General features: G+C 64.2%; 62 protein-coding genes and 3 pseudogenes (1 of these 65 only partly in view). 32 read left to right on the forward strand and 33 right to left on the reverse strand.

Annotated elements, in window-relative coordinates; genetic code table 11:
• Positions 1-23 precede the first annotated feature (23 nt).
• Entirely contained in the window at positions 24-434 is a 411-nt protein-coding gene (locus tag EJ077_RS31050; protein ID WP_208698826.1) for a DoxX family protein, read from the forward strand.
• Positions 435-557: 123 nt separating this feature from the next.
• Positions 558-821, forward strand: a complete 264-nt coding sequence (locus EJ077_RS31055; protein WP_127279015.1) for a YMGG-like glycine zipper-containing protein — start codon at positions 558-560, stop codon at positions 819-821.
• A 76-nt stretch (positions 822-897) separates the two neighbouring features.
• Here the strand turns inward: EJ077_RS31055 and rpsP are convergent, their stop codons facing one another.
• The 6 genes from rpsP to EJ077_RS31085 all read right to left on the reverse strand — a co-directional run bounded on the left by rpsP (position 898) and on the right by EJ077_RS31085 (position 6,498).
• Positions 898-1,299, reverse strand: a complete 402-nt coding sequence (rpsP, locus tag EJ077_RS31060) for a 30S ribosomal protein S16 (protein ID WP_127279014.1) — start codon at positions 1,297-1,299, stop codon at positions 898-900.
• Between the two features lie 63 nt (positions 1,300-1,362).
• Positions 1,363-1,704 carry a chorismate mutase gene (locus EJ077_RS31065; protein ID WP_208698828.1) on the reverse strand — a complete coding sequence of 114 codons (342 nt, stop codon included), beginning with the start codon at positions 1,702-1,704 and terminating at the stop codon, positions 1,363-1,365.
• Between the two features lie 7 nt (positions 1,705-1,711).
• Positions 1,712-3,316, reverse strand: a complete 1,605-nt coding sequence (gene ffh, locus EJ077_RS31070; protein ID WP_208698831.1) for a signal recognition particle protein — start codon at positions 3,314-3,316, stop codon at positions 1,712-1,714.
• A 292-nt stretch (positions 3,317-3,608) separates the two neighbouring features.
• Positions 3,609-4,562 carry a CPBP family intramembrane glutamic endopeptidase gene (locus EJ077_RS31075; protein WP_208698833.1) on the reverse strand — a complete coding sequence of 318 codons (954 nt, stop codon included), beginning with the start codon at positions 4,560-4,562 and terminating at the stop codon, positions 3,609-3,611.
• 175 nt (positions 4,563-4,737) lie between these two features.
• Positions 4,738-5,337: a DUF1236 domain-containing protein gene (locus EJ077_RS31080; protein WP_208698835.1), complete on the reverse strand. Its 600-nt coding sequence runs from the start codon at positions 5,335-5,337 to the stop codon at positions 4,738-4,740.
• 63 nt (positions 5,338-5,400) lie between these two features.
• Entirely contained in the window at positions 5,401-6,498 is a 1,098-nt protein-coding gene (locus tag EJ077_RS31085) for a zinc-binding metallopeptidase family protein (protein WP_208698838.1), read from the reverse strand.
• A 294-nt stretch (positions 6,499-6,792) separates the two neighbouring features.
• Here EJ077_RS31085 and EJ077_RS31090 point away from each other — a divergent pair, with 294 nt between their 5' ends.
• Positions 6,793-7,590 carry a lytic murein transglycosylase gene (locus EJ077_RS31090; protein ID WP_208698840.1) on the forward strand — a complete coding sequence of 266 codons (798 nt, stop codon included), beginning with the start codon at positions 6,793-6,795 and terminating at the stop codon, positions 7,588-7,590.
• A 49-nt stretch (positions 7,591-7,639) separates the two neighbouring features.
• Here EJ077_RS31090 and EJ077_RS31095 read toward each other — a convergent pair whose 3' ends face one another.
• The 3 genes from EJ077_RS31095 to EJ077_RS31105 all read right to left on the reverse strand — a co-directional run bounded on the left by EJ077_RS31095 (position 7,640) and on the right by EJ077_RS31105 (position 10,165).
• A complete protein-coding gene (locus EJ077_RS31095) occupies positions 7,640-8,182 on the reverse strand; it encodes a hypothetical protein (RefSeq protein ID WP_208698842.1) in 543 nt (180 codons plus the stop codon).
• Positions 8,183-8,189: 7 nt separating this feature from the next.
• A complete protein-coding gene (locus tag EJ077_RS31100) occupies positions 8,190-8,678 on the reverse strand; it encodes a hypothetical protein (protein WP_245458588.1) in 489 nt (162 codons plus the stop codon).
• Positions 8,679-8,941: 263 nt separating this feature from the next.
• Positions 8,942-10,165 (reverse strand): argininosuccinate synthase, encoded by a 1,224-nt coding sequence (locus EJ077_RS31105; protein ID WP_208698844.1) that lies wholly within the window; start codon positions 10,163-10,165, stop codon positions 8,942-8,944.
• Between the two features lie 180 nt (positions 10,166-10,345).
• Between EJ077_RS31105 and EJ077_RS31110 the strand changes: the two genes are divergently transcribed.
• The 5 genes and pseudogenes from EJ077_RS31110 to EJ077_RS31125 all read left to right on the forward strand — a co-directional run bounded on the left by EJ077_RS31110 (position 10,346) and on the right by EJ077_RS31125 (position 13,182).
• The gene (locus EJ077_RS31110; protein ID WP_208698846.1) at positions 10,346-10,945 is read left to right on the forward strand and encodes a BtpA/SgcQ family protein; all 600 of its coding nucleotides are present in this window, start codon (positions 10,346-10,348) and stop codon (positions 10,943-10,945) included.
• Positions 10,942-11,460 carry an ureidoglycolate lyase gene (locus tag EJ077_RS31115; protein ID WP_208698848.1) on the forward strand — a complete coding sequence of 173 codons (519 nt, stop codon included), beginning with the start codon at positions 10,942-10,944 and terminating at the stop codon, positions 11,458-11,460. Before EJ077_RS31110 ends, EJ077_RS31115 begins: the two co-directional genes overlap by 4 nt.
• A gap of 89 nt (positions 11,461-11,549) precedes the next feature.
• Positions 11,550-11,723: pseudogene (locus EJ077_RS32925) on the forward strand (PfkB family carbohydrate kinase); the annotation flags it as partial.
• Between the two features lie 311 nt (positions 11,724-12,034).
• Complete coding sequence (locus EJ077_RS32930; protein WP_367142403.1) at positions 12,035-12,421, forward strand: carbohydrate kinase family protein; 387 nt, start codon at positions 12,035-12,037, stop codon at positions 12,419-12,421.
• A 119-nt stretch (positions 12,422-12,540) separates the two neighbouring features.
• Positions 12,541-13,182 (forward strand): LysE family translocator, encoded by a 642-nt coding sequence (locus EJ077_RS31125; protein WP_208698852.1) that lies wholly within the window; start codon positions 12,541-12,543, stop codon positions 13,180-13,182.
• On the opposite strand, the gene EJ077_RS31130 is transcribed toward EJ077_RS31125, so the two are convergent.
• Genes EJ077_RS31130 through rlmN form a run of 3 tightly spaced genes read right to left on the reverse strand, consistent with a single transcriptional unit; the run spans position 13,154 to position 15,311 of the window.
• Entirely contained in the window at positions 13,154-13,633 is a 480-nt protein-coding gene (locus tag EJ077_RS31130) for a hypothetical protein (protein WP_208698854.1), read from the reverse strand. The genes EJ077_RS31125 and EJ077_RS31130 overlap by 29 nt on opposite strands.
• Positions 13,630-14,079: a hypothetical protein gene (locus EJ077_RS31135; protein WP_208698856.1), complete on the reverse strand. Its 450-nt coding sequence runs from the start codon at positions 14,077-14,079 to the stop codon at positions 13,630-13,632. Before EJ077_RS31135 ends, EJ077_RS31130 begins: the two co-directional genes overlap by 4 nt.
• Positions 14,076-15,311 carry a 23S rRNA (adenine(2503)-C(2))-methyltransferase RlmN gene (gene rlmN, locus EJ077_RS31140; protein WP_208698858.1) on the reverse strand — a complete coding sequence of 412 codons (1,236 nt, stop codon included), beginning with the start codon at positions 15,309-15,311 and terminating at the stop codon, positions 14,076-14,078. The genes EJ077_RS31135 and rlmN overlap by 4 nt, the downstream gene beginning before the upstream one ends.
• A 268-nt stretch (positions 15,312-15,579) precedes the next feature.
• On the opposite strand from rlmN, the gene EJ077_RS31145 reads away from it, so the two are divergent.
• A complete protein-coding gene (locus EJ077_RS31145) occupies positions 15,580-15,879 on the forward strand; it encodes a hypothetical protein (RefSeq protein ID WP_208698860.1) in 300 nt (99 codons plus the stop codon).
• Between the two features lie 208 nt (positions 15,880-16,087).
• A complete protein-coding gene (locus tag EJ077_RS31150; RefSeq protein ID WP_208698862.1) occupies positions 16,088-17,443 on the forward strand; it encodes a chloride channel protein in 1,356 nt (451 codons plus the stop codon).
• A 54-nt stretch (positions 17,444-17,497) separates the two neighbouring features.
• Here EJ077_RS31150 and EJ077_RS31155 read toward each other — a convergent pair whose 3' ends face one another.
• The 3 genes from EJ077_RS31155 to EJ077_RS31165 all read right to left on the reverse strand — a co-directional run bounded on the left by EJ077_RS31155 (position 17,498) and on the right by EJ077_RS31165 (position 19,067).
• Positions 17,498-18,001 (reverse strand): invasion associated locus B family protein, encoded by a 504-nt coding sequence (locus EJ077_RS31155; protein WP_015314944.1) that lies wholly within the window; start codon positions 17,999-18,001, stop codon positions 17,498-17,500.
• A 271-nt stretch (positions 18,002-18,272) separates the two neighbouring features.
• Positions 18,273-18,635: a YkvA family protein gene (locus EJ077_RS31160; RefSeq protein WP_208698864.1), complete on the reverse strand. Its 363-nt coding sequence runs from the start codon at positions 18,633-18,635 to the stop codon at positions 18,273-18,275.
• A gap of 135 nt (positions 18,636-18,770) precedes the next feature.
• Positions 18,771-19,067, reverse strand: coding sequence for a 4a-hydroxytetrahydrobiopterin dehydratase (locus EJ077_RS31165; RefSeq protein ID WP_208698866.1), 297 nt, complete (start codon positions 19,065-19,067; stop codon positions 18,771-18,773).
• 50 nt (positions 19,068-19,117) lie between these two features.
• Here EJ077_RS31165 and EJ077_RS31170 point away from each other — a divergent pair, with 50 nt between their 5' ends.
• Positions 19,118-19,636, forward strand: a complete 519-nt coding sequence (locus EJ077_RS31170) for a low molecular weight protein-tyrosine-phosphatase (RefSeq protein WP_208698868.1) — start codon at positions 19,118-19,120, stop codon at positions 19,634-19,636.
• On the opposite strand, the gene thpR is transcribed toward EJ077_RS31170, so the two are convergent.
• Both thpR and EJ077_RS31180 read right to left on the reverse strand, forming a co-directional pair.
• Positions 19,540-20,136, reverse strand: a complete 597-nt coding sequence (thpR, locus tag EJ077_RS31175; protein ID WP_208698870.1) for an RNA 2',3'-cyclic phosphodiesterase — start codon at positions 20,134-20,136, stop codon at positions 19,540-19,542. The two genes, EJ077_RS31170 and thpR, sit on opposite strands and share 97 nt — an antisense overlap.
• A gap of 127 nt (positions 20,137-20,263) precedes the next feature.
• On the reverse strand, positions 20,264-20,908 hold the full coding sequence (locus EJ077_RS31180; RefSeq protein ID WP_208698872.1) for an arylesterase: 645 nt from the start codon (positions 20,906-20,908) through the stop codon (positions 20,264-20,266).
• A gap of 85 nt (positions 20,909-20,993) precedes the next feature.
• Here EJ077_RS31180 and EJ077_RS31185 point away from each other — a divergent pair, with 85 nt between their 5' ends.
• From EJ077_RS31185 to EJ077_RS31200, 4 genes are all read left to right on the forward strand, one after another.
• Positions 20,994-21,689, forward strand: a complete 696-nt coding sequence (locus EJ077_RS31185; protein ID WP_208698874.1) for an ABC transporter ATP-binding protein — start codon at positions 20,994-20,996, stop codon at positions 21,687-21,689.
• Positions 21,689-24,238 (forward strand): ABC transporter permease, encoded by a 2,550-nt coding sequence (locus EJ077_RS31190; RefSeq protein ID WP_208703185.1) that lies wholly within the window; start codon positions 21,689-21,691, stop codon positions 24,236-24,238. The genes EJ077_RS31185 and EJ077_RS31190 overlap by 1 nt, the downstream gene beginning before the upstream one ends.
• A gap of 230 nt (positions 24,239-24,468) precedes the next feature.
• The gene (locus EJ077_RS31195; protein ID WP_208698876.1) at positions 24,469-25,242 is read left to right on the forward strand and encodes a Bax inhibitor-1/YccA family protein; all 774 of its coding nucleotides are present in this window, start codon (positions 24,469-24,471) and stop codon (positions 25,240-25,242) included.
• Positions 25,243-25,347: 105 nt separating this feature from the next.
• Positions 25,348-25,920: a GNAT family N-acetyltransferase gene (locus EJ077_RS31200; protein ID WP_208698878.1), complete on the forward strand. Its 573-nt coding sequence runs from the start codon at positions 25,348-25,350 to the stop codon at positions 25,918-25,920.
• A gap of 98 nt (positions 25,921-26,018) precedes the next feature.
• Here the strand turns inward: EJ077_RS31200 and EJ077_RS31205 are convergent, their stop codons facing one another.
• Entirely contained in the window at positions 26,019-26,405 is a 387-nt protein-coding gene (locus EJ077_RS31205; protein ID WP_127279199.1) for a DUF2794 domain-containing protein, read from the reverse strand.
• Entirely contained in the window at positions 26,395-26,868 is a 474-nt protein-coding gene (locus EJ077_RS31210) for a hypothetical protein (RefSeq protein WP_208698880.1), read from the reverse strand. Before EJ077_RS31210 ends, EJ077_RS31205 begins: the two co-directional genes overlap by 11 nt.
• A gap of 66 nt (positions 26,869-26,934) precedes the next feature.
• Between EJ077_RS31210 and EJ077_RS31215 the strand changes: the two genes are divergently transcribed.
• From EJ077_RS31215 to EJ077_RS31225, 3 genes are all read left to right on the forward strand, one after another.
• Positions 26,935-27,594 (forward strand): helix-turn-helix domain-containing protein, encoded by a 660-nt coding sequence (locus EJ077_RS31215; protein WP_208698882.1) that lies wholly within the window; start codon positions 26,935-26,937, stop codon positions 27,592-27,594.
• Between the two features lie 85 nt (positions 27,595-27,679).
• A complete protein-coding gene (locus EJ077_RS32460) occupies positions 27,680-27,826 on the forward strand; it encodes a hypothetical protein (protein ID WP_245458817.1) in 147 nt (48 codons plus the stop codon).
• 64 nt (positions 27,827-27,890) lie between these two features.
• On the forward strand, positions 27,891-29,276 hold the full coding sequence (locus tag EJ077_RS31225) for an NAD(P)/FAD-dependent oxidoreductase (protein WP_208698884.1): 1,386 nt from the start codon (positions 27,891-27,893) through the stop codon (positions 29,274-29,276).
• Positions 29,277-29,321: 45 nt separating this feature from the next.
• On the opposite strand, the gene EJ077_RS31230 is transcribed toward EJ077_RS31225, so the two are convergent.
• Positions 29,322-30,137: a DUF1223 domain-containing protein gene (locus tag EJ077_RS31230; protein ID WP_208698886.1), complete on the reverse strand. Its 816-nt coding sequence runs from the start codon at positions 30,135-30,137 to the stop codon at positions 29,322-29,324.
• A gap of 369 nt (positions 30,138-30,506) precedes the next feature.
• On the opposite strand from EJ077_RS31230, the gene EJ077_RS32465 reads away from it, so the two are divergent.
• Positions 30,507-30,590 carry a hypothetical protein gene (locus tag EJ077_RS32465; protein ID WP_245458818.1) on the forward strand — a complete coding sequence of 28 codons (84 nt, stop codon included), beginning with the start codon at positions 30,507-30,509 and terminating at the stop codon, positions 30,588-30,590.
• Positions 30,591-30,864: 274 nt separating this feature from the next.
• Positions 30,865-31,605, forward strand: coding sequence for a hypothetical protein (locus EJ077_RS31235; protein WP_208698888.1), 741 nt, complete (start codon positions 30,865-30,867; stop codon positions 31,603-31,605).
• 141 nt (positions 31,606-31,746) lie between these two features.
• On the opposite strand, the gene acnA is transcribed toward EJ077_RS31235, so the two are convergent.
• Positions 31,747-34,437, reverse strand: coding sequence for an aconitate hydratase AcnA (gene acnA, locus EJ077_RS31240; protein WP_210212147.1), 2,691 nt, complete (start codon positions 34,435-34,437; stop codon positions 31,747-31,749).
• Between the two features lie 280 nt (positions 34,438-34,717).
• On the opposite strand from acnA, the gene ccmA reads away from it, so the two are divergent.
• The 4 genes from ccmA (at position 34,718) to EJ077_RS31260 (ending at position 37,072) form a co-directional block, all read left to right on the forward strand.
• Positions 34,718-35,326, forward strand: coding sequence for a heme ABC exporter ATP-binding protein CcmA (gene ccmA, locus EJ077_RS31245; protein WP_208703186.1), 609 nt, complete (start codon positions 34,718-34,720; stop codon positions 35,324-35,326).
• Positions 35,327-35,534: 208 nt separating this feature from the next.
• Positions 35,535-36,200 (forward strand): heme exporter protein CcmB, encoded by a 666-nt coding sequence (gene ccmB / locus EJ077_RS31250; protein ID WP_208698892.1) that lies wholly within the window; start codon positions 35,535-35,537, stop codon positions 36,198-36,200.
• A gap of 132 nt (positions 36,201-36,332) precedes the next feature.
• Entirely contained in the window at positions 36,333-36,497 is a 165-nt protein-coding gene (gene ccmD, locus EJ077_RS31255) for a heme exporter protein CcmD (protein ID WP_208698894.1), read from the forward strand.
• Positions 36,494-37,072, forward strand: coding sequence for a DsbE family thiol:disulfide interchange protein (locus EJ077_RS31260; protein ID WP_208698896.1), 579 nt, complete (start codon positions 36,494-36,496; stop codon positions 37,070-37,072). Before ccmD ends, EJ077_RS31260 begins: the two co-directional genes overlap by 4 nt.
• Positions 37,073-37,320: 248 nt before the next feature.
• Here the strand turns inward: EJ077_RS31260 and EJ077_RS31265 are convergent, their stop codons facing one another.
• The gene (locus EJ077_RS31265; protein ID WP_023774506.1) at positions 37,321-37,488 is read right to left on the reverse strand and encodes a hypothetical protein; all 168 of its coding nucleotides are present in this window, start codon (positions 37,486-37,488) and stop codon (positions 37,321-37,323) included.
• Positions 37,489-37,739: 251 nt separating this feature from the next.
• Between EJ077_RS31265 and EJ077_RS31270 the strand changes: the two are divergent.
• Positions 37,740-38,657: pseudogene (locus EJ077_RS31270) on the forward strand (SMP-30/gluconolactonase/LRE family protein); the annotation flags it as partial.
• Positions 38,658-38,821: 164 nt separating this feature from the next.
• Positions 38,822-39,031, forward strand: a complete 210-nt coding sequence (locus tag EJ077_RS31275; RefSeq protein WP_208698898.1) for a tautomerase family protein — start codon at positions 38,822-38,824, stop codon at positions 39,029-39,031.
• A gap of 172 nt (positions 39,032-39,203) precedes the next feature.
• Here the strand turns inward: EJ077_RS31275 and EJ077_RS31280 are convergent, their stop codons facing one another.
• From EJ077_RS31280 to EJ077_RS31325, 10 genes and pseudogenes are all read right to left on the reverse strand, one after another.
• Positions 39,204-39,734: an NADPH-dependent FMN reductase gene (locus EJ077_RS31280; protein WP_208698900.1), complete on the reverse strand. Its 531-nt coding sequence runs from the start codon at positions 39,732-39,734 to the stop codon at positions 39,204-39,206.
• A gap of 36 nt (positions 39,735-39,770) precedes the next feature.
• The gene (locus EJ077_RS31285) at positions 39,771-40,391 is read right to left on the reverse strand and encodes a pyridoxamine 5'-phosphate oxidase family protein (protein ID WP_208698902.1); all 621 of its coding nucleotides are present in this window, start codon (positions 40,389-40,391) and stop codon (positions 39,771-39,773) included.
• A gap of 71 nt (positions 40,392-40,462) precedes the next feature.
• Complete coding sequence (locus tag EJ077_RS31290; protein WP_208698903.1) at positions 40,463-41,137, reverse strand: septation protein A; 675 nt, start codon at positions 41,135-41,137, stop codon at positions 40,463-40,465.
• Positions 41,138-41,194: 57 nt separating this feature from the next.
• Positions 41,195-42,205 (reverse strand): annotated as a pseudogene (gene ftsY, locus EJ077_RS31295) (signal recognition particle-docking protein FtsY); the annotation flags it as partial.
• Positions 42,206-43,123: 918 nt separating this feature from the next.
• The gene (gene mtaB / locus EJ077_RS31300; protein WP_208698905.1) at positions 43,124-44,449 is read right to left on the reverse strand and encodes a tRNA (N(6)-L-threonylcarbamoyladenosine(37)-C(2))-methylthiotransferase MtaB; all 1,326 of its coding nucleotides are present in this window, start codon (positions 44,447-44,449) and stop codon (positions 43,124-43,126) included.
• Positions 44,449-45,333, reverse strand: coding sequence for a diaminopimelate epimerase (dapF, locus tag EJ077_RS31305; RefSeq protein WP_208698907.1), 885 nt, complete (start codon positions 45,331-45,333; stop codon positions 44,449-44,451). The genes mtaB and dapF overlap by 1 nt, the downstream gene beginning before the upstream one ends.
• A 92-nt stretch (positions 45,334-45,425) precedes the next feature.
• Positions 45,426-45,587: a DUF1328 family protein gene (locus EJ077_RS31310; protein WP_136092668.1), complete on the reverse strand. Its 162-nt coding sequence runs from the start codon at positions 45,585-45,587 to the stop codon at positions 45,426-45,428.
• 77 nt (positions 45,588-45,664) lie between these two features.
• On the reverse strand, positions 45,665-46,168 hold the full coding sequence (locus EJ077_RS31315; RefSeq protein WP_245458589.1) for a sugar O-acetyltransferase: 504 nt from the start codon (positions 46,166-46,168) through the stop codon (positions 45,665-45,667).
• A gap of 76 nt (positions 46,169-46,244) precedes the next feature.
• A complete protein-coding gene (locus EJ077_RS31320) occupies positions 46,245-46,811 on the reverse strand; it encodes a hypothetical protein (protein ID WP_208698911.1) in 567 nt (188 codons plus the stop codon).
• A gap of 75 nt (positions 46,812-46,886) precedes the next feature.
• Positions 46,887-47,897, reverse strand: a complete 1,011-nt coding sequence (locus EJ077_RS31325) for an MBL fold metallo-hydrolase (protein ID WP_208698913.1) — start codon at positions 47,895-47,897, stop codon at positions 46,887-46,889.
• A gap of 211 nt (positions 47,898-48,108) precedes the next feature.
• Here EJ077_RS31325 and EJ077_RS31330 point away from each other — a divergent pair, with 211 nt between their 5' ends.
• The 3 genes from EJ077_RS31330 to zapE all read left to right on the forward strand — a co-directional run bounded on the left by EJ077_RS31330 (position 48,109) and on the right by zapE (position 50,556).
• Entirely contained in the window at positions 48,109-48,549 is a 441-nt protein-coding gene (locus tag EJ077_RS31330; RefSeq protein WP_208698915.1) for a hypothetical protein, read from the forward strand.
• Positions 48,550-48,689: 140 nt separating this feature from the next.
• Positions 48,690-49,229 carry a protease inhibitor Inh/omp19 family protein gene (locus EJ077_RS31335; protein WP_140510339.1) on the forward strand — a complete coding sequence of 180 codons (540 nt, stop codon included), beginning with the start codon at positions 48,690-48,692 and terminating at the stop codon, positions 49,227-49,229.
• A gap of 112 nt (positions 49,230-49,341) precedes the next feature.
• A complete protein-coding gene (gene zapE / locus EJ077_RS31340; RefSeq protein ID WP_208698916.1) occupies positions 49,342-50,556 on the forward strand; it encodes a cell division protein ZapE in 1,215 nt (404 codons plus the stop codon).
• 22 nt (positions 50,557-50,578) lie between these two features.
• On the opposite strand, the gene EJ077_RS31345 is transcribed toward zapE, so the two are convergent.
• The gene (locus EJ077_RS31345; RefSeq protein WP_208698918.1) at positions 50,579-51,007 is read right to left on the reverse strand and encodes a GNAT family N-acetyltransferase; all 429 of its coding nucleotides are present in this window, start codon (positions 51,005-51,007) and stop codon (positions 50,579-50,581) included.
• A 215-nt stretch (positions 51,008-51,222) separates the two neighbouring features.
• Between EJ077_RS31345 and mdh the strand changes: the two genes are divergently transcribed.
• The 3 genes in view from mdh to EJ077_RS31360 are tightly spaced (at most 46 nt apart) and all read left to right on the forward strand, a layout consistent with a single transcriptional unit that may run on beyond the window.
• On the forward strand, positions 51,223-52,191 hold the full coding sequence (gene mdh / locus EJ077_RS31350) for a malate dehydrogenase (RefSeq protein WP_208698920.1): 969 nt from the start codon (positions 51,223-51,225) through the stop codon (positions 52,189-52,191).
• A 46-nt stretch (positions 52,192-52,237) separates the two neighbouring features.
• Complete coding sequence (sucC, locus tag EJ077_RS31355) at positions 52,238-53,431, forward strand: ADP-forming succinate--CoA ligase subunit beta (RefSeq protein WP_208698922.1); 1,194 nt, start codon at positions 52,238-52,240, stop codon at positions 53,429-53,431.
• A 4-nt stretch (positions 53,432-53,435) separates the two neighbouring features.
• A protein-coding gene (locus tag EJ077_RS31360) for a cupin domain-containing protein (protein WP_208698924.1) crosses the window boundary here: on the forward strand, positions 53,436-53,716 show its 5' portion. 91 nt of this gene lie beyond the right edge of the window; only the first 281 of its 372 coding nucleotides appear in the window; the start codon lies at positions 53,436-53,438; the stop codon falls past the right edge of the window.

The following is a 53,716-nucleotide window of genomic DNA, read 5'->3' on the forward strand; positions in this document are numbered from 1 at the left end:
CTAACCAACCGGAGGGAACACCAATGAGCATTTCCGAAATCGCGCCCGTCTCGTCCGGCGCCTTGTGGACCGGCCGCGTGCTCAGCGGCCTCATCGTCCTGTTCATGATCTTCGACGGCGCGATCAAGTTGCCGCCGCTCGATATCGTCACCCAGACGATGGTGCCGCTCGGCTGGCCGGCCGATGCCAACGTCGCGCGCATGCTGGGTGTTATCGGCCTGGTCTCGACCGCGCTCTACGCACTGCCGCGAACCTCGGTCCTCGGCGCCATCCTGCTCACCGCCTATATGGGCGGCGCCATCGCCACCAATGCGCGGATCGGCAATCCGCTGTTTTCGCACACGCTGTTCGGCGTCTATCTCGGCATCATCCTTTGGGGCGGCCTCTATCTGCGCGACCCCAGGGTGCGCGCTCTGATCCCGTTCAGCGGGTAGCAGTTCCTCGCCAACCGCTTCTGGGTGTCGTCGCGATCTTCATTCTCCTCGGGATCAAATTAGCCGTCTGAGAGTTAAGCCCTTGGCGGCGAGACGGCGACCCGCATGTGAGAGGAACGACAAATGAAGAAAATCCTGACCATTCTAGTGCTGACGACGGCGCTCGGTGCCTGTTCGCAAACGGAGAAAGGCGCGGCCGTCGGTGGCCTTGGCGGTGCCGCGGTCGGCGCAGCGGTGGCTGGTGACCCGGTTCAGGGTGCAGTCGTCGGCGGTGCAGTCGGCGCCGTGGCCGGTGCGCTGATCGGCCATGCCAGCGAAAGCGGCCAATGCCGGTACCGCGACCGCTACGGTCGCACCTATGTCGATCGCTGCCCAAGCGGCTATTGATCGGCGACCAAGATTGCAAACAGCAAAACGGCGGGCACAGGCCCGCCGTTCTGTTTCCGCAAGGAATAGGAAGCGACTATTCCGCCGTGGCGGCTTCCGCTTCAGCCGGTGCGGCAGTGGCCGCGGCCACGGCGGCAGCGGCGTCTTCCTGGGCCTTCTTCAGCAGGGCGGCGCGTTCCTGCGCCTTCTTGCCGGGCTCGGCCTTCTTCGGGTTGGAGCGGGCTTCGCGCTTGGCAAGGCCGGCTTCATCGAGGAAGCGCAGCACGCGGTCGGTCGGCTGGGCGCCGTGCGACAGCCAATGCTTGACGCGGTCGGCGTCGACCTTGATGCGCTCGCCGTCCTTCGGCAGCAGCGGATTCCACGAGCCGAGCGACTCGATGAACCGGCCGTCGCGGGGCGAACGGGCGTCGGCGACGACGACGTGGTAGTAAGGACGCTTCTTCGAGCCCGCACGGGCCAGTCTGATCTTCAGTGCCATTTCTTTTCTCCTAAAAGCTCTGATTTCGTTAATTAATCGAGGCTGGTCATCAGCCGGTTTTCGTCACGCCGTTGGCAGCGAGTTTTTTGACCCGCCGCTGTTCGAAGCGGCTATCTGTTCGTGGTGGCGGATCACTTCGCGGACGACGAAGTTGAGGAATTTCTCCGCGAAATCGGGGTCGAGATGCGCGTCATGCGCCAGCTGTCGCAGACGGGCGATCTGCTGCTGCTCGCGCGCCGGGTCGGCCGGCGGCAGGCCATGCTCGGCCTTGAGCACGCCGACCGCCTTGGTGCAGCGGAAGCGCTCGGCCAGCATATGGATGAGGGCCGCGTCGATGTTGTCGATCGAGGCGCGGTAGCCGGCCAGGATGATGCGGGCGTCGGCCATGTCCTTTTCTTCGTTCATAGCGTCCTCACTTTTTCTTGCCGAGACCCGGCAGGCCGCCACCGCCGCCAAGGCCGGGAAGCCCCGGAAGTTTCATGCCGCCGGGCAAGCCCGGCAGGCCAGCGCCGCCCGGGGCAGGCAAGCCCTTCATGCCGCCGAGGCCGGCGGCCTGCGCCTGCTTCTGCAAGGCTTCGAGCTGCTTGGGGTCCATCTTCGACAGATCGGGCATGCCGCCGCCCATCATGCCGCCCATGCCACCCGGCATCATGCCGCCGAGGCCCATCTTGGAGGCAAGACCGCCCATCATGCCGCGCATGAGGCCGCCGCCTTTGCCCTTGCCGCCCATCGCCTTCATCATGTCGGCCATGCCGCGATGCATCTTGAGCAGCTTGTTGATCTCGGCGGCATCGGTGCCGGAGCCGGCGGCGATGCGCTTCTTGCGCGAGTGTTTCAGCATGTCGGGATTGGCGCGCTCGGCCTTGGTCATCGAGGAGATGATGGCGAGCTGGCGGCCGAACATCTTGTCGTCCAGGCCGGCCGCGGCCATCTGGTCCTTCATCTTGCCCATGCCGGGCATCATGCCCATGATGCCGCCCATGCCGCCCATTTTCGACATCTGCTGAAGCTGCTGGGCGAGGTCGTTCAGGTCGAACTTGCCCGACTGCATCTTCTTGGCCATCGCCGCCGCCTGCTCGGCGTCGATGTTTTCTGCTGCCTTCTCGACGAGCGAGACGATGTCGCCCATGCCCAGGATGCGGTCGGCGATGCGCTTGGGGTGGAATTCCTCAAGCCCGTCCATCTTCTCGCCGGTGCCGATCAGCTTGATCGGCTTGCCGGTGACGGCGCGCATCGAAAGCGCGGCGCCGCCACGGCCGTCGCCGTCCATGCGGGTCAGCACCAGGCCGGTGATGCCGACGCGCTCGTCGAAGCTTTTCGCCAGGTTGACGGCGTCTTGGCCGGTCAGGGAGTCGGCGACCAGCAGGATTTCGTGCGGGCTCGACACCTTCTTGATGTCGGCCATCTCGACCATAAGCGGCTCGTCGATATGGGTGCGGCCGGCGGTGTCGAGGATGACGACGTCATGGCCGCCGAGCTTGGCCGCCTGCACGGCGCGCTTGGCGATATCGACCGGGTTCTGGCCTGATATCACAGGTAGCGTCGCGACCTTGACCTGCTCGCCGAGCTGGCGCAGCTGCTCCTGCGCGGCGGGACGCCGCGTGTCGAGCGAGGCCATCAGGACCTTCTTGTTCTGCCGCTCGGTCAGGCGCTTGGCGATCTTGGCCGAAGTCGTCGTCTTGCCGGAGCCCTGCAGGCCGACCATCATGACGACGACCGGGGCCGGCGCGTTGAGGTCGATGGCGACGCCCTCGGCGCCGAGCATGTCGACCAGCTCGTCATGGACGATCTTGACGACCATCTGTCCCGGCTTGATCGACTTGAGCACCGCCGCGCCGACGGCCTTCTCGCGCACCTTGTCGGTGAAGGAGCGCACCACTTCCAGCGCCACGTCGGCCTCGAGCAGCGCACGGCGCACCTCGCGCAACGCCGCCGAGACATCCGCCTCCGACAGCGCGCCGCGACCGGTCAGGCCGTTCAGGATGGAGCCAAGGCGCTCCTGCAGCGATTCAAACATCTTGCTTCCTTCGATCCCGGTTCGTTCGACCCGAGAGGTAATGCGTTCGCGCCCAGTCTCCAAGCAAAAGCCAGTCCAAGTAAAAGCCCAAAACCAAAAAGCACCCGGGGGCGCACAGCGCTGCCGGGTGTTGGCCTCCAGGATCTGTTTACAGCACTTGGCCCCAAAGAGGCTTCGGCGTCCTGGTCGGCTTGCTCGGAGGGATACTCGTCGCGGAATTCGGGGCGTGTAGACAGGAAAACGGCGCGAGAGTCAAGACAAGGGCCGCGTCACGCCGTTTCCCGGGCCGCGATCAGACCGCATCCGCGCCGTTCGTAACATCGGCCGTAACCCTCAGCGGCGAGCGCGGATGCAGCAGCAAGACAATCGTCAGCAGGCTGCAGGCGATGCCGATGAGCGCGATGACAATGGCATCCGACATCATCCAGCCCGGCCCTTCGAGCGGCTTAGCGGTGAACAAGGCGAAGGAATTGTAGCTCTCCTGATGCGAGATCAGCAGGAAGCCTGTCAGGTTGTTGCCGAGATGAGCGCCAAGTGCCGCGCCGAGATTGCCGGTGGCATAGACCACGAGCGTCAGAAGCAGGGCGAAAGCGGCGATAGAGACCAGGACGCAGGCGTTGATGGCGGCTGAGGAGCCGCCGCTCCAGTGCAGCGAGGTGAACAGCAGGCCAGGCAGCAGCGCCCAGATGAAAGGGTTGCGGAACCGGTTGGCCAGGCCGCGCAGCAGGTAGCCACGAAACAGCACCTCTTCCGACGAGGTCTGCAGCAAGGTGAGCGCGACGATCGGGATCGCGAACAGCAGCCAGGACGACAGGCTGATCGTGCCGCGAGCGATCCCCGGCTCCAGCAGATAGAGCAGGATTTCGGACAAGGCCGAGGTAATCAGCACCGCGATCAGCCCCTTGAGGAAGTCCCGTCGCGATGCGCGACGGCTGGCGCCGAGGAGAGCCGACAGCGGCTCGCCATGCACCCAGCGCATGGCGATCCACAGGCCGATCCAGATTCCGGCGAAAGAGGTGAGCGCGCTGAGGATGCCGATCGGCGAGGCAAGGAAACCCTCCATGCCGTATGGCGAAGTCTCCGCCTGCCAGGCGAAGTAAACATGGCTGCCGCCGAACAGCACCGCCGCGGTGGCGGCGCCCCAGAACAGGACGACGATCAGCGTCCCCAGCAACAGGCGCAGCAAGGTCGTCTTGGCGTTCGGGGTGTTGCGATAGCGCTCGAAGGCAGTCTCGTCGATTGTCACGCTTGTCCTCGATCCCAATCCATCGCCGCTTGATCTAGCCGAAGGCCTCGGGAATCGGAATCGCTATCAGCAGGATAGGCGCAAACCGGCAGCCGCGGCACCCGGCGCCGGCCAGCCTGCCGCGATCGCCTATCCAGGTGTCGCCGGCGGCCGCGACGGCGACCGCCGGCGTCTATCAACGCACCACGTACATGATGCGCCGTGTCTGCGGATCGATCAGCGCGCGCTGGCCGTTCACATAGACATAGCGGTAGTTGTAGTCAGGAATTTCGCGCAGCTCGACCGTGTCGGGCAGGGTCGCGCCGGTGACCACCTCGCCGTCGAGATAGACGGGGTCCAGGCGGTGGGTGTCGACATAGGTCCGCACCGCGGCCGGCGGCGCGGGAAATTCGCCTACGACAGGATCGCTGGAGATGATCGCGCCGGTATAGTCGGTGGAGTAGTTGCCGATGTCGTCCGGAGGCGAGACGACGGCGACAGCGGAGCGGCGCTGCGTCAGCACCACGCGGCTGCCGCCGAAATCGGCGGTGACGTAGTCGGAATAGACCCAGCCCTGGCCGCCGGCTTCGGCGATCGTGCACCATTTGCTGTTTTCGATGCAGCCGTTGAGCGTCGCCGACTGGCCCGCGGCGAGCACGCCGATCACCGGATATTGCGGACCCGGGCCGGCGCGCACATTGAGATCGGTGACCGCCGAGACAGCGGTATCGGCCAACGCGGCGCCAGACATCGCGGTCAGCATTCCCGCTATTGCGGGAAACAATAAGGCTTTCATGGGTTCTCTCCGTTTTCGTGATCCCTCGGCTGTGAAAACGGGGCAGCGGCGCATGCGTTCCGGCTAAAGTGCGCGAGCCAACTCACGATTTGTTCCCGCGCCTTTCGGCAAATCGGTCACAAGGTCGTGAACAAAGGCGAGTTTTTGCGCCGTCACGTCCGAAATGACGAAGGGGTACAGATCGGGCAGGCCCATGCAGCGGTTGATCGAATTGGAGGCTTCCGACAGCACCAGCCAGCGGGCAAGGATCCTGTCGAAGGGCTCGGGCGTGTTTGCAGGCTCCGAAGGCGCTGCCTGCAGCGCGCCGCCGGTGTCGCCCCGCGGCAATTCATTCGCCTCCACCGTCTCTAGCCGGCCTAGCGGGAAGTTCAGGGCATGCACCATCTCCAGCGTGTCGGTGATGTGCAGGTGGTGGGCCCAGGTTTCGGCCCAGTCCTCCCACGGGTGCGAGGTGGCGTAGGCCGAGATGTGGTTTTGCTGCCAGTCGGGGGCGGCGCCGTTGGCGTAGTAAGCCTTCAGCGCCTGTTCGTAGTCGGCGCGTTCGTCGCCGAACAAAGCGCGGAAGGCTTCCAGCTGTTGCGGATCGTCGCGGATCAGGCGGTCCCAGTAATAATGGCCGAGCTCGTGGCGGAAATGACCGAGCAGGGTGCGGTAGTTCTCGCCCATCTCGATGCGACGTCTTTCGCGCTCGGCTGAATCGGCCTCCGCGACGTTCAGCGTGATCAGGCCGTTGTCGTGACCGGTGAGAATCCGTTCGCCGCCCGGGCCGCCACCGATCGGATCGGCGAGGAAGTCGAAGGCCAGCCCGATTTCGTCCGTCGGGCTCTGCTTGGGCGCGACCGGCAGGCCGAAGGCGAGCAGCGAATAGATGGCGCGCTTTTTCGCCGCCTCGACACGGATCCAGCGGCGGCGGTTGCCGTCGACGGAGAGGTCGGGGATCAGTTGGTTCAGCCCGCAGGCGCGGCAGAAGACCTGCCCCGGCTCGGCCATCCAGTTGCAGGCGCATTCGTCGGCGTTGGTGCACTGGATGGCGCCATCGACGCCGGACAAGACAAAGCGCGCGCCCTCGGGATCGTAGAGCACGAGACTGCGGCAGTTCAGGCACTGGGCGTTCTCGAAATAGAGACGGTGGCCGCAATGCGGGCAGTCGAAAAGTTTCATCTCGGTCTCAATTCATCAGGAGGGCATAGGATGCATGGCGGCCCGTGCCCAAACGCGAACCGCCGGCCGGCGTTCCGCACTCCATCGAGACTATTTCGCTTCGCCGATCCGGGCACCCCCGCTGATGGGTCTGGCCGGCATCAAGGTCTTTCATGCCTGGCCTCGCCATAATAATCACTTGATCGTAGGCAAATTCCCCGGCATTCGCCAGCATCGCGCCACAGACGGTGACAAATGCGCGTTTCGCTGGCAAATTCGCAATCGGGACGTGAATCAGGCAATCAGGAGAACAATATGGCATTTCTTGCCAAGGGTAGGATTTTAGCGGCCGCGGTGGTGGCGGTGCTTGGGCTGGTAACGGGCGCGCAGGCGGCGGCCAGCTGCGGCAAGACCGGCGCCGGCTTCGACGCCTGGAAGCAGGATTTCGCCGCCGAGGCCAAGTCCGAGGGTGTCGGGTCGAGGGGCCTGGCCGCTCTGGCCGGAGCCACCTACGCAACGAGGACGATCTCCGCGGACCGCGCCATCCACAAGGCTTTCAGCGGCTCGGTGGACGATTTCATGAAACGCCGTGGCGGGTCGGCGATCATTTCCAAGGGCCGTTCGCTGAAGAAGTCGAACGCGGCGCTGTTCAACCAGATCGAAGCCAATTACGGCGTGTCGCCGGGCGTGTTGCTCGCCATCTGGGGCATGGAAACCGGCTTCGGTGCCTCGATGGGCAACCAGAACACGGTCTCCGCCATTTTGACGCTTGCCTATGATTGCCGCCGTCCGGACTATTTCCACCCGCATGCCATCGCGGCCCTGAAGCTGGTTGACCGCGGCGCGTTGACCTCCTCGTCGGTCGGCGCCATGCATGGCGAGGTTGGCCACACGCAGTTCCTGCCCGGCAATGTCTTGAAGTATGCGGTCGGCAACGGCAACCTGCGCGACAAGGCCACCGCGCTGGCTTCCACCGCCAACTACCTCAAGGGTCATGGCTGGCGGGCCGGCGCGAGCGCGAGCGCCAATATGGGCGCGATTGCCGGCTGGAATTCGGCAAACGTCTATCAGCAGGCCATCGCCCGCATCGCCGACGCCATCGACGCCGACTGATCGAACCATACGGCATTGAACGAAGAGCCCGGCCTCCGCGCCGGGTTTTTCATTTCACGTCGAGCGCATAGGAGCAGCCGGCCAGCGTCTTGCCGGGATGGGACTCGACCGTCGAGACGTTGAGCGTGATGCGCGTGACAAGGCTCACGCCGCCGGCTTCCTCGGTGTTTTCGGCCACGACCTTCTCGCCGAGGAATTTGCCAGGCATCGAGACCGTCGCCGGGACGTCGAGCTGGCGGGCGAGGTCCGGCGCGGCGATGCCGTCAAGCACCGCCATCGGGCCTGTCGCGGTAAAGACGATCGCTCCGGTCTCGCGCCCGAAGACGTGGACCGGGGCGGACAAGTTGTATTGGCGCAGGAACGGATTGCCTGACGGAACTTCTTTCCAGCTCAGCGCCTTCGCGGCGCCGGGCTCGCCGGCCAGCCAGAGAGCAAAGCCGTTGTAGCTGGGCACGTCGATCCGGCACTCGATCAGCGCGGCAAGGTCGAGAGAGGCGGAGTCATGGTCGTTGGCTTTGGCAACAGCCAAGCTTGCCAGGACAGCCAATGCGGGCAGGAAACCCATTCCAGGAATGGCCGAGCGCCGGGGCATATCACTCTCAATAATGCGCGTAGCCGCTCGCCGGGCATTTCTGGGAAGCGGGAACCTGAAAAGTGCCGTCAATGCCGCTGCAGTTGCGGAATCTGGGGTTCCCTTGCGCGGGGGTAACCGCCTTTCGCTTGCCCTGGATGGCCGTAGGGACTCCGGAATTTTGCGCGTAGCCGCTCGCCGGGCATTTCTGGGAAGCGGGAACCTGAAAAGCGCCGTCAATGCCGCTGCAGTTGCGGAAATTGGGCGACCGCGGCGCCTGGGATTGCGTAGGCGCAGCCCCCTTCGCCTTGCCCTTGAGGACCATCCAGATTTCGGTCGACTGGTCGAGCTGCAGCCTGTTTATGTCGGAATAGCTGATGCGGCCGCTGCGTATCCCGTCGGCCAGGCGCTGGCAAAACAGGGCGGGCATGCGCTCCTGCGAGACGCCCATGAACAAAGCCATGTCATGCTTGAACGTAAGGTCCGATTTGCGGGCGGAGGCGATACATTCGCTCATATCCACCTTCGGGTCACGCTTGGGGCCTGCCTGTGAGGCCTGGCACACCGACAAGACGACGGCCGCGCCAAGCAGAAGAGAAATGCTATTTTTCAATGTGATAACCCCTGAACCCACAAATGAACTTAAATGAAGCTGCTAGAAGGTCAAACAGGAACCGACTGCGGCCGGCATTATGCTGGTTATATTAGTGAAACAAAATAAAACCCGACGTTTCCGCCGGGTTTGTTAGGCATGATTGGTAGTCTCTGGCTGTCTGGATATCAGCCCTTGCGGTTGCGCGCGGCGAGCGTGCGCAGCCGCAGCGCGTTGAGGCGGATGAAGCCGGCGGCGTCCTTCTGGTCGTAGGCGCCGCGGTCGTCCTCGAAGGTGACCAGCGCATCGGAATAGAGCGTCTTCTTCGACTTGCGGCCGGTCACCATGACATTGCCCTTGTAGAGCTTCAGCCGCACCGTGCCTTCGACGTCTTCCTGGCTCTTGTCGATCATTGCCTGCAGCATCTGGCGCTCGGGCGAGAACCAGAAGCCGTTGTAGATGAGCTCGGCGTAGCGTGGCATGAACTCGTCCTTGAGGTGCGCAGCGCCGCGGTCGAGCGTGATCGATTCGATGGCGCGATGGGCCACGATCAGGATGGCGCCGCCGGGCGTTTCATACACGCCCCGCGATTTCATGCCGACGAAACGGTTCTCGACCAGGTCGAGCCGGCCGATGCCATTGTCGCGGCCGAGATCGTTGAGGGCGGCCAGCATGGTGGCCGGCGACAGCTTCTTGCCGTTGAGCGCGACCGGATCGCCCTTGAGGAACTCGATCTCGATCTCGGTGACGGTATCAGGCGCGTCCATCGGCGACACGGTGCGCTGGTGGACGAATTCCGGCGGCTCGCTCCATGGGTCTTCCAGAACCTTGCCCTCCGAAGAGGAGTGCAGAAGATTGGCGTCGACCGAGAACGGGGCGTCGCCGCGCTTGTCCTTGGCCACGGGAATCTGATGTTGTTCGGCGAAGTTGATCAGGTCGGTGCGCGACTTGAACGACCAGTCGCGCCATGGCGCGATCACCTTGATGTCGGGGTTGAGCGCATAGGCCGAAAGCTCGAAGCGGACCTGGTCGTTGCCCTTGCCGGTGGCGCCGTGCGCGATCGCATCGGCGCCGGTCTCCCTGGCGATATCGACCAGGTGTTTCGAGATCAGCGGCCGCGCGATCGAGGTTCCCAAGAGATAGGTGCCTTCATACACGGTGTTGGCGCGGAACATCGGGAAGACGAAGTCGGCGACGAATTCCTCGCGCACGTCGACGATGCGGATGTCCTTGATGCCCATCATCTCGGCCTTCTTGCGCGCCGGCTCCAATTCGCCGCCCTGGCCGAGATCGGCGGTGAAGGTGACGACTTCGGCGCCGAGTTCGGTCTGCAGCCATTTCAGGATGATGGATGTGTCAAGGCCGCCGGAATAGGCGAGCACGACCTTCTTGACGTCTTTGGTCTTGGACATTTCTGCTCCGTCGAAAAGCGGACGCTTGAGGCAAGGGCGTCACGGATTGTCGGAGCGCCTTTTAGCAGGAACCGCAAAGCGAGCAAGCGCAGGCGGCCACTTCCACGCGACATGCATCAACTGCCCCTGGGGTCGCGATAGCCGCTTGACAGTTAGCAATGTCGGGGTGTGGATGGGCTGGTGGTCGAAAACTACTTCGGCGACGCCGACGATGTCGAGCGCGCGCTTGACCGCATCTGCGGACTGGGCCTGGGTGCCAGGATCGGCGTCAACGTGCTGCGCGACGATGCATCGGCCTTTGCATTGGCTGGCCGCTATCCCGTGGATTTCATCCAGATCGATTCCGTCGCGGGCCATCTGCCGCCCGAAGCCGATGCGCCCTTCGCCGCGAAACTGGCCGCGCATAGGGCCGCCGTTCCCGTGCTGCTGCTTGGCGGGGTGCGTTTCAAGTACAAGCCTGTCCTTTCCGGCCGGCCGGAGGCCGAGGATGTCCAGATCGGCGCCGCTCGCAGTGACGCGCTGGTCGTGACCTCAAACGCGACTGGCGAGCCGACGGAGCTCGGCAAGGTGGCAAGATTCCGTGCCGCGACGGGCGGAACGGTGCCTCTCCTGATCGGTGCCGGGATGACGGAAGCCAATGCCGCCGAACAATTGGCGGTTGCCGATGGCGCAATCGTGGGAAGCTGGCTGAAGCGCGATCACCGGGATACCGGTGCGATGGAGGCCAACCATGTCGTACGCTTCATGCGGGCCGTGCGTTCGCTGCGGGCTGCGGCATGACCAGGCAGGACCATGTCGTCGCGCGCCCCGCGACCGCCGAGGCGTTCGCGCGCTTCGGCACCGTTTATGACCTGTTGGGCGGCAGCGACCGGAAGGTCGTCTGGACGCTTGGCAATGGCTGGCAGGACGGGTTCACCCACAAGCCGCTGATCGGCGGCAGCGGCCATCTTGGCATGACCAGCGGCGAAGCCGCCCCCTGGCATTGCACGGAGATGGAACGGCATCCCGGCACGGAAGAGGCCATCTTTTGCGCGGATGCGCCGGTTGTGCTCGCCGTGGCTCCGGCTTCCGCCATGTCGGCGCCCCGCCGCGACGAGATCGAGGCATTCGTGATTTCGCCCGGCCAGGCGGTGGTGATGGATCGAGGTATCTGGCACGATGCCTGCCGGGGCCTGACACGCCCGACACCCTATTTCTGGATGGCGATCTGCGGACTTGGCGCCAATCCCTGGGTTCCCGTCGAAGGCGGGGCACTCCTGGTCTGTGCAGACGCGAACCAGGGAATGCATGCATGACCGCCTTCTTCATCGGCGATGTGGCGCTCGACGAGTATTACACCGCCGATCGCTGGCCGGGCCGGGCCGACAAGGGCATGGTCACCGAAATGCCGGCCGAAGCCGGTGGTTCGATCGCGAACGCCGCTGTCGTCCATGCGGCCCTGGGCGGGGCGACCGAGTTCATATCGCTGCTGAACGACAGCCCGCTGTCGCGGCGGCTGGTCGCCGATCTGCGTGCCAACGATGTCGGCGTGGCGCACATGCTGACCGATCCGGCCATTCCAGAATCGCGCAACCTGATCTTCCTTGTCGACGGCGAACACATCGTGCTGACCGTCGAAATGGGCCAGCAACCGATGTGGCTGCCGGCGGCGACATTGGCCGCGCTGCGCGCGCCGGGCTTTCTCTATACGACGCTCTACCGCGCGCGCCGACTGCATTGCCGGATCGGCGGCGAGGTGCTTGCCCAGGCAAGATTGCTGGCGGATCTGCGCGCGCATGGGCGCCGCACGATTTCGACCTCGATGTCGGCGGCTGCAGCGCGCAGGATCTGCCCTATTTGGCCGGGGCCGAAGCCGTCATCTTCAATCAGATGGGCTTTCGCGCCGCCTTTGGGCATGACGATCTGTCGCTTATTGGCGGCTGGATGCGCGCGGCACGACTGTCATGGGTGGTTCGCACCCTGGCAGGCGACGGGGCCGAGGCAAGCAATGGCGAGGCGATCCTTCGCACCCGGGGTTATCCGGTCAATGTGGTCGACGTGACCGGCGCTGGCGACACTTTCGGCGGAACCTTGACCTGGTGCCTGTCGCGCGGACAGGTCTTCGCCGAGGCACTCGATTTTGCCGTGGCCGCAGCCTCCCGCTCGGTCACGATCCATGGCCCGAGGGGTGGCAAGGCCGGCGTTGAAGAAGTATCTGCCTGGCGCGACGCAGCTCGCCCCGCAGTGTCTGGCGCCATCGCCGCACGTCCTGTATAGGCGTTCGCATTCCGAGCGGCCTACCGTTTCACGGGGTGGACCGCTCGATCTTTCTGTTTTGACGCAATCCGCACGGAAAGCCGTTTCACACTTTCCTCGGGATTGCCCAGGGGCCTTGCATGTCCTTCATTCCCGACACCACCACGCTGATCCAGTTCGCGATCGCCACGGTGATCCTGGCGATCACGCCAGGCCCTGACATGACGCTGTTCGTCTCGCGCACGCTGAGCCAGGGGCGGGCCACCGGATTTGCCTCGATGGCCGGCGCGTTGTGCGGCACGCTGATCCACACCACGCTGGTGGTGGTCGGCGTCTCGGCGCTGATCGTCGCCTCGCCGATGGCTTTCTTCGTGCTGAAAATCTTTGGCGCCGGCTATCTCGTCTTCCTGGCGTGGCAGGCGATCGCCAAGGGATCGGCCTTCTCGCCGGAGAAGAAGACAGGCCCGCGGATTTCGCTGCTGCGCAGCTGGGCGGCGGGGCTCGGCGTCAACCTGCTCAACCCGAAGATCATCCTGTTCTTCATGACCTTCCTGCCGCAATTCGTCTCCGCGCACGATCCGAACGCGCCTGGGAAGCTGTTCTTCCTCGGGGCCATGTTCATCGTGCTGTCGATCCCGGTGACGGTGCCGATGGTGCTGGCGGCGGAAAAATTCTCGGCGGCGATGAAGGCCAGCCCGCGCGTGACGCGGGTGGTCGACTATCTCTTCGCCGGCGTGTTCTCGGCCTTCGCGCTCAAGATCCTGACGGCCCAGGCGAAGTAGGGGCTCTCTCAACCCACCAGCTTCCCGCCCAGCGCCCGGCGCTGAGCCAGTAGAAGATGCCGCCGACCATGCCGCCGCCAATGACGGCCATGATGGCACTGGTCTCTGTGACCGCGAAAGCGGAATCGCGGACATTGTCGACGAGGCCGAGGAAAACGCCCGCCACCAGCGCGCCCGCCAGCGCGTAGAATAGCCAGTCGCGCCGGCCGAGGATTTCGGCAATCAGGATGACGATCGCCGCCGGCATGAAGCCGAAATAAGCGACGAACAGGGCGACGAAAGGAATGGAAAAATAGAGCGATGCCGTCGCCGCCGGATGGGCTTGCGCCGGCGCGTAACCGAGCGAGGCCAGGAACAGAATGTTGAGGAAGGCGCTCGCCGCCAGCGAGGCGACGGCGTAGCCGAACAGGATGACGGCGAAGCGCACGATATAGGCGACGAGACGGTTCATCGGGGATCGCGGCCCGTGAGGTGCCCGGACTTGTGCCCAGCCAGAAGCCAGTAGACCCAGCCGGCGGCGATGCCGGCCGCGGCCAGAAAACCGAGGAAGCCCGGGTTGAAAACGAAGCCTCCGGCCGAGCCGGGGACAAAAACACCGAAGGCGATCGACGTGACCGCACCCGTAACGGCGAAGTAGAACCATCCTCGCAGCGCCAGCCGTTCGGCGAGGAAGATCGCGGGACCGACGATCAGTAGCGCGCAGATCGCCACGGTCAGCACGGCGAGCGGGAAGGAGGCCAGCCAGTCGAATGTGAAAATGATCGACCAGTTGCCGTCCTCGATCCCGGCCAGAAGAACGATCAGCAGCACAGGCACCAGGATAGAGGTCAGCACGGCGGCGATGTAGCCGACTGCTATTCTGGCGAAGCGCGTGAGGCCGGCGACGAGATGGTTCACACCTCGCCGTGCCCCGCGATCATCATGGCTTCCAGCGCCAGCCGGTCGACCTTGCGCATGCGCTCCGATTCCGACTTCAGCTGACCGCAGGCGGCCAGGATGTCGCGGCCGCGCGGCGTGCGGATCGGCGAGGCATAGCCGGCATTGTTTATGTAGTCGGCGAACTTCTCGATCGTTTCCCAGTCCGAGCACTGGTAGTTGGTGCCCGGCCACGGGTTGAAGGGGATCAGGTTGATCTTGGCCGGAATGCCCTTGAGCAGCTTGATCAGGCCCTTGGCGTCCTCGATGGAATCGTTGACGTCCTTCAGCATCACATATTCGAAGGTGATGCGCTTGGCGTTGGAGAGGCCGGGATAGGCGCGGCAGGCGGCGATCAGCTCCTTCAGCGGATACTTCTTGTTGATCGGCACCAGCAAGTCGCGCAGATCGTCATTGGTGGCATGCAGCGAGATCGCCAGCATGACGCCGATCTCCTCGCCGGTGCGGAAAATTTCCGGCACGACGCCGGAGGTCGACAGCGTGATGCGGCGCTTCGACAGCGAAAGGCCGTCGCCGTCGGAGGCGATCAGCAGCGCCTTCTTCACCGCCTCGAAATTGTAGAGCGGTTCGCCCATGCCCATCATGACGATGTTGGAGACTTTGCGGCCTTCGGCGGGCACGATGGCGCCGTCGGGCGTGTCGCGGTCGGGGAAGTCGCCGAGCCGGTCGCGCGCCGTGAGCAACTGCGCCAGGATTTCTTCCGTGGTCAGGTTGCGCACCAGCTTCTGCGTGCCGGTGTGGCAGAACGAGCAGGTCAAGGTACAGCCGACCTGCGAGGAGATGCAGAGCGTGCCTCGGCCTTCCTCGGGAATATAGACGGTTTCGATCTCGACCGGCCGGCCGGCGCCGCGCGGCGGGAAGCGGAACAGCCACTTTCGCGTGCCGTCGGCGGAAATCTGCTCCTCGACGATTTCGGGCCGCGCGACGGTGAAGTGCCTGTCGAGCTCGGCGCGCAGGTCCTTGGAGATGTTGAACATGCCGGCGAAGTCGGAAACGCCCCGCACATACATCCAGTGCCAGAGCTGTTGGGCGCGCATTTTTGCCTGACGCTCCGGCACGATGCCTGAAGCGACGAGAGCCTCGCCGAGTTCGGCCCGTGTCAGGCCAATCAGCGAAGGTTTTTCTGTCTGCGCGGGGCGAGCGCGCAAGGCGTCGCGGGCGCCTTCGGCGGTAAGGTCGAGTGAAAGGGTCATGGTTCCACTGATATAAGCGGTTTACGGCCGATTTCATCCATCGGCGCGATGTCAAGCGCGGCGCATAGCACAGCTTGGCGGCAGAGTCATGCCGCGGGCGATCGGGCAGCCCGTCCCGCCGCCGGGTCGCGTTGGACAAGCCGCGCCCGCCTGGTGCTGTTTTCCGGCGCGCGATCGATCACATATTCGTGTCGGAGTAACGGCTGGCGAGCCATCGGCGAACCCTGAAATGGGGCAACTGTGCCCCCGCACAATGGGAGTATGCAGAATGAAATCGATCAAACTCACCGTCATTGCCGGCGTCGCCGTTCTTTGCGCCTCGCAGGCGTTTGCCGAGGATACGATGGGCACCATGACCATGATGAAAGGTGGCCAGGTGACGGCGATCATGCCGGACGGGCACATGGGCACCATGATGCCGGACGCGAAGATGAGCGCCGACATGATGAAAATGGCCAAGCCCATCAAGCACTGCATGATGATGATGACCGACGCCAAGGGTAAGGCCTACATGATCGATACATCGACCAAGAAGGCCCAGGCCGAATGTGAAAAAATGGCCATGTGAGGATCACGCGAGCGCTTGCCCGCCGGCCTGGAGGCCGGCGGGACGGGCAGTTTTCACTTCGATTGAACGAGGCTTATGCGCTTTCTGGACCATGCTCGCGAGCGGGCGCCCAACAGCGCGGCCTTTTGGTCCCGGTCCGATCATCAGACTCTTGCTTGATTGGCGTCATGCCTGTGTTACGGCTGGGGTTTTCCCCAAGAGGACAGATATGGCCGGGCAATCGCGAAGACATCCCATGCTGCGGCGTTCGCGCGCCATGTGGGCGTCGCGCCGTGTCTGGCAGCCGCGCCTGGTGTTCTGGGCGGGTGCGATCTCGATCGGCCTGATCAGCGTGTTGTTTGCCGTGCTGGCCGACAAGGCACAGGCGCTGTTCCATGTGGTGATCGGCAATGATGGCGGCTGGCGGTTCTATCTGCCGCTGGCGATCACGCCGCTCGGCTTTGTCCTGTGCGCGTGGCTGGCGCACGCCTTCTTTCCTGGCTCGCAAGGCAGCGGCATTCCGCAGGCGATCGCCGCCCGGCATCTGCGCGACGATGACGACCGCAGCCATATCCTGTCGCTGCGGCTGGTGGCGGGCAAGATAGCCCTGACGCTTGTCGGCCTGTTCTGCGGCGCTTCCATCGGCCGCGAAGGGCCGACCGTGCAGGTCGGCGCGTCGCTGATGCTGCAGGCGGCACGCTGGGGCGGCATGGCGCAGGCGCGCGGCCTGATCCTGGCCGGATCGGCCGCCGGCATCGCAGCCGCGTTCAACACGCCGCTTGCCGGCATCGTCTTCGCCATCGAGGAGATGGGCCGCACCTATGAGGCACGCACCAACGGGCTGGTGCTGACGGCGGTCATCCTGGCCGGCCTCGCCTCGCTTGGCGTGCTCGGCAACTACACCTATTTCGGCGTGTCCAAGGACACGATCTCGTTTGCCGCCGACTGGCCGCTGGTGATCGCCTGTGGCGTCATCGGCGGCGGCTTTGGCGCCTTGTTCTCATTGCTGGCGCTGAAGGCGACGCGGCGCATCCGGCGCTGGAACGCGCTGCAGCCGCTGTGGCGCGCCCTGCTGGTGGCGGCCGTCTGCGGGCTGGCCGTGGCGGTGATCGGCATCGCGTCGGGCGGGCTGACCTTCGGCACCGGCTACGTACAGGCGCGCAGCGCCGTCGAAGGCACGCCGCTGCCCTGGTTCTTCTTTGCCGAGAAATTAGCGGCCGGCCTGCTGTCGATGATTTCAGGGATACCCGGTGGCATCTTCGCGCCCTCGCTGGCGGTCGGCGCCGGCATCGGCAGTTCGCTCGGCCTGGTGTTCGGCGGCAGCGCCGGCATCGCGGCGCTGCTCGGCATGGCCGGCTATTTCGCCGGGGTCGTGCAGGCGCCGATGACGGCCTTCGTCATCATCCTCGAAATGACCGGCAATCACGACAATGTCATCGGCCTGATGCTGGCCTCGATGCTGGGCTACGGCACGGCGCGCCTGATCTCGCACGAGCCGCTCTATCACGCGCTGTCGCGGGTCTTCGTCGCCGATGCGATCCGGCGGCGGCGGGCGGAGGCCGCTCCGGAATCAGGCCTGGGCTGAAAAGCAAAAGGCCGGGCGTTGCGGCCCGGCCTCTGGTTCAAAAACGAAGATAGCCTATTTGCACTTGGCGATCGAGGACAGCGCCGCCGAAATGCCTTTCAGCGAGAAGACATAGTTCGTGGGATTGCCGCGGCCCGATTTCGCCGACACCTTCATGTCGGTGCCTGTCTTCATCGCCGCGATCAGCACCGGCTCCTCGGCGGCGTTCTCGACCCAGGCCGACTTGCCTCGGGTGAACATCGAGAAGGACTTCTTGTCGATGGTGACGGTGGCCTTGGAGCCTTCCTGGAAATTGTAGCCGGCAATGAACTGCGGCTCATAGGATACCTGCTGGCCAGGGCGCTGGCTGACGAAGAAGAACATGTCGCCATGGTCGAGCGTCGGCGGCTGCTTGTCGGTCGGCACGGTCAGCACGTAGCAGACCTTGCCGCCCGACGCCTGGTAACTGTAGGTGCCCCAGGCATTGTGCTGGCCGATCTTGGTCGCCTGCTGCGCCAGCGCCGGCGCTGCCGAGGCGGCCAGGACCAGGCTCGAAACTAGTGCAATCAATCCGCGCATCGTTTTTCCCGTATTCCAAATGGTGCGGAGGCGGGCCGCATTGCGTCCTGCCGTCGCTTCATTTTGATTTAATCTGGGTTACCAAACGGTGAAGTTCCCAAGAGAAAAGGACCCTCACCCCAGGAAACCGCCGCCATTTCCGCGCCGCCGCCTTGTCAGCGGCTGGCACGGCGTCCCTTTGGCGACTTGGAGGCCACGAAAACGGCAAGAGTTTGACTTTTGACGCGCCGCTGAACGCCCGCTCCAGAAGCCGGGCCAACGCGTTGGGACTTCAGCCCTTGTCGGCGATGGCGTCCTTGGCGGCCTGCCGGTGCGCGGGCGTGATATGGGCGCTGACGGCGGTGATCGCGGCGGTCAGCACGGCGATATCATCGGTGAAGCCGAGACCGAAGATGAAGTCGGGGATGAGGTCGACCGGCAGGACGAAATAGCCGAGCGCGGCCACCAATATGCCCTTGGCGCGCAGCGGCGTGTTCTTGTCCATGGCGCAGTAGTAGGCGGCGACGACGTCTTCCATGAACGGGATCTGCCGCGCGGCCTTCTTGGCCGTGCGCCAGAACTTTTCGCGCACTTCGCCCTCGCCGCCCAGCCTGTCGCCAAAGCCGAAGAAGTCAAAACGGGATTCTTGCGCCATCAATCTCTCCTTGCGGGTCCCATGCGCGTGGCGCATGCTCGCGGATCAAAATGTGGTGAAAGCCGAACCCGGCTGCAAGATGCGGGCGCCGATTTGGCGGGTCCGCGCCCGGCCCAGAGCATGGACAGCCGGTGTTCAGCCGCCGAAATAGCGGTTCATCTTCTTGGCCAGTTCGATATCGAGCGCTGTCACGCCGCCGGCATCATGCGTGTTCAAGGTCACGTCGACGGTCTTGTAGACATTCGACCAGTCGGGATGATGGTCCATCTTCTCGGCGGCGAGCGCGACGCGGGTCATGAAGGCGAAGGCCTCGGAGAAATTGTTGAAGGTAAAGGTGCGGCCGATCGAGGCGCCGTCCTGTGCCAGCGCCCAGCCGTCAAGTCCTGCCAGCGCTGCTTCGGCGGCTTCCCTGCCCAGTTTCTCTCTCGTCATGTCCGCTTCCCGTGCTATTGCGCCGAAGTCGCCACCATAGCGCCGGATCCATGATCGCGAAGCCCATAAATTCCATTCTTTTCGTCTGCCTCGGCAATATCTGCCGATCGCCGCTGGCTGAAGGCGTCCTTCGCGCCGTGCTGGCGGAGCGCGGGTACGACGGGGATATCGTGCTCGATTCTGCCGCCACCAGCGGCTGGGAGGTCGGCTCCGCCCCCGATCCGCGCTCGATCGCGGTCGCGACGGGCCACGGCATCGACATTTCAGGGCAGCGGGCGCGCAGGATCACACCGGCGGATTTTCACCGCTTCGACCTGATCCTCGGCATGGACCGGTCCAACGTCGCCGACCTGAAGGGGCTGGCGCCGCCGGCGGTGCGCGACCGCATCCACCTGTTCCTGGAATTCGCGCAGGGAGAGCCGCGCGATGTGCCGGATCCCTATTATGAGGACCAGGAGGCGTTTGCCTCGGTCTACCGCATGATCCGCGAGGCGTCGGAGGCGCTGGCGACACGGCTGGCGGCGCGCGTATCGACGCCGGACAGCGGCCAGGCTTCCTCGACGATATAGGGGCCGCCGCCGACCGAATCGCGCGACGACATCAGCACGAAGCGGCCGATGCGGAAGGGCAGCGTCGAGAAATTGCCGCGCGCCGACAGATATTGGGCGACGTCGAGAGGGCTCGAATTGCGCAGGCGCGCCAGCGTCACATGCGGCATGAACTTGCGCGGATCGGCGGGAATGCCGAGCCGTTGGCAGATGCGCTCGATCTCGCCCTGGAGGGCCGCCAGATCGGGCGAGGGCGAAGCGCCCGCCCACACCGCATGCGGCTTCTTCTGGCCGAAAGCGCCGACACCCGACAGCGTCAGCGAGAAGGAGGGGCGGTGCACCCGGTCGAGCGCATTGGCGATCTCGTCGGCGACATGGCCCTGGACATCGCCGATGAAGCGCAGCGTCAAATGGTAGTTTTCGACATCGATCCAGCGGGCCCCGGGCAGGCCGCCCCGGAGCAGGGACAGCGAAAGGGCAGCATCACGCGGAATTTCGAGGGCGGTGAAAAGACGCGGCATGAAGAGCCTCCCTTCCTCGAATCGAACTGTCACCTGTAGCGAATCATCGATAGTCAAATGGAGCAAGAGGTTTATTGGTCACAGGCTTTGCTAAAAGTTTCCCTAACGGAAGCGGTTCTGTCGGACCTCATGCGCCTCCCGGGGCCGCGGCGATGGCCTTCTCGACCGTCGGCAGGATGCGCTCGACCATCAGGTCGACACCCCCAGCGTTCGGATGCAGCCCATCCTCGAGTTGCAGGGTGGGCTGGCCGGCGACGCCGTCGAGGAAGAACGGATAGAGCGGCAAATCGTATTTGCCGGCCAGGTCCGGAAAGATGGCGTCGAAGGCGTTCTTGTAGTCGGCGCCGAGATTGGGCGCGGCGCGCATGCCGGCCAGCAGCACGGCGATCTTGCGCTCCTTGAGCTTGCCCAGCATGGCGTCAAGGTTCTTCCGGGTGATGTCGGGCGAAACGCCGCGCAGCATGTCGTTGGCACCGAGTTCGAGGATCACCAGTCGCGTGCCGTCGGGCACCGACCAGTCGAGCCGCGCCAGGCCGCCGCTGGAGGTGTCGCCGGAGACGCCGGCATTGGCGACGGTGACGTCATGGCCCCTGGCGCGAAGGGCGGCCTGCAGTTTGTCGGTAAAGCCCTGGCCCGGGCCAAGACCGAACCCCGCCATCAGGCTGTCACCGAAGCCGACGATCTTGAAAGGCTCGGCGCGCGCCGACGAAATGGCGCCGCAAATGGCGAGGAAAACGATCAGGCCTGCGGCAAAGCGGCGTTTGAAAGACATGCGGCAAGCCCCATATGACAAAGAATTCTTCCGGCGATGCCCTGCGACAGGCAGAGCCTCCCTCCCCATATAGGACGCTTTCATTTTGACAGAAGCCGTCATCGCGCTGAAAGACGTATACCTGACACTCGGCGAAGGGGCTTCGTCCGTCCATGTGCTGAAGGGCGTGAGCCTCGAGGTGGCGCGCGGCGAGGCGACGGGTATCGTCGGTCCGTCGGGGTCCGGCAAGTCGACATTGCTGATGGTGCTGGCAGGGCTGGAGCGAGTCGATTCGGGTACGGTACGGATCGCCGGCGAGGTGCTCAACGGCAAAACCGAGGATCAGATCGCTTCGTTTCGTGGCCGAAACATCGGCATCGTGTTCCAGTCCTTCCACCTCATTCCCAACATGACGGCGCTCGAAAATGTCGCGGTGCCGCTTGAGCTGGCCGGCCACGCGGATCCGTTTTCGGTGGCGGAGCGGGAACTGGCGGCCGTGGGCCTCAGTGACCGCGTCACCCACTATCCCGGCGAGCTCTCCGGTGGCGAGCAGCAGCGCGTGGCGATCGCGCGTGCGCTGGCGCCGTCGCCGCGCATCCTGATCGCCGACGAGCCGACCGGCAATCTCGACCAGGTGACGGGGCGGCAGGTCGCCGACCTGCTGTTCGCCAAGGCGGCCGAGCGCGGCATGACGCTGGTGCTGGTCACCCATGATCCGGCGCTCGCGGCGCGCTGTTCGCGCCAGGTGTCGATGCGCTCCGGCCGCATCGAGGCGCCGGCGCCGATCAAGGTCATTGCATGATGCCGCTGGCGCGGACATTGAAGCTCGCCATCCGTTTCTCACTGCGCGAGATGCGCGGCGGCCTGTCCGGCTTTCTCATCTTCCTCGCCTGCATAGCGCTCGGCGTCGCGGCCATCGGCGGCGTCAATTCGGTGGCCCGCTCCATCACCGCCGGTGTCGCCGATCAGGGCCAGACGCTGCTCGGCGGCGACCTTCGCTTCCAGATCAACCAGCGCGACGCCAGCCAGGCCGAACTTGGCTTTCTCGACGGGTTGGGCGTCGTTTCGCGCACCGCCGGCATGCGCTCGATGGCGCGGCTGGCCGACGGATCCGACCAGGCGCTGGTCGAGGCCAAGGCGGTCGACGATGCCTATCCGCTCTATGGGGCGCTGGAAACCGACCCGGCGCTGACGAAGCAGGAACTGTTCGGCGGGCAGTTCGGCGTTTTCGGCGCCGCGGCACCCGACCTTCTGTTCGAACGGCTGCATCTCAAGATCGGCGACCGGCTGAAGCTCGGCACCGCCATCTTCGAACTGCGCGCCAGGCTGTTGACCGAGCCCGACGCGGTCTCCGACGGCTTCGGCTTCGCGCCAAGGCTGATGATCTCGACCGAGGGCCTGACCGCCACAGGGCTGATCCAGCCGGGCAGCCTGGTCGAGAATGCCTACAAGGTCCGGCTGCCCGCCGATGCCGACGAGGCGCGGCTCAAGGCCATCCAGGACCAGGCGGCCAAGGATTTTCCGGAGGCTGGCTGGTCGATCCGCACACGCGGCAACGCCGCCCCGGCGCTGTCTTCCAACATCGAGCGCTTCTCGCAGTTCCTGACGCTGGTCGGGCTCACCGCGCTGGTGGTCGGCGGCGTCGGCGTCGCCAATGCGGTGCGTGCCTATCTCGACGGCAAGCGCGGCGTCATCGCCACCTTCAAGAGCCTGGGGGCGTCCGGCGGCTTCGTCTTTGCCGTCTACCTCGTGCAGATACTGATCATCGCTCTCATCGGCATCGGCGCCGGCCTGCTGCTGGGCGCGCTGATGCCCTTTGCCGCAAGTGCGGCCCTGCAGTCCGTCATTCCCGTGCCGGCGCAAGGGGGCTTCTATCCCGGCGCGCTCGCCATGGCGGCCCTGTTCGGCCTGCTGGTGACGCTCGCTTTCGCGCTGCTGCCGCTCGGCCGCGCCCGTGACGTTCCGGCGACCGCGCTGTTCCGGGAGATGGGGCTGGAAGGCCGTGGCCTGCCGCGCCCCGTCTATGTCGTTTGCGCGCTCGGCATCGCGCTTTTCTTGGCGGCGCTGGCGATCCTGTTTTCGGGCGACCAGCGCATCGCCTCGATCTTCGTCGGCGCCACGGTTTTTGCTTTCCTGGTGCTGCGTCTCGTCGGCGCGCTGGTGCAATGGGCAGCCAGGAAAAGTCCGCGCGTGCGCTTTGTCGCGCTCAGGCTCGCCATCGGCAACATCCACCGGCCCGGTGCGCTGACACCGTCCGTGGTGCTGTCGCTGGGGCTTGGGCTGACTCTCCTTGTGACGCTGGCGCTGATCGACGGGAATCTCAGGCGCCAGATCTCCGGCAACCTGCCGGCGCGGGCGCCCAACTTCTTCTTCGTCGACATCCAGGGCAGCGAGGTCGATGCCTTCTCCGCGCTGATCGCAAAGGAGGCGCCGCAGGGAGCGCTGGCCAAGGTGCCGATGCTGCGTGGCCGGGTGATGGCGCTCAATGGCGTCGATGTCGACAAGGTCAAGGTACCGGCCGAGGGTGCCTGGGTGCTGAAGGGCGATCGCGGCCTGACCTATGACGCCAGGCAGCCGGAAAACACGACGCTGACCGAAGGCAGATGGTGGCCGGACAATTATGCCGGCGAGCCGCTGGTTTCGTTTTCCGACAAGGAAGGCAAGGAAATCGGGCTGAAGCTCGGCGACACCGTCACCGTCAATGTGCTCGGCCGCAACGTCACGGCCCGGATCGCCAATTTCCGCCAGGTCGAATGGGAGACGATGGGCATCAATTTCGTCATGGTGTTTTCGCCCAACACATTCGCGGGCGCCCCGCATGGCTGGATAGCGACGCTCACCGAAAAGAGCGCCTCGACGGCCGATGACGCGCGCGTCCTCAACGCCGTCACCCGCGCTTTCCCGGCCGTGACGACGGTGCGGGTCAAGGACGCGCTCGACATCGTCAACCGGCTGGTCGGCCAGCTCGGCACGGCGATCCGGGCGGCGGCCGGCGTGGCGCTGATCGCCTCGGTTCTGGTGCTTGCCGGCGCGCTTGCCGCCGGCAACCGGGCGCGCATCCACGACGCGGTGGTGCTGAAGACGCTCGGCGCGACGCGCACGACGCTGATATCAGCCTTCTCGCTGGAATACATGCTGATCGGGCTCGCCACCGCGATCTTCGCGCTCGCCGCCGGCGGTGCGGCCGCCTGGTACATCGTCGCGCGCATCATGGCCCTGCCGTCGCATTTCATGCCGGAGGTCGCGGTGGCCACGATCGCCTTTTCGCTGGTGATCACGGTCGGCATCGGCCTTGCCGGCACCTGGCGGGTACTTGGCCACAAGGCGGCGCCCGTGCTGCGCAACCTCTGATTTGCCGGTCCGGCACCGCCTGCCCGGGTTAAATCTTGGTAAGAATACCGTCCGAAACGGCCGGCGAAGCGGCATTTTAGCCTGTCACGAACCGTTACAGCAGGTTACGGACTTGTTCTTGACGCCAAGAACCATCATATTCCGCGCAGGCATGCTGGAGCCCCGCCAGCGGCGCCTGGGCCCGCAAGAGGCCCGACACCGGACGGGGCAGAAGCAACAGAGGATTTCCAATGGCTGATCCCATTCGCAATTATCAGACGTCGGCGGTGCCCGGCGTCCGCGCCGACATCGACCAGGGTCTGCGCGCGTATATGATCAAGGTCTACAATCTGATGGGGCTCGGCCTGCTCATCACCGGCCTTGCCGCTATCGGCACGATCATGCTGGCCACCACCACCGACCCGGCCTCTGCCGTCGCGACGCTGCCGAGCGGCGAGATGCTGACCTCGTTCGGCTACGCGATCTTCGGTTCGCCGCTGCGCTGGGTTGTCATGCTGGCCCCGCTGGCCGCCGTGTTCTTCCTGTCGTTCAGGATCCAGTCGATGAGCGTCGCCGCCGCGCAGACGACCTTCTGGGTCTATGCCGGCCTGGTCGGCCTGTCGCTGTCGTCGATCTTCCTGGTCTACACCTCGGCAAGCATCTCGCAGACCTTCTTCGCCACGGCCGCCGCTTTCGGCGCGCTGTCGCTGTTCGGCTACACCACCAAGCGCGACCTGTCGGCGATGGGCTCGTTCCTGATCATGGGCGTGTTCGGCATCATCATCGCCTCGGTGATCAACATCTTCCTGCAGTCGTCGGCGCTGACCTTCGCCGTATCGGCGATCGGCGTGCTGGTGTTCGCCGGCCTGACCGCCTACGACACGCAGAAGATCAAGGAGATGTATTTCGAGGGCGACGCGTCCGATGTCGCCGGCCGCAAGGCCATCATGGGCGCGCTGTCGCTTTACCTCGACTTCATCAACCTGTTCATGTTCCTGCTCCAGTTCATGGGCGACCGTCGCTAAGCGGTATTGGACCATCAACTTTCGCAAGGGCGGCCCAATGGCCGCCCTTTTCTTTTGCGCGGGCCTCTGCTGTTGTTGAAGGCACAAAAGAGGTTTGCATAAAGAATGAGCAACATCGTGATCAGGCGGGCGACCCCGGCCGACCTCGACGCCATCACCGAAATCTATGGCGACGCGGTCGCCAACGGCACGGCGAGCTATGAACTGGAGCCGCCCAGCCGTGCCGAGATGGGGACGCGATTCGCCACCCTCGCGGCAGACGGCTTTCCCTATCTGGTGGCGGAGAAGGACGGCGCCGTGCTGGGCTATGCCTATGCCGGCCCCTTCCGGCCGCGCCCGGCCTATCGCTTCATCGTCGAGGATTCGGTCTATGTCGCGCCTGACGCCAAGGGCCAGGGCATCGGCCTCAAGCTGATGCAAAGCCTGGTGGCCGCGGCCGAGGCGGCGGGCTTTCGCCAGATCGTCGCGGTGATCGGCGACGGCCGCGCCGACAGCGCCTCGGTCAGATTGCACGAGAAGCTCGGCTTTCGCCATTCCGGCCGCCTCGAAGGCTCCGGCTACAAGCACGGGCGCTGGCTGGACACGGTGTTCATGCAGCTATCGCTGAACGGCGGGGCATCGGTCGCGCCCGATCCGGGTTCGCTGCCGGAGCGGAAGTTCAGGCTCGGAGGGAAATGAGAAGAATGGGAAATTGAAGAATTGAAGAACTTGAGAAATGTCAGGCGCTTAGCGCTCTTTTCTCCAATTCCTCATTTCTTCAATTCCTCAGTTCCCCTTCACGCCTCGACCACCTTCAGCTTCGGATCGAAGACGCCAAGCACGCGGCCGAGCTCCTGGCCGCGTTTGAGGATGCGCCCGCCCGCCGCGATGACGGCGAAGGCGCCTTGTTTGCGCGCCAGTTTCGGATCCTTGACGATCTGGAACAGCGGCACTTCGCTGGCGCGGCGAAAGACGGAAAAGACCGCGCGGTCGGTGAGATGATCGATGGCGTAGTCGCGCCATTCATTGGCGGCGACCATGCGTCCGTAGAGCCTCAGGATCAGGTCCAGTTCACGCCGGTCGAAGCGGACCGGCTGGTCGAGGCGTTCACGTCGCGCCTCGTGTAGCGGGATCAATATTGCGGATGCGTCTCCATCCCCCATCCCGCCGCCGTCATCTGTCATGCCTCGATCCTTCAAAATGAATCTTTGCCAACCAAAGTTGGCCCCTTCGCAGCGCAATTGCAAGAGCCGGCGAAGCGACGGCGGCGGTGCGCCGTTTCCGTCGCGTCCAGTCACGTTTGTGAAACGCCTGTTTGAATTGGTGATGCTTCGCCACATTTCTGCCTTTTTTATCCGCGCTCATGCCCCAATGTCCGACGAATTTACCGGCGTTGCCTGAGACGGTTCGGTCCGGCACCGGCTCGTAAACCCCAAGCCCCCCGCCCACGGGTCTGCGTCGGATCGAACCAACCTCGGTCTTTTCCTCGGAAAAACCAGGTGCGACGATCCCAAAACCTAAATGACCGGCGTCAGAAGCAAGCTGACGTCGGTTTTTTCGTTTTTTGACCTTTTTTCGTTCCGGACCGTGGCGAGCGAGGGAAGCTGGCGCGGGCCCGAAGCGGCCAGCCCTCACATCGCCACTCAATTCCGCCGACCCTGCTTGCCATCTGCCGCCTCACTTAATAGGGTGTTAAGTGGAGCGGAGACAGCAATGCCACGCGCATCGAGCTCCACGGCAAAACAGTTGAATGGTGGAGCGGCCGCGCCGGCGGCCGGCGGCGTCGGCCCTCGCATCAAGGCGTTGCGCACGGCGCGGCGCGTCTCGTTGCGCCAGCTCGCCGACATGACCGGCACGACGGCGAGCTTCATCAGCCAACTCGAGCGCAATCTATGCGGCGCCAACACCGGCACGCTGCTCAAGATCGCTGGCGCTCTCGACCTTGGCATCAACGACCTGTTCGAGGACAATGTCCGCCCCTTGCACAAGGTGCTGCGGGGTGAGGAACGGCCGGTCGTTCCGGTCGGCACGCACGGCCGCAAGATGCTCCTGTCGCGGCGACCGATCCACCAGTTCGAGGTCTATGCCGGCCATTTCGAGGTGGGCGGCTCGACCGGCGACGAGACCTATGTCCATAGCGGTGAGCACGAAATGTTCATGGTGCTCAAGGGCACCGTTGAACTGACACTCGCCGATGAGCGCCACGTCATGCACGAAGGCGACAGCGTCGAATACGCAACCTCGGTGCCGCATCGCACGGTCAACATCGGCGACACGCCGGCGGAGGTGCTGTGGATCATCGCCCCGCCGACCGCCGGCGCGTTCGAACTCGATCAATACAGGGCCGGAAACCGCTCGCATCCGGGTGAATGAAAACAAATGCTAGTTCTGCAATGGAAAACTGGCGCTCGCCCGTCGCGGCGTTGCCGATGACGGCCGCAACCGGCTCACGGGGCGCATCGGCGAAGCGATCTATCTTGGCTCCGGCTCCAAATACGAGGTCGATCTGGCCGACGGCTCGAAAGCCATCGTGCGCTCGACGCTGGAAGCAGCCAGTTTTCCATCGGCGACGAGGTCGATGTGCTGTTCGCCGGCGCCGACGTGAAGCTGCTCGCCGATGACGACAAGGCCGACCTGACGCTCACCTGATTTCGGAACGGATTTCAAAAATGCAAGCCAAGCACAATGGCGACGTGTCGTTCTGGTATGCCGATATCGGCGGCGTGCCGGCCTATCGCCCGTCGCTGCCCGGCGACATCGAGGCCGATGTCTGTATCGTCGGCGCCGGCTACACCGGCCTGTGGACAGCCTATTATCTGAAGAAGGCGCAGCCCGCGCTGCGCATCGCCATCGTCGAGAAGGAATTCGCCGGCTTCGGCGCTTCGGGCCGCAATGGCGGCTGGCTGTCGGGCGGCTTCAGCTGGTCGCGCGAGAAATACGCGAAAACCTCGTCGCGTGGCGCCGTGATCGACATGCAGCGCGCCATGTTCGGCACGGTCGACGAGGTGATCGCGGTGACGGAAGCCGAGGGCATCGACGCCGATATCCGGCGTGTCGACAACATCACCGTCGCCACCAACGCCGCGCAGTTGCAGCGCGCCAGGGCCGAATACGAGGAGTTGCTGCGCTGGGAGATGCCGCCGGAGCGGCTGGCCTTCCTCGACGCGCGGGAGACGCGCCAGCGCATCGCCATCGACAAGGTGCTGGGCGCCTTCGTCGTGCGCAATGTCGCGCGCGTGCAGCCGGCCAAGCTGGTCCAGGGTCTGGCGGCGGCGGTGGCGCGGCTCGGCGTGCCGATTTACGAGCAGACGCAGGTGCTGGCGATCGAGAAGGGCAAGGTCACCACCACCAGAGGCATCGTGCGGGCTGAAAAGATCGTCCGCGCCACCGAAGGATTCACGGCGGGCATTCCCGGCTATGAGCGTCTCTGGCTGCCGCTCAACAGCGCCATCGTGGTGACGGAGAAGTTGCCGCAAAAGCTTTGGGACGCGATCGGCTGGAACGGCTACGAGGTGCTGGGTGATGCCGCCCACACCTATTGTTACGCGCAGCGCACGCGCGAAGGCCGCATCGCCATGGGTGGCCGCGGCGTGCCCTACCGCTTCGGTTCACGCACCGATGTGCGAGGCCAGACCCAGCAGGCGACCATCGACCAGCTGCACGAGGTGCTGACCAGGCTGTTGCCGCAGACCAAGGGCGCGCGTCTCGACCATGCCTGGTGCGGCACGCTCGGCGTGCCGCGCGACTGGTGCACGACTTCGGGTTTCGACAGGGAAAGCGGCATCGGCTGGGCCGGCGGCTATGTCGGGCTCGGTGTGTCGAGCTCCAACCTGTCGGGCCGCACCTTGCGCGACCTGGTGCTCGGCCACGACACCGGGCTGACCCGGCTGCCCTGGGTCAACCGCACGGTCAAGAAATGGGAGCCGGAACCGCTGCGCTGGCTCGGTGTGCACACCATGTACCAGCTCTATCGCATCGCCGACCGGCGTGAAGCAAACGGCCTGGGCCGGACCTCACGCCTTGCGGCCTTTGCCGATCGCCTGACCGGACACTGAAGATGTGCAGCGGTTTCCGTCTGGAGCCACGCCGAACCCGTGACGTTACAGTTTTCGATCGAGGGAGGTCTCGGATCCGGGCTTGTGGATGAAAGCTGCGCCCAGGATGGGACCTGGCAGGCCATCCTTGCCGACCGACTGCAGAAGCACGGCGCAACCGCCCTTCTTGGTGATCTCGCTCAGCGGCAATTCGTAGCGCTGCGCCTTGCCGTGCCACATGCCGGCGGTCTGGATCCCGGTCACCGCGTTCCAGTAGGTCATCTTGCGGCCGGAGTTCTCACCCTCGGCGATCTTGACGGTCTGCGGAGGCTCGAAATAGACGATGACGACATGGGCGTCGCTTGGGCCCGCCCCGGCATCGCCGGCGTCTATGATCACGCGGTCGCTGGTCCGGCTGACCTTGATGGCGACGCGCATGCCTTCGCCGCCCCGGGCCATACGGGCAAGCGCGCCGTCGACTTCGCCGCGGTTGGCGCCGTTGACGTGGACACGGCCATTGATGACCGCTTGCGGCGTATAAACGGAGCGGCTGCCGAAGGCGCGCATATAGTCGTTCTGGCGCTCGGTATTCTCTTTATGGCTCAGCGTGTCCCGCCAGCCGAGATAGTCCCAATAGTCGACGTGATAGGAGAGCGCGACGAGGTCTTCCTTGACGGCAAGTTCGGCGAAGAAGGCATCGGCCGGCGGACAGGAACTGCAGCCCTGGCTGGTGAAAAGCTCAACCACGCCGAGCGGCCTCTCCAGCTGGGGCTTGTCTGCCTGGGCCCTCTCGGTCTCGCCGGCATGGCCAGCGCCGGCAAAAGCCGAAAAAGCCAGCGCGAAGGCTGCCAGCCACAGAGATCGTCGCGAGGCCATGACCATTCCAATTCCCGCCGGTGATGCCGGCTTTGTTCTGCTTTGCCGAAATATGTGGCAGAACGGGAAGTCAACGGGAAGTCACGTTGCAGTGAAATTTTACCGCCGCAACGGTGAGGTAAGGCCGCAATAGGAGAAGCCACTGCATTTCAAGGCGTGGTTCGATTCGGCGGCGGCATCATTCCCATGTGGCAGGTTCTCCTCACCCCCGTCGATATCTATTGCGAGCGAACCGGCCGTGGACTTTGGTCCGAGCCGGTCGATGCTTTGACGGACCTTGCCTTCATCGCCGCGGGACTGTGGGGAATAGGGCGGTAAGCCGAATTGAAGCGGAAGGGTGTCACCTATGCCCAGCTTGCGGAAAAGCTGGCGGCTATGGACATTCACGAAACCGGGCGTAACTTGAACAACAAAATAAGCCGGGGGGCTTTAGTGCAGCGTTCTTACTGCAATGCTTAGAGGCTATAGGGGCATCCTCATTGCGGCTTGCGGAGTAGTTTTACTCGGAGCTGCTTCACCACCAGAAAGCGGCGGGCAAACAGAACAGACCAAGCCCGAACAACACCAACAGACCGCGCCTAGTCCGCCGCCAGTAAGTCAGCCTCCAGTCGAGAGCGCCGACAAACCCGAAAACTCCAATCCACCCTGCGAGGCCGGACAAGACAATCGCAATTCCGACCTTTGCGCCCAATGGAAGGCTGCCGATGCCGCCAAGGAATCGGCGGATTGGACCATGCGTTCCTACTGGCTGATCTTCGCCGGCACCGTTGTAGGCGCTTTCACACTGTTCGCCGCCATAGCCGCCGCCCTGTATGCGAGAGAGGCCGCTAAGCATACCGAAACTGGATCCATTCAAGCCGAACGTAGCGCCAAGGCGGCGGAAGACGCTATCGTTGCCAGTCGTGAAATCGGCGAAGCTCAAGCCCGCGCCTACATTTCCGTTACCAAAGCTTGGTTCGAAAACAACGCGAAGGCTTTGCCGAAAATCATCATCCAAGTAAGAAACTCGGGCCAAAGCCCAGCTTACGACTTGAGGGCTGTCTACCGCGCCTGCACCGAGCCGATCAGTGTCGAGCCTGTTCTTAAGCCCCTCAAAGTCAATTCCTTTCCATTGACTGATTTGTGGCCCGCTGGAGCCGATGAAATTTTGGCTTTCGGAATCCACCCCGATGAAGTGGTCGACCAGACTGGCAAGGGCGCGCCCGGCAAGAGCTTCGCCATGGTAGAATTGATTCTTGAGTATCAGACGGTTTTTGACCGGCTGCGCCAGCGGGTCGATATGGACACTGCCGTTCGGTTGTTGATCCCCAACGTTCCAAAGTGGTCCCCCAGCCTCGATCAGCTCAAACTCCCACGCCATCCGGTTGCCGTAATGACCAGCTTCACCGCCGGCTGGATCCATGAGTACCGACAAACTTTGAGCAAGGGTCGCGTTATCAAGAAAGACGAGCCAGAGACAGATGGCAACGCGTAGCGCCATCACCGCGCCACCCCAAGGTTTCCGGGGTTTGGTGCGTTTGCTACATAAGACCGGAGTAGGGGAGTAGGGGAGTAGGGGAGTAGGTTACCCGTTTCCGGCTTGGTTTTCTTATTCCTACTCCCTTACTCCTACTTTCTACGCTGCCAGATCGCGCAGCACGTATTGCAGGATGCCGCCGTTCTTGAAGTAGTCGAGCTCATCCAGTGTATCGATGCGGCAGATGATCGGCACGTTCTTCACGCTGCCGTCGCCATAGGTGATCTTGGCGGTCATCGTCTGGCGCGGCTTGATGGCGCTCAAGCCATCGATCTCGACCAGCTCGTCGCCCTTGAGGTTGAGCGAGGCCCAGGAGGTGCCTTCCTCGAAGACGAAGGGGATGACGCCCATGCCGACCAGGTTCGAACGGTGGATGCGCTCGAAGGACTGGGCGATGACGGCGCGGACACCAAGCAGGTTCGTGCCCTTGGCCGCCCAGTCGCGCGACGAGCCGTTGCCGTATTCGACGCCGGCGAAGATGACCAGCGGCACGCCTTCCTTCTTGTATTCCATCGCCGCGTCGTAGATCGATTCCTCTTCCTTCGTGGGATAGTGGATGGTGTAGCCGCCCTCGCGGCCATTCTCGCCCAGCATGTGGTTGCGGATGCGGATGTTGGCGAAGGTGCCGCGCATCATCACCTCATGGTTGCCGCGCCGCGTGCCGTACTGGTTGAAGTCGGCGACGCCGACGCCATGGTCGGTGAGGTATTTGCCGGCCGGCGAGGCGGCCTTGATCGACCCGGCGGGCGAGATGTGATCGGTGGTGATCTTGTCGCCGAACAGGCCGAGCACGCGGGCGCCCTTGATGTCGCTGATCTTGCCAAAACCTGATGTCATGCCGGCGAAGTAGGGCGGGTTCTGCACATAGGTCGAATTGTTGTCCCAGGCATAGGTCTGGCCTTCCGGCGCCTTGACGTTCTGCCAGTACTCGTCGCCCTTGAAGACGTCGGCATATTTGCGGGCGAACAGCTCGCGGGTGACGTTCTTCTCGATGAACTCCTGGATCTCGGCCGAGCTTGGCCAGATATCCTTGAGGTAGACCGGATTGCCGTTCTTGTCGTCGCCGAGCGGCTCTGATGTCAGGTCCTTGGTGACGGTGCCGGCGAGCGCGTGGGCGACGACCAGCGGCGGCGAGGCGAGGTAGTTCGCCTGCACGTCGGGCGAGACGCGGCCTTCGAAGTTGCGGTTGCCGGAGAGCACGGCGGCGGCGATCAGGCCTTTGTCGTTGATGGTCTTGGAGATCGGCGCCGGCAGTGGGCCGGAATTGCCGATACAGGTGGTGCAGCCGAAGCCCACCAGGTTGAAGCCGATCTGGTCGAGCTCCTTCTGCAGGCCCGACTTTTCCAGATATTCGGCCACCACCTGACTGCCGGGGGCCAGCGAGGTTTTTACCCACGGCTTCTGCTTCAAGCCGAGGCGGTTGGCGTTGCGGGCAAGCAAGCCGGCGCCGATCAGCACGCTCGGGTTCGAGGTGTTGGTGCAGGACGTGATGGCGGCGATGACGACGTCGCCATGGCCGAGGTCATGGTCGGTGCCTTCGACGGCGTAGCGCTTGGAGATTTCCGCCGCCTTCTTGTACTCGGTGTCCATCGCCTTGGCGAAGCCGGCCGGAATGCCTTCGAGCGCGACACGGCCTTCCGGGCGCTTGGGGCCGGCCATGGACGGCACGACGCTGTCGAGTTCCAGTTCGAGCAGGTCGGTGAAGACCGGGTCGGCGGAGCCGGCCTCACGCCACATGCCTTGCGCCTTGGAATAGGCCTCGACCAAGGCGATGCGGTCCTCGCTGCGGCCCGACATTGTGAGGTAGCGGATGGTTTCCGAATCGACCGGGAAGAAACCGCAAGTGGCGCCGTATTCGGGCGCCATGTTGCCGATGGTGGCGCGGTCGGCCAGCGTCATGTTGGACAGACCGGGCCCGAAGAACTCGACGAACTTGCCGACGACGCCCTTCTTGCGCAGCATCTGGGTGACGGTGAGCACGAGGTCGGTGGCGGTGACGCCCTCCTTGAGCTTGCCGGTGAGGCGGAAGCCGATAACTTCGGGCAACAGCATGGAAACCGGCTGGCCGAGCATGGCCGCCTCGGCTTCGATGCCGCCGACGCCCCAGCCGAGCACGCCAAGGCCGTTGATCATGGTGGTGTGCGAATCGGTGCCGACGCAGGTGTCGGGATAGGCTGTGGTTTCGCCGTCCTCGGTGTTGGTCCACACGACCTGGCCGAGATATTCGAGGTTGACCTGGTGGCAGATGCCGGTGCCGGGCGGCACGACGCGGAAGTTGCGGAACGCCTGCTGGCCCCATTTCAGGAACTTGTAGCGCTCTTCGTTGCGCTCGTATTCGAGCTCGACATTGCGGGCGAAGGCCATCGGCGTGCCGAACTCGTCAACGATGACCGAATGATCGATTACGAGGTCGACCGGGACCAGCGGGTTGATCTTCTGCGGATCGCCGCCGAGCGAAGCCATGGCGTCACGCATGGCGGCGAGATCGACCACGGCCGGGACGCCGGTGAAATCCTGCATCAGGACGCGGGCCGGGCGATAGGCGATCTCGACGCCGGCTGTGCCCTTGTCGGTCAGCCAGCCGGCCACCGCCTGGATCGACTCCTTGGTGACGGAGCGGCCATCCTCGTTGCGCAGCAGGTTTTCCAGCAGCACCTTCATCGAATAGGGCAGCTGGGCAATGCCGGTGAGGCCGTTCTTCTCGGCCTCGACGAGGTCGAAATAGACATATTCGGCGTCGCCCGCTTTCAGCGTACGGCGGCAATTGAAACTGTCGAGGGATTTTGACACGTGCGATCCTTGTCTGTTCAGCCTGAAAGGGAACGGACGCCGATGGCATGCAATCACGCGCAAAGGTGCGGGTACGGCCATTTCCGCTGTCCGCTCCCAAGCAACCCGAGCCGTTCAAGGCGGCGCGTGCGCTGGTTCGGCGCTAATTCTGTTCCCGTGCCGACCGCTGGCACGGATGACCCGCATATAGAGAATTTCTGGAATAGTTCTAGACAGTTGCAAAGCAAATTTGTGCGATGCGGCAGCGACCGTGCCGCTTCGTTCGAGGGACAGGCAAGGGATGCGGCTGATCGCCGAAAATCTGGGCGGCGAGCGCGGCGGCGAGGCGGTGTTTTTCGGCATCGGGTTTGCATTGGAAGCCGGGCAGGCGCTGGTCGTCACCGGGCCGAACGGCTCGGGCAAATCGACCTTGCTCAGGGTGGTCGCCGGGCTGCTGCCGAAAGCCGGAGGCCGTCTGCTGCTCGAAGACGGCGGCGACGAATTCCCCTCGATCGCCTCTGCCTGCCACTATCTCGGCCATCAGAACGCAATGAAGACGGCGCTGAGCGTAACGGAGAATTTACGCTTCTGGCGGGAGTTCCATGGCGAAGGCCGGCTCGGTGTCGAGGAGGCGCTGGAAACGGTCGGGCTGGGCGGCATCGGCCATTTGCCGTTCGGCTATCTCTCGACCGGGCAAAGGCGTCGCGCGGCGATCGCCAAGCTTTTGGTCAGCCACCGGCCGCTGTGGCTGCTCGATGAGCCGACGGCGGGTCTGGACAAGGCTTCGGAGGGGCGGTTTGCGGGGTTGATGCGCGGGCACTTGGGGGATGGAGGGATGGTCGTTGCGGCAACGCATCTGCCGCTGGGATTGGAAGGGGCGCGCGAGCTGCAAATGAGGGTAGGCCATTGATTTCCGTGCTCTACGGCGCCCCCTCTGGCCTGCCGGCCATCTCCCCCACGAGGGGGAGATTGGTGGCTTCGGCGCCTCGCTCATCTTGGCGACGCTAGTGATTGGCGAAAGCCGAACCGACGGCTGATCTCCCCCTCGTGGGGGAGATGTCCGGCAGGACAGAGGGGGGCGTGACGGAACGCCTTCTTCAACCGGGGACCACGTCGTAATGTGGTCCCTCTTAGCCCGCGACATCCGCCTCAATATCCGCGCCGGCGGTGGCGCGTTGACCGGCGTTATCTTCTTCCTTGCCGTCATCGCCACCATCCCGTTCGGCGTCGGGCCGGACCTCAAGCTCTTGGCCCGGATCGGCCCTGCGATCCTGTGGATCGGGGCGCTGCTTGCCTGCCTGCTCGGGCTCGACCGGCTGTTCCAGGCCGACCGCGAGGACGGCTCGCTCGACCTGCTGGTGCTCGGCCACGACCGGCACATGCTGGCGCTGACGATGCTGGTGAAATGCGTCGCGCACTGGGCGGGCAGCGTCTTGCCGCTGGTGGTCGCCGCGCCCCTGCTCGGCCTGTTCATGAATATGGAACCGCTCGCCATCGGCGCCACGGCGCTGACGCTTCTGGTCGGTACGCCGGCCATCACCTTCATCGGCGCCGTGGGCGCCGCGGTGGCGGTGGCGCTGCCGCGCGGCGGGCTGTTGATCTCGGTGCTGGTGCTGCCGCTGACCATCCCGGTGCTGATCTTCGGTGTTTCGGCGAGCTACGGCGCGACGGCCAATCCGGACCCGTTCCTGCAACCTTTCCTCATTCTTGCCGCGCTGACCTTGTTTCTTGCGGTGCTGGGCCCCGTGGCCGCGGCGCTGGCGCTGCGCCATGGGACGGATTGAGGCGGCCACGAGCGGCAGAGGCTGCGGCGCGGCGGCAGATTGCGCGGCCAGTGGCGCGAGGTTAAGGGAAGGCATGAGCGAGCGCAGCGAACGGATCGGGTTGGCGAGCGGCATGCCAAGGAGGCGGCCGGCATGAGCCCGCACGCACTCTACGTCACCGCCGCCTACGCCATCACCGCGATCGTGCTGGCCGGGTTGATCGGCTGGATCCTGCTTGACCAGCGGGCACGCAAGCGCGAACTCGCCGAACTCGAGGCGGCCGGGGTGCGCCGCCGTTCCGACAAGGCCAAGCCATGAGCACAGAAACGGAAACGCCGCCACCCAGCCGCCGCCTGTTCGTGCTTCTGCCGCTGCTGATCTTCCTCGGCCTGGCTGGCCTGTTCCTGTCGCAGCTCCTGTCGGGACGCGATATTTCGGAAGTGCCCTCGGCGCTCATCGGCCTGCCGGCGCCGCAGACCAGTCTGCCGGCGCTGGAGGGATCAAACCTGCCGGGGCTCGATTCGAAAGCCTTCGCCGGCAAGGTTACGCTGGTCAACGTCTTTGCGTCGTGGTGCGCGCCGTGCCGCGAAGAGCACCCGGTGCTTCTGGCGCTGGCGCAGGACAAGCGGTTCACGATGGCGGCGCTGAATTACAAGGACCGGCCGGAAAACGCCCGGCGCTTCCTAGGCGACCTCGGTAATCCGTTCCAGGCGATCGGCGTCGACGAAGCCGGCCGCACGGCGATCGACTGGGGCGTCTATGGCGTGCCGGAAACCTTCGTCATCGGCAAGGATGGCAAGATCGCTTATAAGCATGTCGGCCCGCTGACCGCGGAGTCGGCGAGGACGCTGCTGCTGCCGCAGATCGAGAAGGCGCTGACAGTGCCGAATTAAACGGCGCCAACGTTCCGCTTCGTCATTCCAGGGCGAAGCAAGGAGCGAAGCGACGCGGCGCAGACCCTGGAATCCATGCCGTGAGGTTGGCCGAGGGATGCCGCGGATCAGGTTAGAAGCCGATTGCGGCACCAGGCAGAAATTCTGGACCGTTGCGACGCTTGTAGGTCACGGCATGGATCCTTGGGTCTTCGCTCCGCTTCGCGAAGCTACGCCCAAGGATGACGACCGCGTCTGGGTGGCCTAACTCAGCCGTAGATCTGCTTGTGGATCTGGTAGAGCATTTCCGAGCGGTCGGCGCGCATGTCGGCGAGGTCGCGGCTGGAGAAGCTGTCGATTTCGGCGACGAGGCGGTTGTAGTGCTTGCGCTTGGCGATGCTGCTGCGAGCGCGGGTCATGAGGTCATTGAAGATCATAGCAAGGTTCCTTCTGTGCCGCATTCTCGCGGCGGGTTCTTCCTCCCTTGATCGATACGGAACATGACATAGTAATGGTGCATTGCAAAAAGAAGATGTTGCAATGCACCATTGCACTGCGCGCATAGCCGGTTAATGGCATCGTAAGGAATGTCCCGACCGTTTTGTCTTACAAATTGCTGATACCCCGTCTTGCCAGATCGATCGCGGGCTGGCTTGATCCGGCGTCACGTGATGCCGGGAGGAAATGCATGGCGGCCGCAGACTATTACGAAATTCTCGATCCGCGTTTCGCGCGCCTGTTCAATGGCAGCGCGCAAGTGGAGAAACTGTTCACTGGCTGCCGCTGGGCGGAAGGGCCGGCCTGGTTCGCCGCCGGCCGCTATGTCGTATGGTCGGACATTCCGAACAACCGCATGCTGCGCTATGACGAAACCGACGGCAGCGTCAGCGTGTTCCGCCAGCCATCCGGCAATTCCAACGGCAACACCGTCGACCGGCAGGGCCGGCTCGTCACCTGCGAGCATTCGGGCCGCCGCGTCAGCCGCACCGAGCATGATGGCTCGGTCACCACCATCGCCGCCAAATGGAAGGGCAAGCGGCTGAACTCGCCCAACGATGTGGTGGTGAAGTCCGACGGCTCGGTCTGGTTCACCGATCCCAGCTACGGCATCGACACCGACTATGAGGGCGACAAGGCCGAGAGCGAGATCGGCGCCTGCCATGTCTACCGGGTCGATCCCGACACGGGCGAGGTCGAGGCCGTGATCACCGACATGGTCAGGCCGAACGGGCTCGCCTTTTCGCTCGACGAAAGCCTGCTCTATGTCGTCGACACCGGGCGCACGCATGGTGCGCAGAATCCGGCGCATATGCGGGTGTTCAATGTCGGCAAGCACGGGAAGAAGGTTTCCGGCGACAAGGTGTTCGCCGACTGCACATCAGGTCTGTTCGACGGCTTCCGGCTCGACGCGGAGGGGCGCATCTGGACCAGCGCCTTCGACGGCATTCATTGCTACGACCCGGACGGCACGCTGATCGGCAAGGTCAAGGTGCCGGAGGTGACCGCCAATTGCGTGTTCGGCGGCGCCAAGCTGAACTGCCTCTACATCGCCGGCACCACCTCGCTCTATTCGGTGCGGCTGATGGTGAATGGGGCCAAGACTTTTGAGGCTGCTCGCAACTTTTCTCTGGCGGCCCTTGGTGGCGCTTCTGCGGATAGCTGCGGCGCCTGTTTCGCTGCGGCTTCTGCAGCCGCCATTATTTGCTCCGCCGGAGCGGAGTTCGAAGCAGTCCGCCGATGGTATCAGGCACAAATCAAGGGGAGGACGTCATGCCATTCGTCAACATCCGCATCGTCAAGGAAGTGATCGCCGCCGATCCGGCAGGCAAGAAGGCTGACATCGCCAGGAAAGTCACTGCGGCCATAGTGGATGCCACCGGACTCGGCAATGACGATGTCTGGGTGGTCTTCGAAGAGGTCAACGCGCGCGACTGGTATGTCGGCAAGACCGATGTCGAGACGTTGCGGGGGAAGAAATAGGGCGGTTTTTCCTTCGCCCCTTGTGGGAGAAGGTGGATCGGCGCGCAGCGCCGAGACGGTCGAGGGGTGGGTGCCGGAGCGCCGTCGGTGCCAAGCTGGAGCACCCCTCATCCGACCGAGCTTCGCTCGGCCACCTTCTCCCACAAGGGGAGAAGGAAGAGCGTCGCGCCGCTCATCGCGAGCGGATGAAGTCCGCGAAAGCCGAAAGCGCGTCGCGCATAGCCAGCACGTTCGCCTGCTCCGCCAGTATGCCCGCCACCTCCGGCGGCTTCTTGCCCAGCAGGGCGATCTCCAACCCACCATCATACAGCTCGAACGACATGGTCCGCATGATCTCCGCGAGCGCCGCTCGGGCATGGAGCGAGCGTGGCGAGGCGTGGGCCAGCATGGCCGGCTTGCCGACGGCGGCGTCGCGCGAGACCAGCCAGTCGAGCGCGTTCTTCAGTCCGCCCGGCACGCCATGCGCATATTCGGGGCAGGAGACGATGACGCCGTCGGCGCGGGTGACGGCATCGATTAGGTCAGAGGCGTCACGTGGCGTCCGCTCGCCCTCGTCGTCGGGGTTGAAGATCGGCAGGCGGCCAAGTCCGTCATAGACGGTGACCCGACAGCCCTCGGGCGCGTTCAGCGCCAATGCCGCGACCAGGGCCGAATTGGTGGAGGCCGCGCGCAGGCTGCCTGAGATGGCAAGAAGATGGAGCAAGGCGGATAGATCCGGGCGAATCGTGGGCCGAAAACCCTACCACATCGTCTGCTTGTACTCGTCGTCCAGCCAGCGATCGGTCGCCTCGGCCGAATCGGCCAATGCCAGCTGGTCGCGCAGGATCTGGCCGAGCGTCGGCAGCGTCGCACGGTCGTACCAGCTCTCGGGCTTCCACAGATCGGAGCGCATGAAGGCCTTGGCGCAATGCATGTAAGCCGCCTTGACAGCGACCACGATGACGCTTTGCGGCTCCTTGCCGTCGACCGCGAGGCGCTCGCGCAAAGTGGCATCCACGGTGATGCGGGCCTCGCCATTGACGCGCAGCGTCTCGTTCATGCCCGGGATGAGGAAGAGCAGCCCGACCGAGGGATTGCGCAGGATGTTCTCCAGCGTATCCAGCCGGTTGTTGCCGGGCCGGTCGGGGATGGCGATCGTCTTCTCGTCGAGAATGGCGGTGAAACCGGGCTTGTCGCCTTTCGGGGTAACGTCGGCATTGCCTTCGCCATCGGACGATCCGATCAGCACGAACGGGCTCTTGCCGATGAAGGAGCGGCAATGGCCGTCGAGCGCCGTCAACTCCTTGCGGATCGAGCCGTCGGTCGGGCGCGGCGTCTTGTAGATCGTCCGCAGCTCTTCCTGGGTGGTGACGAATTCCATGGCTCTCCCCTTTTGTCTGTCTCGACGCAATTCCGGACGGAAAACCGCTACACACTTTTCCTGGAATTGCTCTATTTGCCGGCTTTCTCTTCCCCGCCGGTCTTGTCGTCGAGCGAATGGCGCAGGATCAGCGGCATCTGGCTGAAGGTGAACAGAAGCGTGATCGGCATGATGCCCCAGACCTTGAAGGTAACCCAGGCGTCGGTGGAAAAATTGCGCCAGACCACTTCGTTGACGATGGCCAGGAACAGGAAGAACAGGCCCCAGCGGAAGGTGAGCTTGCGCCAGCCTTCGGCATCGAGTTTGAAGGCGGACTCGAAGACATAGCCGAGCAGCGAGCGGCCGAAAAACAGGCCGCCGAGCAGCACGCCGCCGAACAGCGTGTTGACGATGGTCGGCTTCATCTTGATGAAGATGTCGTCCTGCAGATAGAGCGTCAGCGCGCCGAAGATGAAAACGACGACGCCCGACACCATCGGCATGATCGGCAAGGTGCGGGTGAGCAGCCATGAGGCGATCAACGCGATCGCGGTCGCGGCCATGAACAGGCCGGTGGCGACGAAGATCGGACCGCCGAATTCGGCCAGCACGGGAAATTTCTGCGTCAGCCACTCGCCGCGCGCATTGGCGAAGAAGAACACCATCAAGGGCCCGAGCTCCAGCGCCAGCTTGAGCAGAGGGTTGATGCCTTCCTTCTTCTCTTTCTGCGGGTCGGACGGATCGCGTTCGAGAATGGGTGGGTTCATGATTTCCTTCTAACGCACAATCCAAACCGGAAGCCTCACTTCCGGCATCGTGCCTGTTCAAGCCACTCCAGCGATCGCCCTGGCGAATTCGCTTGCGGAAAACGGTTCGAGGTCGTCGACTTGCTCGCCGACGCCGATGAAATAGACCGGCAATTTGTGCTTTGCCGCGATCGCCACCAGAATACCGCCGCGCGCCGTGCCGTCCAGCTTGGTCATCACCAGGCCGTTGACGCCGGCGACGTTGCGGAAGATCTCGACCTGGTTGAGCGCGTTCTGGCCGGTGGTGGCGTCGACCGTCTGCAGCACGGTGTGCGGCGCTTCCGGGTCGAGCTTGCCAAGCACGCGGACGATCTTTTCCAGCTCCGCCATCAGTTCGGTCTTGTTCTGCAACCGGCCGGCGGTGTCGATGATCAGCACGTCGGAACCCGCCTCCTTCGCCTTCTCGAAGGCGTCGTAGGCAAGGCCGGCGGCATCGGCGCCGAGCTTGGAGGCAATGACGGGCGATTTCGTGCGTTCGCCCCAGATCTTCAGCTGTTCGATGGCGGCGGCGCGGAACGTGTCGCCGGCGGCCAGCATCACCGAGAGGCCGCCATCGGTCAGCTTGGCGGCGAGCTTGCCGATCGTCGTGGTCTTGCCGGTGCCGTTGACGCCGACCACCAGGATGACATGCGGCTTGTGCGACAAATCGAGCTCGAGCGATTTTGCGACAGGAGCGAGCACCTTCTCCACCTCGGCCGCCATGACGGCGCGCACCTCGGTATCGGAAACATCCTTGCCGTAACGGCTCGAGGCCAGTGAATCGGTGACGCGCAGCGCCGTTTCCACGCCTAGATCGGCGCGGATCAGCACATCCTCCAGGTCCTGCAGCGTCTCCTCGTCCAGCTTGCGCTTGGTGAAGACGCCGGCGATGTTGCCGGTCAGCTCGCGCGACGACCGCGCAAGCCCGTCCCGCATGCGCTGGAACCAGGACCGCCTCGGCGCCGGCTCCGGCGCCTTCTGCACTTCGGCCTTCTGCTCGACCTTCTTGGAGACGGTCACCTTGCCGGGAGCGGGTTTGGGCTCCGGGGCGGGTTGTGGGATCGATTGAGGCTCGGGCGCGATCTCGGCAATGACCGGCTGGGTTTCGACGGGTGCCGGCTGGCGGATAGGTGACGCGATTTCCGCTGGTGGAGCGGTTTCGATCGGAGATGGGATGGTTTCCGCAGGCTGGCGCTGCCCCTCACCCTTACCCTCTTCCCGTGAAGGACGGGGAGAGGGGGCGTCAGCGTCGAGCTTTTTTCTTTGACGCCGCCAAGAGGGGCGCCGGCATCGCGATCAGCTTCCTTCTCCCCGTCCCTATACGGGGAGAAGATGCCGGCAGGCGGATGAGGGGCAGCGCCGGCCTCTGAAGTCGGCTGCTCGGAGGCGGCCATCGAGGGCGGGGCTTCAACCGGCGACGCCGGCGGCACTTCGACTGGCGGCGTCGGCACTTCGACGGGCGCGGGTTCCGGTTGCCTCTCCGGACGCGATGGAACGATCTCGGGCTCCGATGGTGCGGGCGGAATCTCCCCCGGCCGCTGTTCGGGCGTGGGCTCCGGAACGACGGTGGGCGGCGGGACTTCTTCGGGTGCCGGCGGTTCAGGCGTCTGGGGCGGGGCTGCGGGTTTCTCTTCCGGCGCAGGCTCCGGCTGCCGTTCCGGTTCTGAGGGAACGGTAGGCTCCGGCGTGGGCGGAATGGTCGGGACAGGTTCGGGCTTGGGCTCCTCGGGCTCCGGTCCAGGCGCGGCCTCGAGCGGAGCAGGCACGGCCGCCGGCGCGGCTTTCGCCACAGCCTCCTCGCGCTTCAAAAACTCCGGCACGGCCTGCTCGGCCGCGGGCTTCAGCGCGTCGAGCTGGTCCCATTTGATCGGCGGCAACGGGGCGGTTTCGTCGATGCGCTCCTCGACGACCTCCTTCTTGCCGAACGAAAATATCTTCTTGAAAAAACCAGCCATGCTTTTGCGTTTCTCAGGCGGCGCGGGCGGCAAGGGGAGCGGCTGTCAGCCGCGCGCCATCGTGGCCGGTTATTTCAGCTTCGACGATCTCTCCCGGCGCGCCGGTGGCGAGTGCGGCAAGCGTGAACCCTTCAGTGCGGCCAAGGCCGTCGCGCTCGATCAGGATCGACTGGCGGCTGCCGGCGAGCGAAGACAGATGGCGCTGGTAGGCCGCTTCGCCGGCGGCGCGCAGCCGGGCGGCGCGCTGCTTGACCATCTCGCGGCGAACCTGCGGCATGCGGGCGGCTGGAGTGCCTTCGCGCGGTGAAAACGGGAAGACGTGGAGATGGGTCAGGCCGCATTCCTCGACGATTTTTTCGGAATTCTCGAACATGGCGTCGGTTTCGGTCGGGAAGCCGGCGATGATGTCGGCGCCGAAAACAACGTCGGGACGCAGCTTGCGCACATCCTCGCAAAAGCGGATCGACTGGTCGCGCAGATGCCTTCGCTTCATGCGCTTCAGGATCATGTCGTCGCCCGACTGCAGCGATAGATGCAGATGCGGCATCAGCCGCGGCTCGGTGGCGATGGCGTCGAGCAAGTCCTCGTCGGCCTCGATCGAGTCGATGGAGGACAGCCTGAGCCGCTTTACGTCGGGCACCTGCCTGAGGATGGTCTTCACAAGCTTGCCGAGCTTCGGCGCACCCGGCAGGTCGGCGCCGAAAGACGTCATGTCGACGCCGGTCAGCACGATCTCGGCATAGCCGTTGCCCGCCAGCCGCTTGACCTGCTCGACCACGGCGCCCATCGGCACCGAGCGCGAATTGCCGCGGCCATAGGGGATGATGCAGAAGGTGCAGCGGTGGTCGCAGCCGTTCTGCACCTGCACGAAGGCACGTGCCCGGCCCTCGATGGCGTCGACCATGTGGCCGGCGGTCTCGCGCACCGAGAAGATGTCGTTGACGCGCGCCTTCTCGGTGTCGTTGACACCGAAATCGGGCAGCGCGCGATAGGAATTCGCCTTGAGCTTTTCCTCATTGCCGAGCACGAGATCGACCTCGTCCATGGCGGCGAATTTTTCGGGCTCGGTCTGCGCGGCGCAGCCGGTGACGATGATGCGCGCGGCCGGGTTGTCGCGGCGCGCCTTGCGGATCGCCTGCCTGGCCTGGCGCACCGCTTCGCCGGTGACGGCACAGGTGTTGAAGATGACGGCGCCGCCGTCGAGCGCGCCGAGGCCCGCACTTTCGGCCTCGCGCCGCATCACCTCGGACTCGTAGGTGTTGAGACGGCAGCCGAAGGTCACTACGTCGATGCGGCCGGGCTGCTTCGCCACGTCGACGTCCTTGGCAAGAGCGGACATCAGGCCGCGCTTTCGGTGTCGCGGACCCATTGTCCGGTCGACGGATCGAAGCTGCCGGAAAATTCCCATTCGGCCGCGCCGGTCAGGATGACGTGGTCGTCATCGCGCCATTCGACATGCAGCGTGCCGCCGCCAGGCGTCAGCAGGTTGACGCTGCGGCCCGTGCGCCGGGTGCGGGCCGCTGCAACGACAGCCGCGCAGGAGGCGGTGCCGCAGGCCTTGGTCAGGCCGGCGCCGCGCTCCCAGGTGCGGATGATCATGCTGTCGGGCGAGGTCACCTGCGCGATGGTAATGTTGGCGCGCTCGGGAAAGATCGGATGGTTTTCCAGCAGCGGGCCGAAACGGTCGAGTTCATAAGTCCAGACGTCGCCGTCGACCCAGAAGATGGCGTGCGGGTTGCCCATCGAGACGGCGGAAGGCGAATGCAGCACAGGCGCGTCGATCGGGCCGACCTGCAACTCGATCATGCGAGTGTCGCGGAACTCCTCGGCCAGAGGAATGTCGCGCCAGCCGAAGCGCGGCGTGCCCATGTCGACAGAGATCGAGCCATCGGCGTGTTCGCGAGCATTGAGGATGCCGGCCACGGTCTCGAAGGTGAAGGTCTTCTCGCCGGTCTCGGCGGCCAGTGCCTGGACGACGCAGCGCATGCCGTTGCCGCAGGCCTGCGCGCCCGACCCGTCGGAATTCAGGATGTCGACGAAATAGGCGGTGCCTGGCGTCCTGGCGTCGTGGATCGCCATAATCTGGTCGAATCGCGTCGCGGCGTCGCCATTGAGCGCGATGGCGGCCGCGGCCGTCACCCGATCCGCACGGCCACGCATGTCGGCAACGATGATCTCGTTGCCGATGCCGTTCATCTTGGCGAAAGGGGCCGTGCCTGCCATTGCTCCGAAAATTCCATGTCCGTTCGGCGCTATATGGCGGAAACGGGCAGGAATTACCAGTGCGCAGCCGCTTTCACGCGGAGGCGCCGGACTTACGTCACCGCGAAGACCCCCAGCAAGATCAACAGGAAAATGACGAGCACGATGCCGATGAGAATGCGCGCGCCCGTGGCTGCGGCGCCGGCTAGCGCCGGCATGCCGAGCAGGCTCGCCGCGGCGGCGACGATCAGAAGAATGATGATCCATTTGAGCATGGAAATGCCTCGCAAGCCGAACACATTGAAACCGATTGAAAAACGCGGCTGTCGCGCTTGGGTTCCCGAAGCGTGATTCAGTCGACGCCAATCGAACGAATGACCCGCGCGGGATTTCCGCCGACAAGGGTATTGGGGGGAACGTCCCTGGTGACCACTGAACCGGCGGCGACCACCGCGTTTTCGCCAACCGTCACCCCGCCGATAACGATCGCACCGGCCGCGATCCAGACGTTTCTCCCGATGGCGATGGGTTTTCTGGTCGTGACGGCTCGGCGCTGCGATGGGTCAAGCGGATGCCCCGCCGTGATGATGCTCACATTTGGCCCGATCATCACATCGTCGGCGATGTCGAGACCGCCGAGGTCATAGAAAGTGCAGTTCTGGTTGATGAAGACATTGCGCCCGACACGGATCTCGTCGCCCCCGGCCGTATAGAATGGCGGGATCAGCAAGAAGCTTTCGTCCACCTCCTTGCCGATGAGCTGGCTGAACAAGGCCCTGACTTCGTCCGCATCGTCGAACGTCAAACGGTTGAGCCGGGCGGTGATCGCCATCGCCCGTCTGACATTGGCCAGCATGGAAGCGGATTCCGGCGTCCCGCGGTGAATTATCCTTGTGCCGTCGCCAGCGGACATTTTCCAGGGACCGCCTTAGCTAGCCGGCGATCTCGACATCCGTGCCGAAGGGGGCCGTCTTGTTCGAATTCTCGTCATGCATGACGAAGTCGCAGCGGTACTTGCCGGGCGGCAGGCCGGTGAGGGAGAGGTCCAACTTGAAGAACAGTTCCCGGTTGTGCGAACGGGATGCGACCTGCACGCGGCCGATCTTTTCGAAGGTGCCAAGTTTTTCACCGGACTCGGAAAGGACGGTGAGGTCGACGGAGAGCGCGATCGAGCTGTTGCCAAGCCCGTCCGAGCCATAGCCGTAGCCGACCGGCTCCATGTAGAGAACGACCTGCTCGCCGGGTTTGTAGACATGGTTGGCGCGTTCGCTGTAAATGCCAAAGCCGGAGGCGCTATCCACTTGCTTGACGTTCATCACGCCAAGCGGCATCGCCTTCCAGAGCGCCTCCTCGGCGCTGTGGAATTTCTCCAGCGCACCGGCGCCCTCACCCGACTGGAGAAGTTTTTCGGCCTCGGCCGCCCGGTCGCTGATCTCGCCCGAGAAAGCCGCCGGCACCGAGACCGCCAGCGCCAAAAGACCCGCCATGATCGACTTCATCTGATTCCCCTATCTGTCTGGGGACGACCATCAGCGAAAACCATGGCAGCGTAAACGGTCATTCTGTCGAGGCCATCAAATCGGGGGCACGTCCCAGACCTCGCCGGGCCGCAAGGCGCGAAAGCGCTCCTGTGGGATGCCTCGGCCGTCCAGCGCCTCGGCCAGTTTCCGGACCGGCTCGTCGAATGGCTCGTCGGTGAGCTGGAAGGTGCCCCAATGGCAGCCGGCGGCGAAGGCGGCATTGCATAGCTTCATGCCTTGCACCGCTTCCTCGGGGTTCTGATGCTGCGGCGCCATGAACCAGCGTGGCTCGTAGGCGCCGATCGGCAGGATGGCGAAGCGGAAGCCGCCATGTTTTTCCGCCATCAGCCGGTAGTTGATGCCGTCGTGGAAGCCGGTATCGCCGGCGAAGTAGATCTTCCCGCCCGGTGTTTCGATGACGAAGCCGGACCACAACGCCATGCGCCGGTCGCGCGCCCCGCGCGCCGACCAATGATGCGCGGGCTCAACGTGGATGGCGGTGCCGTCGGAGATATCGATCCTGTCGCCCCAGTCGTGAGCGGAAAGCCGCATGCCAGGCACCGCGGCGGCGATGATGGCATCGTTGCCGAGCGGCGTCACCACCAGCGGATCGTGCTTCTCCTTCAGCTGCCTCAGCGTGGCAAGGTCGAGATGGTCATAGTGGTTGTGGCTGACCAGCACGACGTCGATCGCCGGCAGATCGTCAAAAGCGATGCCCGGCGGATTGACGCGCCTGGGTCCGGCAAAGGAGAACGGCGAGGTGCGCTCCGACCACACCGGATCGGTGAGGATGTTGAGCCCGGCGGTCTGGATCAGCAAGGTGGAATGGCCGACCATCGTCACGGTCAGATCGGTACCTTCGACCATCGCGGCCGGCTTTGCCTGCCCGAAGGGGCTCGGGCTGGCAGGCGGCCATTTCGCGCGTTGGCGGCTGAACTGCCATTTCAGCAGGTCCGCGAAGCGGCCGGGCATCCGGCCATCGGGATTGAAGAACAGGGTGCCGTCGAAATGATCGCTTGATGGGCCGCTATAGTAGCGGTTGGCGGCTTTCTGTCTCGCGGCCAAGGTCTGCGCTCCAGCGGGTTTCGGTGAACTCTTTGTTTTCACGCAATCCCTTGGGGAAAGCGCCACGCGGTTTTCCCGGGAAAACCGCTGCGCACTTTTCCTGGAACTGCTCTAGACATAAGCGCTGCCGCGGCTGGCGCAAGCGTTTGCCAGCCGAAGCCCAAGGGCGGCGAAGCGGCCTCGGCTAGGATCAGATCAGGAGGAAGGCGCCATGGCGATGAAGCGGACGAAGACGCCCTGGATGAAGGCCGAGGATTTCGGCCGTTCACTGCCGCGCGGCGTCGGCGTCAACCTGCTGGTGACCGACATGCCGGCCATGGAAGCCTTCTGCCGCGACGTGCTTGGCGCCCGCATCGTCTATGCCGACGAGGATTTCGCGGCGATCGAGCTTCTGGGATCGGTGTTCATGCTGCATGCCGACCATTCCTATCTCGACAATCCGATGACCGGCTCCATCATGGGCGCCGAGACTCGCGGTGCCGGCATCGAATTGCGCCTCTATGGCGCCGATCCCGACGCGATCGAGGCGGCGGCGCTGGATCATGGCCACATCGTGCTGGCCGGCGCCGTCGACAAGCCGCATGGTTTGCGCGAGTGCTATATCGTCGGGCCGGACGGATATGTGTTCGTCCCAAGTGCTGCCCTGGTGTAATGATTGCGATAAATTTGCAACAATCTTGCCGCAAACCCTATTTTAACCATATCGGGTTGAAATTTCGCCACCTTCTCCATCTTGGTGGAGGTGAGATTGCGCGGACGGCATCCCCCCAGCCGAATCCGACGGAGGTTGTAATGAATTTTTCGAAAGGCGGCCTGGTGGCCGTATCCCTGGCGGCGCTCGTTGCGAGCGGCTGCTCAACCTCGCGCTTCTCGTCGATGGACGACCAGCAGCCCGCCCCGCTGCAGCCGGCGCCTGCCGGCCAGGTAAGCTCGAATCAGCTGCCGCCGCCGGCGTCCCCCGGCACCACCGACCCGTCGCAATTCCCGACCGCGCCGGCAAACACGCAGGTTGCCTCGCTGCCGCCGGATGGCGCGGCGCCCGCGGGCGCCGCGGATCTCAACGCGGCAAGCGTCGCCGGTGTCTGGAACGTCAGCGTTTCCGGCCAGAGCTGCAAGGTGGCGACGCCACAGACCAAGTTCGGCGCCGGCTTCCGCGCCGGTCCGCTGCACTGCCCGGCGCCGATCGACGGCATCAAGTCGTGGAACGTCGCCGGCAAGCAGCTGACGCTTTATGACGAGAATGGCGGTTCGCTGGCACGTCTCTATTCGTCGGGCGGCTCGAAATTCGATGGCCAGACTTCCAACGGGCAACCGATCTCGCTTACAAGATAGGCTGGGGATGTCGATATTCAGGTGATGCCGCCTGCGAATAGCGGCTCGGCCTGACCTCAATCTCAACATACCTTCTCTCTTGAGCATCCTGCTCCGAACAACGACGTGACCGATGCATCTGCGTGACGGCCTCCAGACCCATGCGACCGTCCGGCAGCGCTACGACCGTCTGGTGGAAACCGGCGCGATCGAACGCGACCCCGCGCAGGAGGGGATCGCCACCGCGCTCGACCGGCTGACCGAGGAGATCTCGGCCAAGCGGCTGGCGCAAAAGTCCAGCGCGCTGGGCTGGCTGTTTGCCCGCAAGCGCGAGACGCAGGAGGCGGTCAAGGGCCTCTACATCCATGGCGGCGTCGGGCGCGGCAAGACCATGCTGATGGACATGTTCTTCGAGCTCTTGCCGGTCAGGCGCAAGCGCCGCGTCCATTTCAACGACTTCATGGCCGACGTGCAGGACCGCATCCAGAAGCACCGGCAGGCGCGCAAGGAAGGTACGGTCAGGGAAGACGATCCGATCCCGCCGGTGGCCAAGGCGCTCGCCGAGCAGGCCTGGGTGCTGTGCTTCGATGAATTCTCGGTCACCGACATCGCCGACGCCATGATCCTGTCCAGGCTGTTCTCGGCGCTGTTCGCCGGTGGGGTCGTGCTTGTCGCCACTTCGAACGTGGCGCCTGAAGACCTCTACCGTGACGGGTTGAATCGCCAGCTCTTCCTGCCGTTCATCGCCATACTGAAACGCCATGCTGAGGTGCTGTCGCTGGACAGCGACAAGGACTACCGGCTGGAAAAGCTTTCCCGCACGCCTGTCTACGTCATGCCGGCGGATGCTGCGGCCGACGAGGCGCTCGACGAGGCCTGGCAGGCGATGACGCACGGGGCGCCGACGGCCGAGACGTCGCTGACGCTGAAGGGCCGCAAGGTGGCCGTGCCGGCCGCCGCCGGCGATGCGGCGCGCTTCTCCTTCTCCGACCTCTGCGAAAAGCCGCTCGGCGCGCGCGATTACCTGGCGATCGCCGGCCGGTTTTCGACCGTCTTCATCGACCATGTCCCGGTGCTGGGCGAAGGCAAGCGCAACGAGGCCAAGCGCTTCATCCTGTTGATCGATACGCTCTACGACCATCATGTGCGCCTGGTGGTGAGCGCCGAGGCGCCGCCGCACGAGCTTTATGTGGCCAAGCGCGGCGTCGAGGTGTTCGAATTCGAGCGCACGGCCTCGCGCCTGATCGAGATGCAGAGCCGCGACTGGCTGGACGATTGGGCCGAGCGGCGGAAGGTGAAGGCTGCCGCGGCCGAGGCGTCACGGGCGCAGGCCACCATGCGACGGTAGCGGGGCTTCGATCGTCCCGCCGCTAAAGCCGATACACATACATCACAAAGCTCTCCGCCTCGGCATGCGGCTCCTTGCGCGCCTCGTAAAGCGCGCGGGCCGGCAGATTGTCGGGTTCGGTGCCCACCCAGGCCTCTTCGCAGCCATGCTCCCTGCCGAGCGCGAACATGGCGTCGAGCATCTTGCGCGCAATGCCCTGGCGCTGGAAGGCCGGCGAGACGCCGACTTCGTCGATGTAAAGTTCGATCGGCTTGTCCGGATGGCGGTGAATGACCGCCGCGCATTGGCCGACGACCAAGCCCTCGACCAGGGCGACGATCATGAAATGGCCCGATTGCGCGAGATAACTGGCCAGGCGCTCCGGCCGCACCGGCTCGTCGAACACGTCGTCGGCCACCCGCATCACAAGGGCGTCATCGCCGGGATAGAGCCTTCTGATCTCGACCGTCATTGTGTAAATTCTCCCAAGTCGGCTCACAAATTTTGACGTTTACGTAAATCCCAAACACTCTAACCGATTGAAAATGCAGGGGTTGAAATAATCGTTTGAATTTATTGCGCACCGGAGCTATTGGGTGCGGCGATATCAGCGGTTCCCCGCAGCATTCCGGCCTCTTCCTCGACGCCGTGTTGGCGCCGTCACAGACAAAGGGAAATCATCCTCACATGGCACGCAACAAGATAGCGCTTATCGGCTCTGGCATGATCGGCGGCACGCTCGCCCATATGATCGGCCTCAAGGATCTCGGCGACGTGGTCCTGTTCGATATTGCCGAGGGTATTCCGCAGGGCAAGGGGCTCGATATCGCGCAGTCATCGCCGGTCGATGGTTTCGATTCCCGGCTGACCGGCGTCAACGACTATGCCGGCATCGAGGGTGCTGACGTCTGCATCGTCACCGCCGGCGTGCCGCGCAAGCCGGGCATGAGCCGCGACGACCTGCTGGGCATTAACCTGAAGGTCATGGAACAGGTCGGCGCCGGGCTGAAGAAGTACGCGCCGAAGGCCTTCGTGATCTGCATCACCAATCCTCTGGACGCCATGGTGTGGGCGCTGCAGAAGTTTTCCGGCCTGCCCAAGACCCATGTCGTCGGCATGGCCGGCGTGCTGGACAGCGCGCGCTTCCGTTATTTCCTGGCCGAGGAATTCAAGGTCTCGGTCGAGGACGTCACCGCTTTCGTGCTCGGCGGCCACGGCGATTCCATGGTGCCGATGATCCGCTATTCGACGGTGTCGGGCATTCCGCTGCCCGACCTCGTCAAGATGGGCTGGACCTCGAAGGAAAAGCTCGACCAGATCGTGCAGCGCACCCGCGACGGCGGCGCCGAGATCGTCGGCCTGTTGAAGACTGGCTCGGCCTATTACGCACCGGCGGCCTCGGCCATCCAGATGGCCGAATCCTACCTCAAGGACAAGAAGCGCGTGCTGCCGTGCGCGGCGCACCTCTCCGGCCAGTATGGCGTCAAGGGCACCTATGTCGGCGTTCCCGTGGTCATCGGTGCCGGCGGCGTCGAGCGTGTCATCGAGATCGACCTCAACAAGGCCGAGCAGAAGATGTTCGAAAGCTCGGTGGCGACGGTGCAGGGCCTGACCGAAGCCTGCGTCAAGATCGCGCCGCAGCTCGCCTCGAAGTAAACCCCGCCCAAACGCCACCCCGGCAACGACCTGGAGATAGTTCCCAATGAACATCCATGAATATCAAGGCAAGGCGCTGCTGAAGAGCTTTGGCGCGCCGGTGGCCGAAGGCGTGCCGGTGTTCAAGGCAGGCGAGGCGGAAGCCGCCGCGCAAGCGCTGCCCGGCCCGCTCTATGTGGTGAAGAGCCAGATCCATGCCGGCGGCCGTGGCAAGGGCAAATTCAAGGAGCTCGGCCCCGACGCCAAGGGCGGTGTGCGGCTGGCCAAGTCGGTTGCCGAGGTGGTGGCCAACGCCAACGAGATGCTCGGCCACACGCTGGTGACCAAGCAGACCGGCCCGGCCGGCAAGCAGGTCAACCGTCTCTATATCGAGGACGGCGCCGATATCGAGCGCGAGCTTTATCTGTCGATCCTGGTCGACCGTTCGGTCGGCCGCATCGCCTTCGTCGTCTCGACCGAAGGCGGCATGGATATCGAAGCGGTGGCGCATGATACGCCGGAAAAGATCATCACCGTCGCCATCGATCCGGAAAAGGGCGTGACGGCTGATGACGTCAAGGCGCTCAATGGCGCGCTGAAGCTCGACGGCGACGCGGCCAAGGATGGCGGCACGCTGTTCCCGATCCTCTACAAGGCCTTTGTCGAGAAGGATATGAGCCTGCTCGAGGTCAACCCGCTGATCGTCATGAAGAACGGCCGGTTGCGCGTGCTCGACGCGAAAGTGTCGTTCGACAACAACGCACTGTTCCGTCACCCCGACCTGATGGAACTGCGCGACACCACCGAAGAGGACGAGAAGGAGATCGAGGCGTCGAAATACGACCTCGCCTATGTCGCGCTCGACGGCAATATCGGCTGTATGGTCAATGGCGCCGGCCTTGCCATGGCGACGATGGACATCATCAAGCTCTATGGCGCCGAACCCGCCAACTTCCTCGATGTCGGCGGCGGCGCGTCGAAGGAGAAGGTGACGGCGGCGTTCAAGATCATCACCAAGGACCCGGCGGTGAAGGGCATCCTGATCAACATCTTCGGCGGCATCATGAAGTGCGACATCATTGCCGAGGGCGTGATCGCTGCGGTCAAGGAAGTTGGCCTGAAAGTGCCGCTGGTGGTCCGCCTTGAAGGCACCAATGCCGAGCTCGGCAAGAAGATCATCAACGACAGCGGCTTGAATGTCGTCTCGGCCGACGATCTCGACGACGCGGCCAAGAAGATCGTCAAGGCGGTGAAGGGCTGAGCCGGTGCCTCCGCGCAAGATAAATCTGGTCGAGGCGGCGGATCAAAAGATCTCCAAGGTCTTCGATCCGCATGTCGCTGGCGACGTCAATGACAGCCAGGCCAAGGTCGCCAAGTTCGGCGAGGTCTTCGACTGGCACGCGCATGACAATGAGGACGAAGCTTTCCTGGTGCTGCGGGGCAGGATCGCCATCGATTTTCGCGACGGTCCGGTCGAACTCGGCGAGGGCGATTTCATCGTCGTGCCGCGCGGTGTCGAGCACCGGCCGCGCTCGCTGACATCAGA

Origin of the sequence: Mesorhizobium sp. M8A.F.Ca.ET.057.01.1.1, assembly GCF_003952565.1 — a bacterium.
Lineage (GTDB): Bacteria > Pseudomonadota > Alphaproteobacteria > Rhizobiales > Rhizobiaceae > Mesorhizobium.

Bases quoted from the DNA above. Each gene is read 5' to 3' on its own strand.
- EJ077_RS31050 (WP_208698826.1), top strand. From the start codon at position 24: ATGAGCATTTCCGAAATCGCGCCCGTCTCGTCCGGCGCCTTGTGGACC.
- EJ077_RS31055 (WP_127279015.1), top strand. From the start codon at position 558: ATGAAGAAAATCCTGACCATTCTAGTGCTGACGACGGCGCTCGGTGCC.
- rpsP (WP_127279014.1), bottom strand. From the start codon at position 1,299: ATGGCACTGAAGATCAGACTGGCCCGTGCGGGCTCGAAGAAGCGTCCT.
- EJ077_RS31065 (WP_208698828.1), bottom strand. From the start codon at position 1,704: ATGAACGAAGAAAAGGACATGGCCGACGCCCGCATCATCCTGGCCGGC.
- ffh (WP_208698831.1), bottom strand. From the start codon at position 3,316: ATGTTTGAATCGCTGCAGGAGCGCCTTGGCTCCATCCTGAACGGCCTG.
- EJ077_RS31080 (WP_208698835.1), bottom strand. From the start codon at position 5,337: ATGAAAGCCTTATTGTTTCCCGCAATAGCGGGAATGCTGACCGCGATG.
- EJ077_RS31085 (WP_208698838.1), bottom strand. From the start codon at position 6,498: ATGAAACTTTTCGACTGCCCGCATTGCGGCCACCGTCTCTATTTCGAG.
- EJ077_RS31090 (WP_208698840.1), top strand. From the start codon at position 6,793: ATGGCATTTCTTGCCAAGGGTAGGATTTTAGCGGCCGCGGTGGTGGCG.
- EJ077_RS31095 (WP_208698842.1), bottom strand. From the start codon at position 8,182: ATGCCCCGGCGCTCGGCCATTCCTGGAATGGGTTTCCTGCCCGCATTG.
- EJ077_RS31100 (WP_245458588.1), bottom strand. From the start codon at position 8,678: ATGAGCGAATGTATCGCCTCCGCCCGCAAATCGGACCTTACGTTCAAG.
- EJ077_RS31105 (WP_208698844.1), bottom strand. From the start codon at position 10,165: ATGTCCAAGACCAAAGACGTCAAGAAGGTCGTGCTCGCCTATTCCGGC.
- EJ077_RS31115 (WP_208698848.1), top strand. From the start codon at position 10,942: ATGACCAGGCAGGACCATGTCGTCGCGCGCCCCGCGACCGCCGAGGCG.
- EJ077_RS32930 (WP_367142403.1), top strand. From the start codon at position 12,035: ATGGGCTTTCGCGCCGCCTTTGGGCATGACGATCTGTCGCTTATTGGC.
- EJ077_RS31125 (WP_208698852.1), top strand. From the start codon at position 12,541: ATGTCCTTCATTCCCGACACCACCACGCTGATCCAGTTCGCGATCGCC.
- EJ077_RS31130 (WP_208698854.1), bottom strand. From the start codon at position 13,633: ATGAACCGTCTCGTCGCCTATATCGTGCGCTTCGCCGTCATCCTGTTC.
- rlmN (WP_208698858.1), bottom strand. From the start codon at position 15,311: ATGACCCTTTCACTCGACCTTACCGCCGAAGGCGCCCGCGACGCCTTG.
- EJ077_RS31145 (WP_208698860.1), top strand. From the start codon at position 15,580: ATGAAATCGATCAAACTCACCGTCATTGCCGGCGTCGCCGTTCTTTGC.
- EJ077_RS31150 (WP_208698862.1), top strand. From the start codon at position 16,088: ATGGCCGGGCAATCGCGAAGACATCCCATGCTGCGGCGTTCGCGCGCC.
- EJ077_RS31155 (WP_015314944.1), bottom strand. From the start codon at position 18,001: ATGCGCGGATTGATTGCACTAGTTTCGAGCCTGGTCCTGGCCGCCTCG.
- EJ077_RS31160 (WP_208698864.1), bottom strand. From the start codon at position 18,635: ATGGCGCAAGAATCCCGTTTTGACTTCTTCGGCTTTGGCGACAGGCTG.
- EJ077_RS31165 (WP_208698866.1), bottom strand. From the start codon at position 19,067: ATGACGAGAGAGAAACTGGGCAGGGAAGCCGCCGAAGCAGCGCTGGCA.
- EJ077_RS31170 (WP_208698868.1), top strand. From the start codon at position 19,118: ATGATCGCGAAGCCCATAAATTCCATTCTTTTCGTCTGCCTCGGCAAT.
- thpR (WP_208698870.1), bottom strand. From the start codon at position 20,136: ATGCCGCGTCTTTTCACCGCCCTCGAAATTCCGCGTGATGCTGCCCTT.
- EJ077_RS31180 (WP_208698872.1), bottom strand. From the start codon at position 20,908: ATGTCTTTCAAACGCCGCTTTGCCGCAGGCCTGATCGTTTTCCTCGCC.
- EJ077_RS31190 (WP_208703185.1), top strand. From the start codon at position 21,689: ATGCCGCTGGCGCGGACATTGAAGCTCGCCATCCGTTTCTCACTGCGC.
- EJ077_RS31195 (WP_208698876.1), top strand. From the start codon at position 24,469: ATGGCTGATCCCATTCGCAATTATCAGACGTCGGCGGTGCCCGGCGTC.
- EJ077_RS31200 (WP_208698878.1), top strand. From the start codon at position 25,348: ATGAGCAACATCGTGATCAGGCGGGCGACCCCGGCCGACCTCGACGCC.
- EJ077_RS31205 (WP_127279199.1), bottom strand. From the start codon at position 26,405: ATGACAGATGACGGCGGCGGGATGGGGGATGGAGACGCATCCGCAATA.
- EJ077_RS31215 (WP_208698882.1), top strand. From the start codon at position 26,935: ATGCCACGCGCATCGAGCTCCACGGCAAAACAGTTGAATGGTGGAGCG.
- EJ077_RS31225 (WP_208698884.1), top strand. From the start codon at position 27,891: ATGCAAGCCAAGCACAATGGCGACGTGTCGTTCTGGTATGCCGATATC.
- EJ077_RS31230 (WP_208698886.1), bottom strand. From the start codon at position 30,137: ATGGTCATGGCCTCGCGACGATCTCTGTGGCTGGCAGCCTTCGCGCTG.
- EJ077_RS32465 (WP_245458818.1), top strand. From the start codon at position 30,507: ATGGACATTCACGAAACCGGGCGTAACTTGAACAACAAAATAAGCCGG.
- EJ077_RS31235 (WP_208698888.1), top strand. From the start codon at position 30,865: ATGCGTTCCTACTGGCTGATCTTCGCCGGCACCGTTGTAGGCGCTTTC.
- ccmA (WP_208703186.1), top strand. From the start codon at position 34,718: ATGCGGCTGATCGCCGAAAATCTGGGCGGCGAGCGCGGCGGCGAGGCG.
- ccmB (WP_208698892.1), top strand. From the start codon at position 35,535: ATGTGGTCCCTCTTAGCCCGCGACATCCGCCTCAATATCCGCGCCGGC.
- ccmD (WP_208698894.1), top strand. From the start codon at position 36,333: ATGAGCCCGCACGCACTCTACGTCACCGCCGCCTACGCCATCACCGCG.
- EJ077_RS31260 (WP_208698896.1), top strand. From the start codon at position 36,494: ATGAGCACAGAAACGGAAACGCCGCCACCCAGCCGCCGCCTGTTCGTG.
- EJ077_RS31265 (WP_023774506.1), bottom strand. From the start codon at position 37,488: ATGATCTTCAATGACCTCATGACCCGCGCTCGCAGCAGCATCGCCAAG.
- EJ077_RS31275 (WP_208698898.1), top strand. From the start codon at position 38,822: ATGCCATTCGTCAACATCCGCATCGTCAAGGAAGTGATCGCCGCCGAT.
- EJ077_RS31285 (WP_208698902.1), bottom strand. From the start codon at position 40,391: ATGGAATTCGTCACCACCCAGGAAGAGCTGCGGACGATCTACAAGACG.
- EJ077_RS31290 (WP_208698903.1), bottom strand. From the start codon at position 41,137: ATGAACCCACCCATTCTCGAACGCGATCCGTCCGACCCGCAGAAAGAG.
- mtaB (WP_208698905.1), bottom strand. From the start codon at position 44,449: ATGTCCGCTCTTGCCAAGGACGTCGACGTGGCGAAGCAGCCCGGCCGC.
- dapF (WP_208698907.1), bottom strand. From the start codon at position 45,333: ATGGCAGGCACGGCCCCTTTCGCCAAGATGAACGGCATCGGCAACGAG.
- EJ077_RS31310 (WP_136092668.1), bottom strand. From the start codon at position 45,587: ATGCTCAAATGGATCATCATTCTTCTGATCGTCGCCGCCGCGGCGAGC.
- EJ077_RS31315 (WP_245458589.1), bottom strand. From the start codon at position 46,168: ATGCTGGCCAATGTCAGACGGGCGATGGCGATCACCGCCCGGCTCAAC.
- EJ077_RS31320 (WP_208698911.1), bottom strand. From the start codon at position 46,811: ATGAAGTCGATCATGGCGGGTCTTTTGGCGCTGGCGGTCTCGGTGCCG.
- EJ077_RS31330 (WP_208698915.1), top strand. From the start codon at position 48,109: ATGGCGATGAAGCGGACGAAGACGCCCTGGATGAAGGCCGAGGATTTC.
- EJ077_RS31335 (WP_140510339.1), top strand. From the start codon at position 48,690: ATGAATTTTTCGAAAGGCGGCCTGGTGGCCGTATCCCTGGCGGCGCTC.
- zapE (WP_208698916.1), top strand. From the start codon at position 49,342: ATGCATCTGCGTGACGGCCTCCAGACCCATGCGACCGTCCGGCAGCGC.
- EJ077_RS31345 (WP_208698918.1), bottom strand. From the start codon at position 51,007: ATGACGGTCGAGATCAGAAGGCTCTATCCCGGCGATGACGCCCTTGTG.
- mdh (WP_208698920.1), top strand. From the start codon at position 51,223: ATGGCACGCAACAAGATAGCGCTTATCGGCTCTGGCATGATCGGCGGC.
- sucC (WP_208698922.1), top strand. From the start codon at position 52,238: ATGAACATCCATGAATATCAAGGCAAGGCGCTGCTGAAGAGCTTTGGC.